Annotated in this window: 52 protein-coding genes and 1 pseudogene (2 of these 53 running past the window's edge); 27 read left to right on the top strand and 26 right to left on the bottom strand. The window is 68.6% G+C overall.

Annotated elements, in window-relative coordinates:
* Positions 1-1,002, top strand: the 3' portion of a protein-coding gene (locus Q8Q77_RS20705; protein WP_371130430.1) for an alpha/beta fold hydrolase. Its footprint begins 426 nt before the window's first position; 1,002 of the gene's 1,428 nt are visible here — the last part of the coding sequence; its start codon lies off the left edge, out of view; it ends in the stop codon at positions 1,000-1,002.
* Here Q8Q77_RS20705 and hisN read toward each other — a convergent pair whose 3' ends face one another.
* Positions 1,003-1,824, bottom strand: a complete 822-nt coding sequence (hisN, locus tag Q8Q77_RS08540; protein ID WP_305583101.1) for a histidinol-phosphatase — start codon at positions 1,822-1,824, stop codon at positions 1,003-1,005.
* Between the two features lie 74 nt (positions 1,825-1,898).
* Entirely contained in the window at positions 1,899-2,291 is a 393-nt protein-coding gene (locus Q8Q77_RS08535; protein ID WP_305583099.1) for a helix-turn-helix domain-containing protein, read from the bottom strand.
* A 122-nt stretch (positions 2,292-2,413) separates the two neighbouring features.
* Between Q8Q77_RS08535 and Q8Q77_RS08530 the strand changes: the two genes are divergently transcribed.
* Both Q8Q77_RS08530 and lepB read left to right on the top strand, forming a co-directional pair.
* Positions 2,414-3,328 (top strand): lysophospholipid acyltransferase family protein, encoded by a 915-nt coding sequence (locus Q8Q77_RS08530; RefSeq protein WP_305583097.1) that lies wholly within the window; start codon positions 2,414-2,416, stop codon positions 3,326-3,328.
* 114 nt (positions 3,329-3,442) lie between these two features.
* Positions 3,443-4,210: pseudogene (lepB, locus tag Q8Q77_RS08525) on the top strand (signal peptidase I).
* A gap of 10 nt (positions 4,211-4,220) precedes the next feature.
* On the opposite strand, the gene Q8Q77_RS08520 reads toward lepB, so the two are convergent.
* From Q8Q77_RS08520 to Q8Q77_RS08500, 5 genes are all read right to left on the bottom strand, one after another.
* On the bottom strand, positions 4,221-4,583 hold the full coding sequence (locus Q8Q77_RS08520; protein WP_305583095.1) for a hypothetical protein: 363 nt from the start codon (positions 4,581-4,583) through the stop codon (positions 4,221-4,223).
* 105 nt (positions 4,584-4,688) lie between these two features.
* Positions 4,689-5,447 (bottom strand): M23 family metallopeptidase, encoded by a 759-nt coding sequence (locus tag Q8Q77_RS08515; RefSeq protein ID WP_371130432.1) that lies wholly within the window; start codon positions 5,445-5,447, stop codon positions 4,689-4,691.
* Positions 5,448-5,518: 71 nt separating this feature from the next.
* Positions 5,519-5,743: a DUF2093 domain-containing protein gene (locus tag Q8Q77_RS08510; RefSeq protein WP_305583093.1), complete on the bottom strand. Its 225-nt coding sequence runs from the start codon at positions 5,741-5,743 to the stop codon at positions 5,519-5,521.
* A 28-nt stretch (positions 5,744-5,771) separates the two neighbouring features.
* Positions 5,772-7,208 carry an exodeoxyribonuclease VII large subunit gene (gene xseA, locus Q8Q77_RS08505; RefSeq protein WP_305583091.1) on the bottom strand — a complete coding sequence of 479 codons (1,437 nt, stop codon included), beginning with the start codon at positions 7,206-7,208 and terminating at the stop codon, positions 5,772-5,774.
* Between the two features lie 205 nt (positions 7,209-7,413).
* Positions 7,414-7,920, bottom strand: a complete 507-nt coding sequence (locus Q8Q77_RS08500) for a GcrA family cell cycle regulator (protein ID WP_305583089.1) — start codon at positions 7,918-7,920, stop codon at positions 7,414-7,416.
* Positions 7,921-8,146: 226 nt separating this feature from the next.
* Here Q8Q77_RS08500 and Q8Q77_RS08495 point away from each other — a divergent pair, with 226 nt between their 5' ends.
* Complete coding sequence (locus Q8Q77_RS08495; protein WP_305583087.1) at positions 8,147-8,968, top strand: ABC transporter permease; 822 nt, start codon at positions 8,147-8,149, stop codon at positions 8,966-8,968.
* A 4-nt stretch (positions 8,969-8,972) separates the two neighbouring features.
* Here the strand turns inward: Q8Q77_RS08495 and Q8Q77_RS08490 are convergent, their stop codons facing one another.
* Positions 8,973-9,344, bottom strand: coding sequence for an STAS/SEC14 domain-containing protein (locus Q8Q77_RS08490; RefSeq protein ID WP_305583085.1), 372 nt, complete (start codon positions 9,342-9,344; stop codon positions 8,973-8,975).
* A 201-nt stretch (positions 9,345-9,545) separates the two neighbouring features.
* On the opposite strand from Q8Q77_RS08490, the gene Q8Q77_RS08485 reads away from it, so the two are divergent.
* From Q8Q77_RS08485 to Q8Q77_RS08475, 3 genes are all read left to right on the top strand, one after another.
* Positions 9,546-10,724 (top strand): aspartate aminotransferase family protein, encoded by a 1,179-nt coding sequence (locus Q8Q77_RS08485; RefSeq protein ID WP_305583119.1) that lies wholly within the window; start codon positions 9,546-9,548, stop codon positions 10,722-10,724.
* Between the two features lie 87 nt (positions 10,725-10,811).
* A complete protein-coding gene (argF, locus tag Q8Q77_RS08480) occupies positions 10,812-11,750 on the top strand; it encodes an ornithine carbamoyltransferase (protein ID WP_305583083.1) in 939 nt (312 codons plus the stop codon).
* A gap of 59 nt (positions 11,751-11,809) precedes the next feature.
* Positions 11,810-12,724, top strand: a complete 915-nt coding sequence (locus tag Q8Q77_RS08475; protein ID WP_305583081.1) for an Hsp33 family molecular chaperone — start codon at positions 11,810-11,812, stop codon at positions 12,722-12,724.
* A 29-nt stretch (positions 12,725-12,753) separates the two neighbouring features.
* Here Q8Q77_RS08475 and Q8Q77_RS08470 read toward each other — a convergent pair whose 3' ends face one another.
* Together Q8Q77_RS08470 and Q8Q77_RS08465 are read right to left on the bottom strand one after the other, a co-directional pair.
* Positions 12,754-13,254, bottom strand: a complete 501-nt coding sequence (locus Q8Q77_RS08470; protein ID WP_305583080.1) for an isoprenylcysteine carboxylmethyltransferase family protein — start codon at positions 13,252-13,254, stop codon at positions 12,754-12,756.
* A 55-nt stretch (positions 13,255-13,309) separates the two neighbouring features.
* On the bottom strand, positions 13,310-13,741 hold the full coding sequence (locus tag Q8Q77_RS08465) for a MarR family winged helix-turn-helix transcriptional regulator (protein ID WP_305583078.1): 432 nt from the start codon (positions 13,739-13,741) through the stop codon (positions 13,310-13,312).
* A gap of 81 nt (positions 13,742-13,822) precedes the next feature.
* Here Q8Q77_RS08465 and Q8Q77_RS08460 point away from each other — a divergent pair, with 81 nt between their 5' ends.
* The 3 genes from Q8Q77_RS08460 (at position 13,823) to Q8Q77_RS08450 (ending at position 16,155) form a co-directional block, all read left to right on the top strand.
* Positions 13,823-14,641: an amidohydrolase family protein gene (locus tag Q8Q77_RS08460; protein ID WP_305583076.1), complete on the top strand. Its 819-nt coding sequence runs from the start codon at positions 13,823-13,825 to the stop codon at positions 14,639-14,641.
* Between the two features lie 48 nt (positions 14,642-14,689).
* Complete coding sequence (locus tag Q8Q77_RS08455; protein WP_305583074.1) at positions 14,690-15,796, top strand: YeiH family protein; 1,107 nt, start codon at positions 14,690-14,692, stop codon at positions 15,794-15,796.
* Positions 15,797-15,939: 143 nt separating this feature from the next.
* The gene (locus tag Q8Q77_RS08450) at positions 15,940-16,155 is read left to right on the top strand and encodes a hypothetical protein (protein WP_305583072.1); all 216 of its coding nucleotides are present in this window, start codon (positions 15,940-15,942) and stop codon (positions 16,153-16,155) included.
* Between the two features lies 1 nt (position 16,156).
* Here Q8Q77_RS08450 and Q8Q77_RS08445 read toward each other — a convergent pair whose 3' ends face one another.
* From Q8Q77_RS08445 to Q8Q77_RS08425, 5 genes are all read right to left on the bottom strand, one after another.
* Positions 16,157-17,812: a M10 family metallopeptidase C-terminal domain-containing protein gene (locus Q8Q77_RS08445; protein ID WP_305583070.1), complete on the bottom strand. Its 1,656-nt coding sequence runs from the start codon at positions 17,810-17,812 to the stop codon at positions 16,157-16,159.
* A gap of 126 nt (positions 17,813-17,938) precedes the next feature.
* Positions 17,939-18,559, bottom strand: a complete 621-nt coding sequence (locus Q8Q77_RS08440) for a class I SAM-dependent methyltransferase (protein WP_305583068.1) — start codon at positions 18,557-18,559, stop codon at positions 17,939-17,941.
* Positions 18,560-18,618: 59 nt separating this feature from the next.
* Complete coding sequence (locus tag Q8Q77_RS08435; RefSeq protein ID WP_305583066.1) at positions 18,619-19,692, bottom strand: response regulator; 1,074 nt, start codon at positions 19,690-19,692, stop codon at positions 18,619-18,621.
* Between the two features lie 197 nt (positions 19,693-19,889).
* The gene (locus tag Q8Q77_RS08430) at positions 19,890-22,388 is read right to left on the bottom strand and encodes a TonB-dependent receptor (RefSeq protein WP_305583064.1); all 2,499 of its coding nucleotides are present in this window, start codon (positions 22,386-22,388) and stop codon (positions 19,890-19,892) included.
* A 414-nt stretch (positions 22,389-22,802) separates the two neighbouring features.
* Positions 22,803-25,613: a TonB-dependent receptor gene (locus tag Q8Q77_RS08425; protein WP_305583062.1), complete on the bottom strand. Its 2,811-nt coding sequence runs from the start codon at positions 25,611-25,613 to the stop codon at positions 22,803-22,805.
* Positions 25,614-26,012: 399 nt separating this feature from the next.
* Between Q8Q77_RS08425 and queC the strand changes: the two genes are divergently transcribed.
* From queC to Q8Q77_RS08410, 3 genes are read left to right on the top strand one after another with little or no spacing between them, the layout of a single operon-like run.
* Positions 26,013-26,756, top strand: a complete 744-nt coding sequence (gene queC, locus Q8Q77_RS08420; protein ID WP_305583060.1) for a 7-cyano-7-deazaguanine synthase QueC — start codon at positions 26,013-26,015, stop codon at positions 26,754-26,756.
* Positions 26,753-27,385 (top strand): 7-carboxy-7-deazaguanine synthase, encoded by a 633-nt coding sequence (gene queE / locus Q8Q77_RS08415; protein ID WP_305583058.1) that lies wholly within the window; start codon positions 26,753-26,755, stop codon positions 27,383-27,385. Before queC ends, queE begins: the two co-directional genes overlap by 4 nt.
* A 25-nt stretch (positions 27,386-27,410) precedes the next feature.
* The gene (locus tag Q8Q77_RS08410) at positions 27,411-27,785 is read left to right on the top strand and encodes a 6-carboxytetrahydropterin synthase (protein WP_305583056.1); all 375 of its coding nucleotides are present in this window, start codon (positions 27,411-27,413) and stop codon (positions 27,783-27,785) included.
* Here Q8Q77_RS08410 and Q8Q77_RS08405 read toward each other — a convergent pair.
* The 5 genes from Q8Q77_RS08405 to Q8Q77_RS08385 form a co-directional block, all read right to left on the bottom strand.
* Positions 27,782-28,033: an NF038104 family lipoprotein gene (locus tag Q8Q77_RS08405; protein ID WP_305583054.1), complete on the bottom strand. Its 252-nt coding sequence runs from the start codon at positions 28,031-28,033 to the stop codon at positions 27,782-27,784. The genes Q8Q77_RS08410 and Q8Q77_RS08405 overlap by 4 nt on opposite strands.
* 43 nt (positions 28,034-28,076) lie before the next feature.
* Positions 28,077-28,586, bottom strand: coding sequence for a response regulator (locus tag Q8Q77_RS08400; protein WP_305583052.1), 510 nt, complete (start codon positions 28,584-28,586; stop codon positions 28,077-28,079).
* A gap of 209 nt (positions 28,587-28,795) precedes the next feature.
* Positions 28,796-29,929: a chorismate synthase gene (gene aroC / locus Q8Q77_RS08395; RefSeq protein WP_305583050.1), complete on the bottom strand. Its 1,134-nt coding sequence runs from the start codon at positions 29,927-29,929 to the stop codon at positions 28,796-28,798.
* A 10-nt stretch (positions 29,930-29,939) separates the two neighbouring features.
* Positions 29,940-30,194, bottom strand: a complete 255-nt coding sequence (locus Q8Q77_RS08390) for an N-acetyltransferase (protein ID WP_305583117.1) — start codon at positions 30,192-30,194, stop codon at positions 29,940-29,942.
* Positions 30,195-30,226: 32 nt separating this feature from the next.
* Positions 30,227-30,940: a DnaJ domain-containing protein gene (locus Q8Q77_RS08385; RefSeq protein ID WP_305583048.1), complete on the bottom strand. Its 714-nt coding sequence runs from the start codon at positions 30,938-30,940 to the stop codon at positions 30,227-30,229.
* A 78-nt stretch (positions 30,941-31,018) separates the two neighbouring features.
* On the opposite strand from Q8Q77_RS08385, the gene pdxH reads away from it, so the two are divergent.
* Genes pdxH through Q8Q77_RS08370 form a run of 3 tightly spaced genes read left to right on the top strand, consistent with a single transcriptional unit; the run spans position 31,019 to position 34,340 of the window.
* Positions 31,019-31,681 (top strand): pyridoxamine 5'-phosphate oxidase, encoded by a 663-nt coding sequence (gene pdxH, locus Q8Q77_RS08380; protein ID WP_305583046.1) that lies wholly within the window; start codon positions 31,019-31,021, stop codon positions 31,679-31,681.
* Positions 31,678-33,171 (top strand): bifunctional aminoglycoside phosphotransferase/ATP-binding protein, encoded by a 1,494-nt coding sequence (locus tag Q8Q77_RS08375; protein ID WP_305583044.1) that lies wholly within the window; start codon positions 31,678-31,680, stop codon positions 33,169-33,171. Before pdxH ends, Q8Q77_RS08375 begins: the two co-directional genes overlap by 4 nt.
* Positions 33,168-34,340 carry a TIGR03862 family flavoprotein gene (locus Q8Q77_RS08370; protein WP_305583042.1) on the top strand — a complete coding sequence of 391 codons (1,173 nt, stop codon included), beginning with the start codon at positions 33,168-33,170 and terminating at the stop codon, positions 34,338-34,340. Before Q8Q77_RS08375 ends, Q8Q77_RS08370 begins: the two co-directional genes overlap by 4 nt.
* A 140-nt stretch (positions 34,341-34,480) precedes the next feature.
* On the opposite strand, the gene Q8Q77_RS08365 is transcribed toward Q8Q77_RS08370, so the two are convergent.
* Positions 34,481-35,662 (bottom strand): NAD(P)/FAD-dependent oxidoreductase, encoded by a 1,182-nt coding sequence (locus Q8Q77_RS08365; protein ID WP_305583040.1) that lies wholly within the window; start codon positions 35,660-35,662, stop codon positions 34,481-34,483.
* Positions 35,663-35,764: 102 nt separating this feature from the next.
* On the opposite strand from Q8Q77_RS08365, the gene Q8Q77_RS08360 reads away from it, so the two are divergent.
* Entirely contained in the window at positions 35,765-36,448 is a 684-nt protein-coding gene (locus Q8Q77_RS08360; protein ID WP_305583038.1) for a DsbA family protein, read from the top strand.
* Here the strand turns inward: Q8Q77_RS08360 and Q8Q77_RS08355 are convergent.
* On the bottom strand, positions 36,445-36,810 hold the full coding sequence (locus tag Q8Q77_RS08355) for a VOC family protein (protein ID WP_305583036.1): 366 nt from the start codon (positions 36,808-36,810) through the stop codon (positions 36,445-36,447). The genes Q8Q77_RS08360 and Q8Q77_RS08355 overlap by 4 nt on opposite strands.
* Before the next feature lie 148 nt (positions 36,811-36,958).
* On the opposite strand from Q8Q77_RS08355, the gene Q8Q77_RS08350 reads away from it, so the two are divergent.
* Positions 36,959-39,250, top strand: a complete 2,292-nt coding sequence (locus Q8Q77_RS08350; RefSeq protein ID WP_305583034.1) for a long-chain-fatty-acid--CoA ligase — start codon at positions 36,959-36,961, stop codon at positions 39,248-39,250.
* Here the strand turns inward: Q8Q77_RS08350 and Q8Q77_RS08345 are convergent.
* Positions 39,232-40,131, bottom strand: coding sequence for an MBL fold metallo-hydrolase (locus Q8Q77_RS08345; RefSeq protein WP_305583032.1), 900 nt, complete (start codon positions 40,129-40,131; stop codon positions 39,232-39,234). The genes Q8Q77_RS08350 and Q8Q77_RS08345 overlap by 19 nt on opposite strands.
* A gap of 60 nt (positions 40,132-40,191) precedes the next feature.
* Between Q8Q77_RS08345 and Q8Q77_RS08340 the strand changes: the two genes are divergently transcribed.
* On the top strand, positions 40,192-40,347 hold the full coding sequence (locus Q8Q77_RS08340) for a hypothetical protein (RefSeq protein ID WP_305583030.1): 156 nt from the start codon (positions 40,192-40,194) through the stop codon (positions 40,345-40,347).
* Here the strand turns inward: Q8Q77_RS08340 and Q8Q77_RS08335 are convergent.
* Entirely contained in the window at positions 40,344-40,754 is a 411-nt protein-coding gene (locus Q8Q77_RS08335; protein WP_305583028.1) for a TIGR01244 family sulfur transferase, read from the bottom strand. The genes Q8Q77_RS08340 and Q8Q77_RS08335 overlap by 4 nt on opposite strands.
* 108 nt (positions 40,755-40,862) lie before the next feature.
* On the opposite strand from Q8Q77_RS08335, the gene oppB reads away from it, so the two are divergent.
* From oppB to Q8Q77_RS08320, 3 genes are all read left to right on the top strand, one after another.
* Positions 40,863-41,786 (top strand): oligopeptide ABC transporter permease OppB, encoded by a 924-nt coding sequence (gene oppB / locus Q8Q77_RS08330; RefSeq protein ID WP_305583026.1) that lies wholly within the window; start codon positions 40,863-40,865, stop codon positions 41,784-41,786.
* Positions 41,783-42,691, top strand: coding sequence for an ABC transporter permease (locus Q8Q77_RS08325; protein WP_305583024.1), 909 nt, complete (start codon positions 41,783-41,785; stop codon positions 42,689-42,691). The genes oppB and Q8Q77_RS08325 overlap by 4 nt, the downstream gene beginning before the upstream one ends.
* 101 nt (positions 42,692-42,792) lie before the next feature.
* Positions 42,793-44,028: an acyl-CoA dehydrogenase family protein gene (locus Q8Q77_RS08320; RefSeq protein ID WP_305583022.1), complete on the top strand. Its 1,236-nt coding sequence runs from the start codon at positions 42,793-42,795 to the stop codon at positions 44,026-44,028.
* A 151-nt stretch (positions 44,029-44,179) separates the two neighbouring features.
* Here Q8Q77_RS08320 and Q8Q77_RS08315 read toward each other — a convergent pair whose 3' ends face one another.
* Positions 44,180-44,722, bottom strand: a complete 543-nt coding sequence (locus Q8Q77_RS08315; protein WP_305583020.1) for a hypothetical protein — start codon at positions 44,720-44,722, stop codon at positions 44,180-44,182.
* Between the two features lie 9 nt (positions 44,723-44,731).
* On the opposite strand from Q8Q77_RS08315, the gene Q8Q77_RS08310 reads away from it, so the two are divergent.
* The 4 genes from Q8Q77_RS08310 to Q8Q77_RS08295 all read left to right on the top strand — a co-directional run bounded on the left by Q8Q77_RS08310 (position 44,732) and on the right by Q8Q77_RS08295 (position 52,099).
* The gene (locus Q8Q77_RS08310; protein ID WP_305583018.1) at positions 44,732-46,408 is read left to right on the top strand and encodes a peptide ABC transporter substrate-binding protein; all 1,677 of its coding nucleotides are present in this window, start codon (positions 44,732-44,734) and stop codon (positions 46,406-46,408) included.
* A gap of 215 nt (positions 46,409-46,623) precedes the next feature.
* Complete coding sequence (locus Q8Q77_RS08305) at positions 46,624-49,623, top strand: TonB-dependent receptor domain-containing protein (RefSeq protein WP_305583016.1); 3,000 nt, start codon at positions 46,624-46,626, stop codon at positions 49,621-49,623.
* 101 nt (positions 49,624-49,724) lie between these two features.
* Positions 49,725-50,990, top strand: a complete 1,266-nt coding sequence (locus tag Q8Q77_RS08300; RefSeq protein WP_305583014.1) for an aspartyl/asparaginyl beta-hydroxylase domain-containing protein — start codon at positions 49,725-49,727, stop codon at positions 50,988-50,990.
* A gap of 62 nt (positions 50,991-51,052) precedes the next feature.
* Positions 51,053-52,099, top strand: a complete 1,047-nt coding sequence (locus tag Q8Q77_RS08295) for a retroviral-like aspartic protease family protein (RefSeq protein WP_305583012.1) — start codon at positions 51,053-51,055, stop codon at positions 52,097-52,099.
* Here Q8Q77_RS08295 and sppA read toward each other — a convergent pair.
* Positions 52,096-53,868 (bottom strand): signal peptide peptidase SppA, encoded by a 1,773-nt coding sequence (gene sppA / locus Q8Q77_RS08290; RefSeq protein WP_305583010.1) that lies wholly within the window; start codon positions 53,866-53,868, stop codon positions 52,096-52,098. The genes Q8Q77_RS08295 and sppA overlap by 4 nt on opposite strands.
* 276 nt (positions 53,869-54,144) lie before the next feature.
* Here sppA and Q8Q77_RS08285 point away from each other — a divergent pair, with 276 nt between their 5' ends.
* Positions 54,145-54,480, top strand: the 5' portion of a protein-coding gene (locus Q8Q77_RS08285; RefSeq protein ID WP_305583008.1) for an amidohydrolase family protein. Its footprint extends 1,446 nt past the window's final position; 336 of the gene's 1,782 nt are visible here — the first part of the coding sequence; it begins with the start codon at positions 54,145-54,147; the stop codon falls past the right edge of the window.

Here is a 54,480-nt window from a genome sequence, read left to right as displayed (position 1 = left end):
CATTTCGAGGGCGCGGCGCTCTCGGCGCCGATGCTGGGCATCCGCACCGGTGGTGTTCCGCTCGCCATCGCGCGCGCCCTGGCCGGCTTCAACGTGCTGCTGGGCCGCGCCGGGCGCTACGCCCGGCCGCCGTCGAACGCGCCGGAGACCTTCGAGACCAACGTGCTCACCCACGACCGTGTCCGCTGGTCGCGCAGCCAGGCCCAGGTCGCGGCCCATCCGGACTTGGCGCTGGGCGGCCCAACCTGGGGCTGGCTCGACTTCGCGTTCCGGGCTACCGGGTTCCTGGCGCAAGCAGGGAACTTGAAAAGCGTGACGATTCCGGTCGTCATCTGCTCGGCGGAACAAGACAAGCTTGTCGACAACAATGCGCAAAGGGCCGTGGCCGCGAAACTGCCGAAGGGCGAGTTCCTCGACGTGCCGGGCGCCTACCACGAAATCCTGATGGAGACGGACACCATGCGGAACATCTTCTTGCGAGCATTCGACGCTCTGACGGGGAAGTCGGCGACGCCGGCTCCCGCCGCCGCCGCCGCGCCCGCGCCGGCCGCCGTGGCTCCGACCCCGGCTCCGACACCCGCACCCGTTCCGGCGGCGGCGGCCGCGCCGGCTCCGGCCCCCGCGGCCGCGCCGAAGGCGGCCGCCAAGGCTCCGGCCAAGAAGGCGCCCGCCAAGGCCGCCGCGCCGAAGCCAGCGGCGAAACCAGCCGCGGCCAAGGCCGCTCCGTCCAAGGCGCCCGTCAAGGCGGCAGCCCCCCCGAAGGCGGCTCCGGCCAAGGCCGCGGCGAAGCCTGCCGCCAAGGCCGTGGCCAAGAAGACGCCGGCGCCCAAGGCGGCTGCGAAACCCGCCGCCAAGGTCGCCGCGAAGCCCGCCGCCGCCAAGGCCGTGCCCAAAGCAGCCGCGGCCAAGAAGCCGGCTGCGAAACCCGCTACGGCCACTGCCGCGAAGCCTGCCGCGGCGAAGAAGCCCGCGGCGGCCAAGAAGCCAGCCGCCAAGAAGTAGCTATTTGGCCGAACGGCGCAGGGCGACCAGGGCCTCGTCGAGGCAGGCCCGGTCGCCGGCGATGACGATCTGGCCGCCGTGCTGGCCGACGGGCTGTCCGCGCCAGTCGGTGACCAGGCCCCCGGCCCCCTCGATCAGGGGGATGGCGCTCTCGATGTCCCAGGATTTCAGGCCGGCCTCGATGACCATGTCCATCGTGCCCGCCGCGACCATGGCGTAGGCATAGGCGTCGCAGCCCAGCCGCGCGAGCCGGGCGGCGGCGCGGACCTGGGTCCAGGCGCCGAGTTCAGGCCCGTCGAAGCAGCCTTCCGGATCGGTCGTGGCGATGATGGCGTCGGTGAGCTTGGGGCAGGGCCGCACCTTGAGCGGCCGGGTGGTCCCCCGCGACATCAGCCGCGAGCCGCCGGCGTGGCCGATGTAAAGCTCGCCGAGATAGGGCTGGCCGATGGAGCCGAGGACGGGCTTTCCGTGGTGACGCAGGCCGATCAGCGTGCACCACAGGGGCAGGCCGGCGATGAAGGCCCGCGTGCCGTCGACGGGGTCCAGCACCCAGACGAACTCCGCGTCGGGGCGATCCTCGCCATACTCCTCGCCGATCACCCCGTGTTCGGGATAGCGGGCGGAGATCAGTTGTCGAATGGCGACCTCGGCGCCCTTGTCGGCGGCGGTGACGGGGTCGAAGCCCTTGGGCCCGCCCTTGTCCTCCAGGCCGTGGTCGGCGCGATAGAGCGGCAGGATGGCCGCGGACGACGCGGCGTTGAGCTCGATCAGGAAGCTGTCCAGCTCGGAAAGACGGCCGGCGGCGAGGATGGAGTCGGGCATGGCTCCCGCTTTACCTCGCCGCCGGTCCCCGCGAAATCCCCCCAGATCCGCGGGTCGCCAATGTCGCGTTGGGCTCAGGCGACGGGATGATCGCCATTGAGCGACTTGGCGAGGTCAAGGAGACGGCGGCGCGGACGCTCGCCGAGTTGGTAATAGGCGCGGATCAGGTCGAGGGTTTCCTTGCGGGCGAACATCTCGCCGCCGCCTTCGCCCTCGCCCGAGGTCTCACGCTGCGCGGCCTCGGCGAACCCGTCGTAGAAGTAGCCGACCGGAACCTCGAGGGCCTCGGAGAGCTGCCACAGGCGGGCCGCGGAGATGCGGTTGGCGCCGCACTCGTACTTCTGGATCTGCTGGAACCGTACGCCGCAGGCGCCGGCCAGTTGCTGCTGGGTCAGGCCCAGCAGCCGGCGACGCCGGCGGAGACGCTTACCCAGGTGAACGTCGATGTTGTTGCCCATGGGCTCCATCGCCCCCTCGCATCTGCTGCGCCGTCCCAAAACGAAACGGCTTGGGCTGAAATGCGCAAATCGCGCGCCAAGCGAGCGGGGTTCGCGTTGCGCGGAAGCGAAGGAGGCGACTACTACTGGGCATGACGCACGCTGCGCCCTCGCGAACGCAGGATATTCTCTGGCGCCTGGAGGCCGTCGCCTTCGACGTGGTGATCGCGTTCGCCCGCATCCTGCCCGTCGACGCCGTCTCGGACTTCGGGGCCTGGCTTTTCAAGGCCTTAGGTCCGGTGACCAGCGCGCACCGGGTGGCCGAGACCAATCTGCGGATCGTCTTTCCGCAGGCCTCCGACGCTGAGATCGGCCGCCTGCTGCGCGACCAGTGGGACAATGCCGGGCGCACCTTCCTGGAACTGCTGATCATGGACCGGATCATCAGCGATCCTGACCGGGTCGAGGTGGTGGGCGGCGCCCGTCTGCAGGAGATCGCGGCCCGGAAGGAGCCCGTTGTGTTCGTTTCGGGCCACTTCTCAAATTTCGAGGTGATGCCGGCGGTGATCGTGAATTCGCCGGTTGTCAGCCAGATCACCTATCGGGCGATGAACAATCCGCATGTGGAGGAACGGGTTCGCGACTACCGGTTCCGCTACGGGGTGCGGTATTTCGCGCCCAAGGGCGGCGACGGCGCGCGCGAACTCTTGGCGGCGCTGGGCCGCGGCGAGTCCGTGGCGCTGATGAACGACCAGAAGTTCAACGGCGGGGTGGCCGCGCCGTTCTTCGGACAGACCGTCCACACCGCCCCTGGCCCCTCCCGCCTGGCGCTGCGGTTCGGCACGGTGTTCCAGCCCATGTCGGTGCAGCGCAAACACAAGGCCCGCTTCCGCGTGGTCGTCCATGCGCCCATCGTCCTGGAGAGGACCGGCGACATGACCGCCGACATCGAGGCCGGGGTGCGCAAGGTCAACGCCTTCATCGAGGCCCAGGTCCTGGCGCGGCCAGCCGAGTGGTTCTGGACCCACAAGCGCTGGCCCAACGAGACCTACAAGCGGGTCCGCTGAGAGTGTCCGGACAGACAAGCCGCCCGTCCGGACGCGACGTCGATTGAAGCGCCGGCCAGCGGCGTCGAAGACCGGGCGAGGCTTCCTTCCGCGAGGCCTCGCCGGAACCCATCCATGACCAGCGCCGCCCCAGACCTGAGCCCGACCCGTTCCGCGACTGCGGAGGTCGTCGACACCATCAAGACCGTCGCCTACGCGCTGCTGATCGCCCTGGTGCTGCGAGTGATCCTGTTCTAGCCCTTCACGATCCCCACGGCCTCGATGGAGCCGGCCCTGCTGGTCGGCGACTACATCGTCGTCTCGAAGTTCGACTACGGCTGGAGCCGGCACTCGATCCCGTTCAGCCCTCCGCTCCCCTCCGGCCGCCTGGTTGGCAGGACGCCGGATCGCGGCGACGTGGTGGTCTTCCAACTGCCGCGGGACGAGAGCGTCGCCTACATCAAGCGGGTCATCGGCCTGCCCGGCGACCGGGTGCAGGTGATCGGCGGCACGGTCTTCGTCAACGGCCAGCCCATCAGGCGTGCGCCCTTCGGCGCCATCCAGGACCCGGGCAGCCCGGAGGTCACGGTGATGCGGGAGCACGAGACCAAGCCGAACGGCCAGACCTACACGACCTTCGACCGCTCGCCTGACCACGAGGGCGACGACACCCAGGTCTATGTGGTCCCGGCCGACCACTATTTCGTCATGGGCGACAATCGCGACAACTCGCTGGACAGTCGCTGGCCGCGCGAGGTCGGGGTCGGCTTCGTCCCCGCCGACAACCTGGTGGGCAAGGCGCGGTGCATCCTGTTGTCCTGGCGCGCGGGGGTGTCGATCTTCAAGCCGTGGACCTGGGTGACCCATTTCCAGCCGGATCGGAATTTCGTTCCGCTTCCGTAGGGCGCGGCGCCTATCGGCCGATGAGGCCGCCCGCGTCGCGGCTGCGTTGGTATTCGTCGAGGCTGAGCGCGCCGTCGCCGTTGAGGTCCATCCGCGTGAACTCGGCCTGGGCGTTCGGCCGGGCCAAGGAGGGCAGGGCCACGGCGCCGACGGCGGTGGCGATCAGGGCGCCGGCGACCAGATGGCGGCGCTTCCGGGCGCGGCGGGCGGCGGCCTTGGTCTTGTCGTCGAGATGGCCGTCGATGAAGCCGCGCAGGATGTCGCTCGCCGAGCGCCCGTCGTCCCGACACCGGGCCATGAAGGCCTCCTTGGTCGGATAGGGAATGCGGATCTCGAGAGACTCGCTTTTCTTCAGCTTCCTGGGTTCGACCATCGTTCAGCGCCAAGGGATGCGCGGCGCGACGCCGCGGAGAGGGTAGCCAAACCCAAATGACGCCGCGACGACAGCAAAATAGTGTCCGGACGCCGCGGGGCCGCCTCAAGCCGGCGCCCGCGCCCCCACCATCAGCATCGGGTTCATGTGCCGGCCGCGCCAGGTCATGCGCCAGCAGAGGTGCGGGCCGGTCGCGCGGCCCGTGGCCCCGACCGCGCCGATCAGTTCGCCCTGGCGCACGACCTGGCCGCGCAGGACGTTGATGCGCGACAGGTGCAGATAGGCGCTGACGAGGCCCTGGCCGTGGTCGATGGTGATCAGGCCGCCTTCGTAGAGCAGGTCGTTCTCGGCCAGGGTCACGATTCCGCCGGCCGGGGCGTAGACCGCCGTCCCGCGCGGGGCGGCCATGTCGAGGCCGTAGTGCGGCGGGCGCGGGACGCCGCCGAATATCCGCTGGCCGCCGAAGCGTCCGGAGATGCGGGTGTAAGCGACGGGCATGACGAAGCCCGCGGTGAAGTCCTCGCGCTCGGCCAGGCTGGCGAAGGCCGCCTGCTTGCGCCGTCTTTCCCACGCGATGCGCGCTTCCAGCTCCGGGCTGGCCTTTGCGGTGCTGCGTCCGCCCAGGCCGTGGATGTGCTGGACATCGTAGTCGCCGGCGACGATCTGAAGGGTCTGGACGCTTTCGCCGCCGGGGGCGACCGCCCGGACCACGGCGTTCGGGCCCGCGTCGCGGTCGAAGCCGACGACGAAGGCGCCGGTGGCCGAGGCCCGCGTCACCTCCTGGCCGTCGAGGAAGATCAGGGCGCCGGGCGCGGTGCGGCCGAGCGCGAAACCGCCCTGCTCGTAGCGGCCCGAGAGCTCCAGCCCGGGCGGGGCGCTGTAGGCCGGCCCGACCAGGGCGAAGGCGCCAAGCCCCGTCAGCGCCGCTCGGCGGTTCAGGGGTTCAGTTCCTTCCAGCGGGCCGTGGCCTCCACCGGACTGGCATAGGCCTCCTGTAGCGCGGGGCTCCAGTAGCGTAGGGCCTCCACCGGGATCTTCACCCTTGTAACGGCGCACAGGACGAAGCGGCCGGGCTTGAGGACGACGAATTCGCCGTCGCCATAGTGCAGGACGGCGAGGTCGGCCGGCTGGCCGGCAAGGTCACGATCGTGGGCGTTCATGAGCGGCATTCTAGCGCCTGGAGGCGGCCTAGAACAGATCGCCCTGCGCCGAGGGCGTGGCGGAGGTCCTGGCGGGCTTGGCCGCCTTCGGCGCGGGGGCGGCCAAGGTGGGGGTCCCGTCGATCGTCGCATCGCGGGCCTGGTCGGCGAACACCAGGCGCACGCCCTCGCCGCTGACCAGCGATGCGCCCTCGCGGACCAACGATCCGTCGGGGCGCTCGACGCGGGCGAAGCCGCGCTTCAGCGGGGCGTCGGGGTTCACCGAGGCGTAGAGCTTGGCGAGGCTGGTCAGCCGCTCTCCGGCCCGCTCCAGGCCGCGGTCCATGGCCGGGCGAAGGCGCAGGCTCAAGCGGGCCAGCCGGTCGGCGCGCACCTCCTGGGGGCGCAGCAGCAGGCCGGGCGACAGACGCGCGGAGACCTGCACGAGCTGGGTGTGATGGGCCGCGACGTTGCGCGACAGGCCCGCGCCCAGCCGGCTGGCGGCCAGGTTGAACCGCTGGGCGGCCATCTCCACCAGGTCGGGCACGCGGGCGAGCGCGCGGCCGGCGTTGTCGACCCGGCCGCGGCGGTCCTCCACAGCCCGGCCGCCGCCTCGGTGCAGGCGGGCCGAGAGGTCGGCGATGCCGGCGCGCAGCTCGGCCAGCACCGGCGTGGCCATTTCCGCGGCCGCCGTGGGCGTGGGCGCGCGGCGGTCGGAGACGAAGTCGATCAGCGTGGTGTCGGTCTCGTGCCCGACGGCCGAGATCAGCGGGATGGTGCCGGCGGCGACCGTGCGGGCCAGGGTCTCGTCGTTGAAGGCCCAGAGGTCCTCCACCGAGCCGCCGCCCCGGGCGACGATGATGATGTCCGGGCGCGGCACCGGGCCGCCGGGTTCGAGGGCGTTGAACCGGGCGATGGCGTTTCCGACCTGGGCCGCGGCGGCCTCGCCCTGGACCACCACCGGCCAGACGATCACCCGGCAGGGCCAGCGGTCGCGGATGCGGTGCAGGATGTCGCGGATCACCGCCCCGGTCGGGCTGGTGATCACGCCGACCACAGCGGGGAGCGCGGGGAGGGGCTGCTTGCGCCCCGGCTCGAACAGGCCCTCGGCCGCGAGCTTGGCCTTCAGCCGCTCGAGCTGGGCCAGCAAGGCGCCGACCCCGGCGGCCTCCATGGTCTCGATGACGATCTGGTAGCGGGAGCCGGCGGGATAGGTGGTGATCTTGCCGGTGACGATCACCTCCAGGCCCTGTTCGGGTCGGACGGAGAGGTTGCGGACCGAACCCTTCCAGACCACGCCGTCGATGGCCGCGCGCTCGTCCTTGAGCGTCAGATAGACGTGGCCGTTGGAGTGGTGGGTGACCTTGCTGAGCTCGGCGCGCAGGCGCACGAAGCCGTAGGCGTCCTCCAGGGTGCGCTTGAGCGCGAAAGCCAGCTCCGAGACGGAATAGGCCTGGGCGTTGGAGTCGGTGGCGACGTCGGTCATCGGAGGGGAAGGTAGCGGGGTCGGGCGCAAACCCAACCCCCTAGCTTGGCGGAGGCCTCAAAATAGGCGGGGCGCGTTCGACGACGATACGCATCGCCCTTCAGTGTGAACGCGCCCGCGACCCACCCCCCCGGAACGGAACTCTCAAGCGTGACAGCCGAAAGTGGATGCCGGTTTCGGCGGCCGTCACGCGTACTTTAGATGCCTAGATGTAGCGGCGCAGCGAGCGGGCCAGTTCGTTGGCGCCCGAGCGCTTCTTGGTCTGGGCCGGCTGATAGGCCACCCGCGCATGCTCCATGCAGTAGGGGCCGTCATCCTGACGGCGGCCGCAGAAGGTGAAGCCGTCGCTGGACGGATCGCCGATCGGCCACTTGCACATGTGGGCGCCCAGGGTCAGCACCGTGGCGGTGCCGGGAGCTTCCTCGACATAGCGGACGGGCGAGGGGACCGGCATGTTGTTCTGCGCGGTCGCCGGCTCGGCGAGGCGGCGCGGCGCGGCGGGCTGGACCGCCGGACGGGCGGGACGCGGCGCCTTGAACACCGGACGGGCGGGCTTGGACGGCGTGGCGCGACCCGAGAGCCCCAGGCGGTGGACCTTGCCGATGACGGCGTTGCGGGTCACCCCGCCAAGCTGTTTCGCGATCTGACTGGCCGAAAGGCCGTCCTGCCAGAGCTTCTTAAGATTCTCGACGCGTTCGTCGGTCCAACCCATGTCTGGCCTCCACCGTTTGGCAACGTCCCGGCGCCGCCCCCGCGGTGGTCTCCGGGATCAACATCTTGTGGCAGCACGCTTTCGCGGGCTCCATCAACTACTAGATATCGTAACTAAATCCCTAGCGGCCACAATAGGCGCCATGCGCTTAGTCCACAGGAACAAGATGTAGCGTCGTCACGCCGCACCCTTGCGAACCGCGCCAAGGGAGCGCACATCCGCGGGCATGAAGGATATTGCCGACGCTCCCGCGATCATTCCGCCGCTGCCGCGCGACTATCACGGCTTCAACTGGGCAGGGTTCTCGACCCTCTACCTGCGCGAGATCCGCCGGTTCTGGAAGGTGGGGATGCAGACCCTGGCCGCCCCGGTGGTCACGGCGCTGCTCTATATGATGGTCTTCGTGGTGGCCGTGCGCGGCGCGGCCCCGCCGATCCACGGCACGCCCTTCGCGACCTTCGTGGCGCCCGGCCTGATCATGATGCAGATCCTCAACAACGCCTTCGCCAACTCGTCCTCGTCCCTGCTGCAGGCCAAGTTCAATGGCCTGATCGGCGACTTCATGACCCCGCCGCTGACGCCGCTGGAACAGGTCGGCGCCTTCGCCCTGGGCGCGGCGACCCGCGGCGTGGTGGTGGGCGCGGTCACCTGGCTGGCGGTGCTGCCGTTCGCGCACCTGCCGATCGTCCACCTGTGGGCGATCCTCTATTACGGGATCGGCGCGGCGCTGATCCTGGGCTTCCTGGGCATCATGGCGGGCCTGTGGGCCGAGAAGTTCGACCACATGGCGGTGGTGACCAACTTCGTGATCATGCCGCTCACCTTCCTGTCGGGGACCTTCTATCTGGTCGACAAGCTGCCCGAACCGTTCCGCACGGCCAGCCACTTCAACCCGTTCTTCTATCTGATCGACGGCTTCCGCTACGGCTTCATCGGCCACGCCGAGGGCTCGCTGATCGCGGGCATGGGCATGACCGCGGGCCTGGTCATGGCGTTCGCCTTCACCTGCCTGTGGATGTTCGAGACCGGCTACAAGCTGAAGACTTGAGGCCCTAGGCCGGCTGGGAGGCCCAGGCCAGGGCCGCCTCGGCCTCGGCGGCGTCGAACGCGCGCGCCTCGATCACCGGGAAGATCGTCGCCGCGATCTTGGTCATGCCGCGCATCCACGCATTGTCGGAGACCAGTGCGGCGCGATGATAGCGCTCAAGCTGGCCGAGCTTGGTGAGGGCATAGTGCAGGTCATGCGCCAGGGCCTCCAAGGTCAGGCCCGTGAAGGCGGTCATGTCGGCATAGACGCCGATCTTGGCGTGGCGCCGCAGCTTGTCCTCGAGAGCCGCGATCACCCGGTCGTAATCCTCGGCCGTGAGCGTGCCCGAATACCGGTAAGCCAGGACGTGATCCGGCGCGGCGACGATCTCGATCATCTCCAGAGCTCCTGCGATGCGTAGGATCCGCAGTCTGAGGCCGGCGCGCGACCGAACATTGACATTCCTCAGTTCGAAGCCGAAAACGCCAGGCCTTCCGGTCCCCGTCGCTCAAGCGGCGGGGATGCTTCCGTTTTGGAGGGTTATCCCGTGTCCGAAAAGACCGCGCCTCAAGCCGCGACCGTTCCCAACGACCACATCATGGGCGTCTACAACCGCGCCCCGCTGGCGTTCGAACGAGGCGTGGGCGCGCGCCTCTACACCACGGACGGGGAAGAATACCTCGACTGCATGGCCGGCATCGCGACCACGGGTCTGGGTCATGCCCATCCCAAGCTGGTTCAGGCCGTGAAGGATCAGGCCGAGAAGCTCTGGCACGTCTCCAACGTGTTCACGATCCCGGGCCAGGAGAAGCTCGCCAAGCTGCTGACCGAGGCCACCGGCCTGGACGTGGCCTTCTTCACCAACTCGGGCGCCGAGGCCATCGAGTGCGCGATCAAGACCGCGCGCAAGTATCACTGGTCCAAGGGCCACCCCGAGCGCATCGACATCATCGGCTTCGACGGCAGCTTCCACGGCCGCACCCTGGCGGCGGTGAACGCCTCGGGCAACGCCGGCTATCTCGAGGGCTTCGGGCCGCGGATGCCGGGCTTCGTCCAGCTGCCCTTCGACGACTTCGACGCCCTGAAGGAGGCCGTCGGCCCGACCACGGCGGCGATCATCATCGAGCCCGTCCAGGGCGAGGGCGGCGCGCGCTCGCTGTCGGAACAGAGCCTGCAGGCCCTGCGCCGGCTCTGCGACGAGACCGGGACTCTGCTGATCCTCGACGAGATCCAGTGCGGCCTGGGCCGCACCGGCAAGCTCTTCGCCCACGAGTGGGCCGAGAACGCCCGACCCGACATCATGGCGGTGGCCAAGGCGCTCGGCGGCGGCTTCCCGGTCGGCGCCTGCCTGGCCACGGCCGAGGCCGCCAGCGGCATGAGCGTCGGCTCGCACGGCTCGACCTACGGCGGCAACCCGCTGGCCATGGCCGTGGCCCTGGCCTCGATGGAAGAGCTGAACTCGCCGGAGCTGCTGGCCAACGTCAATGAGGTGGCCGGCTACTTCAACCAGCAGTTCACCGGCCTGAAGGACCGCTATCCGGACGTCATCGTCGACATCCGCGGCAAGGGCCTGCTGATCGGTCTGAAGCTGGCCACGCCCAACCGCGAGTTCATGCAGCACGCCCGCGACGAGCACCTGCTGATCGCCGGCGGCGGCGACAACTGCGTGCGCCTGCTGCCGCCGCTGAACCTGACCCTCGACGAGGCCCGCGAGGCGGTCGAGCGTCTGGAACGCGCCTGCGACGCCGCCCGCGCCAAGGCCAAGGCCGCGGCCTGAGACCCACGCATCCCGCCCCGGCGGGGCTCACCGAAACGCCGTCCGTTCCCCCGACCTCCGGGGCGCGGGCGGTTTGGGAGGGATCTGATGACCCAACCCGTTAGACACTTCGTCGACCTTTGGCGGCTTTCCGGCGCCGACCTGCGCCTCATCCTCGACGACGCCCTGGCCCGCAAGGCCGCCCGCCAAGGCTGGACCCAGGGCCGCGTCGACCCCGATGCACCAGCGTCCGAGCGGACCCTGGCGATGATCTTCCAGAAGAACTCGACCCGCACACGCTTCTCGTTCGACGCCGCGATGCGCCAACTGGGCGGCGACGTGATCATCTCGACGGCGAGCGACATGCAGCTCGGCCGCGGCGAGAGCATCGAGGACACCGCCAAGGTGCTTTCGCGGATGGTCGACGCCATCATGATCCGCGCCAACAGCCACGAGGACGTGGAGCGGCTTGCCTATGCCGCGACCATTCCGGTGATCAACGGCCTGTCGGACAAGGGCCATCCCTGCCAGATCATCGCCGACCTGATGACCTTCGAGGAGCATCGCGGGCCGGTGAAGGGCAAGACGTTCGCCTGGATCGGCGATGGCAACAATGTCTGCGCCAGCTTCATCCACGCCGCGCCCAAGCTGGGCTACCGCCTGAACATCGCCAGTCCGGCCATCTATCACCCGGACCTGATGGACCTGGCCCGCGCCGAGAGCGAGCAGGGCCAGGTCATGGCCACCGACGACCCGCGCGCCGCGGTCGAGGGCGCCGACTGCGTGATCACCGACACCTGGGTCTCCATGGGCGACACTGACCATGACGAACGCCTCGAGGCGCTGGAGCCCTACCAGGTCGACGAGGCGCTGATGTCGCTGGCCGCGCCCGAGGGGGTGTTCCTGCACTGCCTGCCGGCCCACCGCGGCGAGGAGGTGACGGACGCTGTCATCGACGGCCCGCGCAGCCTGATCTGGGACGAGGCGGAAAACCGCATCCACGCCCAGAAGGCGATCCTGGCCTGGTGCTTCGGGAAGATCGGGTAGGCCGGCGCGACAAGGGTCACGCTCGCAACTTGGCCCCTGTCGCCCTATATCCCCGCACCATGCCGAACATGCCGCTCCCCATCGCCCCAGACGACCTCGTCGCGCCGTTCCAGATCGAGGGCGAGACCGTGCGCGGCCGCTTGGTTCGGCTGGGCGCGGCGGTCGATACGATCCTCAAGGCTCACGCCTATCCGGAGGCGGTCGCCAATCTGCTGGGCGAGGCCTGCGCCCTGGCAGGCCTGGTGGGCTCCAGCCTGAAGTTCGAGGGCCGGTTGATCATCCAGGCCCAGGGCGACGGGCCCGTGCGCTACGTGGTGGCCGACTACGACACCACCGGCGCCCTGCGCGGCTATTGCCGGTTCGATCCCGATGCGATCGCCGAGGCGACCAAGGGCTTCGTGCGCCCGGGCGCCAAGACCCTGCTGGGCGGCGGGGTGTTCATCATGACCGTCGACCAGGGCGCGGACATGGACCGCTACCAGGGTGTCACCTCGATCGAAGGCGAGACCCTGGCGCTCTGCGCCGAGCAGTATTTCGCCCAGTCCGAGCAGACCCCGACGCGGGTGCGCCTGGCGGTGGGCCAGGCCGACACGGGCGAGGGCCCGACCTGGCGGGCCGGCGGCATGCTGATCCAGAACATCGCCGAGGACGAGGCGCGCGGCTCCCACGCCGAGGCCTGGCGGCGCACCCAGGCCTTCTTCGAGACCATCGGCGAGGACGAGCTGCTGGACCCCACCATCTCGGCCGAGACCCTGCTGTTCCGGCTGTTCCACGAGGACGGGGTGCGGGTGTTCGAAGCCCAGCCCCTGCAGGCCTTCTGCCGGTGCTCCCAGACCCGGATCGAGGGCGTGCTGCGCTCGTTCGGGGCCGATGAGCGCGCCGACATGGTGGAGGACGACGGCAAGATCCGGGTGACCTGCGAATATTGCTCCACCGTCTATGTGGTCGAGCCTGAGGCTATCGTCGCGGCCTAGGAGCGGAGCTTAGAGGGGTGGGTATTGGATCAGGCCCGCCACGGCCGCAGGCGCGGGATCCAGCGCGGCACGTTGCGGACATACGGTCCGTACTGTTCCGGGAAGCTGCGCCTTAAGGTCGGTTCCTCGTACGTCAGAATGAAGGCGTGGAAGGTGGCCCACATGACCGCGCCATAGGCCAGGGTCCAGGGGCTGGCGAAGACCAGGGCCTGGCCGAGGATCAGGGCCGTCACCGCCACATACATCGGGTTGCGCACGTGCCTGTAGAGGCCGGTGACCACCAGAACCTCCGGCGGCGCGATGGGAGCCGGGGTGCCGCGGCCCTGCCAGGCGAAGCGCACGAAACAGGCGATCAGTCCCGCCAGGCCAGCCAGGCAGACGAGGGCGCCCGCCAGCAATGGCAGGGGTCCTTCCAAAAGCGGCGAGGGGGGCGACCATCGCCGCACCAGCCAGGGCAGCAGCCCCGCGATCGTGCCAGGCGCGAGGATCAGGAAGGCTGCGGATCCGAAGAGTGACTCAGTGCGGGACATGGGCCGACCTCGCGCGATGCGTGGATCATGCCATGATAAGCTTCATGAGTGAAGCTTACAGATCGGCGTCCAATATGGCCTTCAACGACAGGGCGAACGCCTCGACCTGGGCCTCGCCGCCCAGGGCCTCGGTGAGGGCGGCGTTGAGTTCGTCCAGCGGCGCGCGGAAGCCGGCCAGGGCCGCCTCGCCTGCCGGGGTCAGGTTCAGCGCCCAGGCGCGGCGGTCGACGTCGCTGGGGGTGCGGACCAGCAGGCCGGCCTCGGCGAGGCGCGCGGCCATGGCGGTGATCGCCGACTCCTGCTGCTTGAGCTGCTCGGCCACCACCCGCTGGGTGGCGCCGGGCGAGCGAGAGAGTACGTGCAGGACGGCGGCCTGGGCGGCGGTGACCCCGGCCTTGGCCAGGGAGTTGCGGTCGGCGTGGGTCTTCACCCGGTGGGCCGTCAGTTGCAGCAGATGAAAGACGCGGTGGTCGCTGGCGGCGCTCATGGTCCGACCCTAGCTTGCGTTGACAAGGCGGCTCAATGCTCCGATATGCTTCACTAGTGAAGCAATGAAAGGAGCCGCGCCATGGGCGCTGTCGACGTCTGGGCCCAGAGGCCCACGCTACGGTGCGCCAACGAACCCTGGCTCGCGACCCAGCTGCGCTGGACCGGCAAGACCGGCGAACCGATGGCCACCACCACGGCCCAGACCCTGGCGGCCATGGACGCGGGCGGCGTCGAGATCGCCCTGCTGTCGGCCTGGCATGGGCCCAAGGGCGACCTGATCTCCAACGCCGAGGTCGCCGCCATGATCGACCAGGCGCCCGACCGCTTCCGCGGCCTGGTCAGCGTCGACCTCAACGATCCCATGGGCGCGGTCCGCGCCATCCGCGAGCACACGGCCGGCGGCAAGTTCGTGGGGGTGCGCGTGGTCCCCTGGCTTTGGGACCTGCCGCCCAACGACCGCCGCTACTATCCGGTCTATGTGGCCTGCGTGGAGGCGGGCGTGCCGTTCTGCACCCAGATCGGCCACACCGGCCCGCTCTGCCGCTCCGAGCCCGGCCGGCCGATCCCCTATCTGGACGAGGTGCTGCTGGACTTCCCCGAGCTCAAGGTGATCGGCGGCCATGTGGGCTATCCCTGGATCGAGGAGGTCTTGTCCCTGGCCCGCAAGTATCCGAACTTCCACGTCGACACCTCGGCCTACAGCGTCCACCGCCTGCCCGCCGCCCTGGTGGAGTTCATGCGCGGCCAGGGGCGCACCCGGGTGATGTTCGGCACCAACTGGCCGATGCTTTCGCCGAAGCGCTGCCTGGAACGCCTCGACGAACTCGGCCTCGACGACCAGGCGCGGGAACTGTTCCTCGGGGGCAATGCGCGCCGGGTGTTCAGCCTGCCAGCCTAGCAGAACGAGAAGGTTGCGGATGGGCCCGCGACCGATCATTCCTGGCGCATGAGCAAGCTCGACGAGAACAGCCGGTTGTCGGACCAGTTCGCGTTCTCCTCCTACGATTCTCTGGAGGGCGTGCCGGTCCTGGCGCCCGGCGAGGCCTCCGGCCCGGTCGGGACGCGGCTTCTGGTGGCCGTTCGACGGCTGTCGCCGGGCCTCTCCATCGCCGTGCTGGTGGCGCTGTCGGCCTCGTGGCTGGCCGACCACTACGGCGCGCCCGTCATGCTGTTCGCCCTGCTGCTGGGCATGGCGGTCAACTTCGTTGGCCAGGACGTCCGCTGCCGGCCGGGCATCGACTTCGCCTCGCGCCAGATCTTGCGCATCGGGGTCGCCCTGCTGGGTGCGCGGATCACCCTCGACCAGGTGCAGGCCTTGGGCGGTCAGACCCTGCTGATCGCCGCGGGCGGGGTGGTCGTGACCATCCTGGCTGGCTGGGGCTTGGCGAGGGTCCTGAGACTGAAGGCCGATTTCGGTGTGCTGACCGGGGGCTCGGTGGCGATCTGCGGCGCCTCGGCGGCGCTCGCCCTCTCCTCGGTGCTGCCGCCCTCGCCGACGCGGGAACGCGACACCCTGTTGACCGTGGTGGGGGTGACCACGCTCTCGACCGTCGCCATGGTGGTCTATCCGCTGATCGCCGGGGCCGTGGGCCTGAGCGACAGCCAGGCCGGCGTCTTCCTGGGCGCCACCATCCATGACGTGGCCCAGGTGGTGGGCGCCGGCTACGGCGTCTCCAAGGTCGCCGGCGACACGGCCACCATCGTCAAGCTGTTCCGGGTCGCCCTGCTGCTGCCGACCATCCTGATCGTCGCCTTCATCTTCCACAACCGCGGGGCCGCTACCCCGGGCGTCAAGCGGCCGCCCCTGGTCCCGATGTTCCTGGTGGGGTTTGCGGCCCTGGTGGCGGTGAACTCCACCGGCCTGACGCCGCCGGCCCTGATGGAGGCCGCGGGCTCGACCTCGCGCTGGTTCCTGATCACCGCCATCGCCGCGGTCGGCGCCAAGACCTCGCTCGGCGAACTGGCCCATGTGGGCTGGAAGCCGGTGCTGCTGATCGTGCTGGAGACCGTGGTGGTGCTGGCCTGGGTGCTGGCCCTGCTGGCGCTTGGCTGACGGGCGCCTCACCAGCGGGCGCCACACACCTCTGAAACCCTTTTCCGACAAAGTGTCATTGCGCTGCAGCAAAACTCGGCTACACGCGTTTTGCAGTTGCACAGTCGCGTAGCCCGGGCACGGGTCAGAATGAGGCAGTTCCGATGATCATGACGTCCATGCGAGTTTTCCCCAGCCTGTTCGTGGGGCGTCGTGAAGTGGTCATGGCGACCGAAACCCCGCATGTCTTCGGCGAGGGCGAGCCCGGAACCGCCTTCGTCTGCGGCGCCTGCGAGGAAGTGGTCCTGACCAGCCGCGAACGGTCCGACATCGCCGACGTGGTCGTGAAGTGCCGTTGCGGCGAGTACAACCAGCTCTAGATCAGGTCGCGACGATCCAGCCGGACGTCAGGGACGACATCTGTACGCCGACCAGGATCATCTGCGAGCCGCCGCCCATGTCGATCACCACGTCGGACTCCGACTGGCTGACCGTATAGGTCGAGCCCTCGCTCACCAGCACGCTGTCGCCCTGGGCGCGGTTGAAGTCCATGATCCGGTCGATGCCGGCGTCGCGCCAGGTGTGGAAGGTGTCGGCGCCCGCGCCGCCCCAGATGCTGTCGGAGCCGCGGTCGCCGGAGAGCCAGTCGTCGCCGATCCCGCCTTCCATGATGTCGTTATCCTGGCCGCCGCGGATCAGGTCGGCGCCGTCGCCGCCGTAGCAGGTGTCGTCGGCCATATTGCCGTAGATGACGTCCGAGCCGGCCTCGCCGTAGAGCAGGTCGACATCCTTGCCGCCGACCACCCAGTCGTCGCCGTCGCCGCCGTAACCGGTGTCGGTCCCCATGTTGCCGTGGATGTCGTCGAAGGCCGCGCCGCCGATCAGCAGGTCGGCGCCTTCCTCGCCACGCAGGAAGTCGAGACCGCCGCCGCCCTGCAGAGTGTCGTCGCCGGCCCCGGCCCAGACGTCGTCGTCGTTCGCGCCGCCGTCGATCAGGTTCGAGGCCGCATTGCCGGTGACGGTGTCGGCGCCGCCGCCGCCGATGGCGTTCTCGATGGTCACGCCGGCCGCCACGGCCACATTGCCGGTCAGCCCGCCGACATTGGAGAAGTTGCCGGCCCGCAGGTCGATGGTCTGGGCGCTGGAATAGCCGGAGAAGTCGAAGGTGTCGGTCCCGCCGGCGTCCCAGACCGCGAAGATCATTCGCGAGGCGCTGGAGAAGGCTTCGAACCAGGGCCGTCCGGCGTTGGACTGGAAGCCGTAGACGGTGTCGCCCGTTCGGGTCGACATGTTGGCCCCGTACTCCTGCTGGATGGCGGAGATGTCGTCCAGCAGCGGGGCGGCGGAGTAGCGGCCGCCATAGCTGGCGCCGGTGTTGGCCTCGCTGAAGTAGCTCATCACCGTGAACTGGCGGGAGTCTTCGTAATAGATCGCATCGTCGGCGTAGCTGGGCGAGTCCTCGGAATCGTAGTCCGCGGGATGGGCCAGGCCGATGGCGTGGCCGATCTCATGGGCCAGGACCATGCCGCCATAGTTGCCGACGGTGGGCGTGGCGTTGCTGCCCCGGGTAATGTTCACCCAGACGTCGCCGGCGCGCGAGCTGGCGCTGGTGGAGCCTGGGTAATAGGCGAAGGCGCTGGCCGAATCCTGGCCGGCGGAATAGTTGGCGAACAGGATTGTGGCGCTGTCCGAATAGGCGGCCTCCCCGTCGGTCCCGAAGCCCGAGCGGACGAAGGTGATGTTGCCGGCGTCCGACCAGCCGGCCAAGGCCAGCTCCGCCTGGCTGATCTGGGCGACGTTAAAGCGTTCGAACCCGGTGGTGTCGTCGGGCATCGTTATGGGGGCGTTCGATCGGAAGGCGTAGGTGACCGTGACGCTCGCGCCTAGCACTCCGCCCCAGCCCGCGTCGCCGCGGATCAGCTGGTTTCCCGCCTCGGCGATCGTATAGCTTTCCTTGGCGCCGATCGTGGAGCCGCGCTCGTCGGCGCTCGTGAAGCCCTGGGACTGGCCGCCGTCGGTGAGGGACTCAGACAACATTGACGCCTACCTTGGCCCCCCGGCCAACGGAATCCATACGGCGATCGCGTTCGCCGAACAATGCAAAATCTGGCCTTGCGGCGATTTCGCGCACAGTCATCTTGTTGGGATTACAAGACAATTTCATCAGGCGACCGCGACGCCCCACTCATTCCATCCGGCGATCCTGGGCGTCTTGGGTAGATAAAAGGTTTCCACCGATCGAATGGTGAAACCCGCGCCCGCGATGGCGGCCGTCACCGGCCGCGTCAGGTGGCATCCGCCGGCCAGGCGCTTCCAGATCGGCTCCACCCTGCGCTGCCACTTGGCGACATCGGGGTCGGGGGCCAGGCCATGCTCGCAGAACAGGAAGCGGCCCCCGGGCTTCAGCACCCGGCGCGCCTCGGCCAGGGCCTTCTGAGGCGTGTGGACCGAGCAGAGGGTGAAGGTGCAGACGACGCAGTCGAAGCTGGCGTCCGCGAAGGGCAGCGCTTCGGCGGTTCCATCGGTTACGGTGACGGCCAGGCGCGGATCGCGCGGGGCGGCCTGCGCAAGGGAGCGTAGTTCCGCCGCCGGGTCGACGCCTGCGACGCTCTCCACCTTGTCGGCGTCGTAGAGGGCGAGGTTGAGGCCCATGCCGATCCCCAGCTCCAGCACCCGGCCCGAGGCCAGCGGCACGATCTTGGCCCGCTGCCTCATGATCGGCGACGAGGCGCAGGCGCAGGCCAGCAGCTTGGGAAGGATGCGGCGTTCGTAGAAGGATGACATCGGCCGGCGGGTCCCCGAGAGGCGGCGACGATGACTCAAGCCGTAGTCCGCGCCTAGCGCTAAGCGGCGACGGCCGCGCCTCCGCCGAGGTTTTCCTGCAGGGCGCGTAGCAGGTTCTCGGGCTTCATGGGCTTTTCGACCACGCCGTTCATCCCGGCCTTGAGATAGCCTGCGGCGTCTTCCGGATCGGCGTTGGCGGTCAGGGCGATGATCGGCACCCGGCCCGCGGCGCCGGAGAAGCCGCGGATCTCGCGGGTGGCGGAGACCCCGTCCATGCGCGGCATCTTGATGTCCATCAGGATCAGGTCGAAGCGGCCGGTGCGCGCGGCCTCCACGGCCTCCATGCCGTCGACGGCGGATTCCGAGGTGCAGTCGAACATCTCGCAGAGGGTCTCGGCGACCATGCGGTTGGTGGCGTTGTCGTCGACCACCAGGATGTGGGCGGCGCGGTCCGGCTGGATCAGGGTCTCGGACGCCACGACCTCGTCGGGCGCGCGATCGGCGACGATGTGGAAAGTGAGGGTTTCCCCGGCCCCGACATTGGATTCGACGCGGACGTCGCCCTGCATGGCCTGGACGATCTGGCGTCCCAGAGCCACGCCCAGCGCGGTCTCCAGCCCGAACAGGGCCTCGATCTCCTGGATGTCCAGCGCGCGGCCGCCCATTGGACGGTCGGAGCCGCCGCGGACGCTGCCCTCCAGCCGGACCTGGTCGCCTTGCGCGACGGCGCGCAGGGTGGCTTCCACCGCCCCGCGGCGCACACCGGCCAGGGCCTGTGCGATGAAGGCGTCGAACACCTGGCCCACCCGTTCGGCGTCGATCAGCACGACCGTGTCGGGATCGCCGTCATATGAGAACAGCAGCGTCACGCCGCCGGCCTGGGCCCGATCCTGCCAGCGACCATGGATCTCGTCGGCCAGGTCGGCCAGGCGCTGCGGTTCCAGGGTGAAGGTCAGGCCGTCGGTGGCCGCGGTCTTGAGGTCGGTCGAGGAAGCGAGGATCTGGCGCACGGTCCGCGCGGCCTCGGCCACGCCGGCCACGCAGGCCTGGGCGTCGGCGCCCATCGGCTGGCGCGAAAGTCTCTCGGCAAGCGCCAGCACGCCCTCCATCTGTTGATGGATTTCGCTGGTCACGCGCTCGAAAAAGAACTCAGGCAAGGACATAGAAGTCGGGCGTCCTGGGGGTAACTTGTGCTCAGGATGGACGTAAGCGCTTGCGGAGACGTTAAATTCCACCTGCCGCTTCAGCGGCGCATCGACACACGGATAGCGACGAAAAGGGCGGCGGGATTGCTCCCGCCGCCCTTCGCGTCGTGCCGGAACAGGCTCGCTTAGAAGCGGTACTGCAACTCCAGGCCGTAGGTCCGGGGCTGGATCAGGCCGCGCGAGATCGCGGTGCGGGTCTGACGCAGGGTTCCGGCCGCGGCGCTGCCCGGGTTGGGCAGGTCGAAGATCGCGTTCGGATTGGTCGAGCTCGTGGAGTTGAAGCCCTCCTCGTCGAAGGCGTTCTTGACGAAGCCGATCAAGGTGTAGCGGTCTTCGGCGTCGTTCCAGAGCACGCGGAAATCCGAGACGCCGTAGGACGGCACCACCAGGTCGCGGCTCTTGAAGGGCTGGTAGATGGTCTCGTCGGTCCAGGTGTAGGTGGCCGAGAGGATCAGCGAGCCGGGGGCGAAGTCGAAGGTGTAGTTGCCGTTGAACGCGAACTTGTTCTCCGGCGACTGGTAGAGGTTCGAGCCTTCCAGGGTCTGGAACACCAGGCGGGTTCCGTTGCTGAGGGCCGATCCGCCGCTCGGCGTGGCCGCCGGGTCCAGGGCGCCCGGATCCGCCGGGTCGTAGAAGCAGCAGCCGCGGGTGATCTCGGTGTTGAGATAGCCGTAGCTAGCCGAGAGCTGCAGGGGCTGGATCGGTTGCCAAATGGCTTCCAGTTCCAGGCCGTAGGCGTCGGCGTCGACATTGACGAAGTTGTTGGCCGCCGCCGTGCCCGCCGCGTTGAGCTGCGACAGATTGAGTTGCAGGTCTTTGTAATCGTTGAAGAAGGCCGAGGCGTTCAGGATCAGGCGACCGCCGAAGGTCTTCTTCATGCCCAGCTCGTAGGCGTTGACCGACTCTTCCTTGGCCGCGGGCTGGGCCGAGAGCGTGCCCAGCAGGAAGCCGCCCGACTTATAGCCGCGGCTGTACTTGGCGTAGACCAGGGTGTCGTCGTCCGGGGTCCAGTCCAGGTTCACCACGCCGGTGACCGCGTCCCAGCTTCCCGAGAGGTTGCGGAAATTCTGCACGCCTGGGGTCAGCGGGTCGGTGTCGGTGGAGACGTCAAAGGACGCCGCGCCCGAGGCGATGCCCGGCGACAGGATGATCAGGCGCTGGCTCTCGAAGCCGTCCTTCTCGTCCTTGGTGTAGCGCAGGCCGCCGGTGATGGCCCACTGCTCGTTGAACTCATAGGTGGCTTGGCCGAACACGGCGAAGGCCTTGGAGCTCAGGCTCGCCTGGGTGTCGACGTAGTTGCGCAGCGGGTTGGGCGCCGCCAGCGTGCCTAGCAGGGTGAGCGGCTGGGAGAGCTGGGCCTGGTTCGGGTTCCGGAGCTGGATGCGTTGCTTGTACTCTTCCTCATAGAGGTAGACGCCCATGATCCAGTTCAGCGGGCCGTCCGAGTTCGAGGTGAGGTTCACCTCGTGGCTGTAGTAGCGCTTGTTTTCGTCGAAGTCGGTGGTCAGCGTCGGGAAGTAGGGGACCGCCATGCCCGGGATCGCGATCGCCGCGGTGCGGCTGGTGGCGTCGTTGTCGCCGCCGGTCTGGTAGTTGTACTGCTGGAAGCCGCCGATGTACTTCAGGTCCGCCCAGCCCAGGTCATAGGTGACGTTGGTGAGCAGGACGTGGTTGCCGCGCAGCTGGCCGTAGCCGTCGGTGTTGGTGTTCTGGGTGTATGGGTCGGTGACGCCCGGATTGGCCGTCGTGTAACCGTACTGGGCGTTCGGCATCAGCTGGCCGATGGGGCCGAACGGGTTGGTGGTGTCATACGGGGTGATCAGGTTGGCCAGGCGGTCGCCCACGCCGTTGGAGTCATCCCAGTTCGAGCGGTTGTAGCGCACATAGACGTCGAGGTTCTCGCCGAGCTCGGCTTCCACCTGGGCCTCGAAATACGTGCGCTTGATCATCGCGCCGTCGTTGCCGGAGCCGATGTTCTTGATGAAGCCCTCGCGCTGCCAGTCCTGGCTGCCGCCGATCTTGAAGCGCAGATTGTCGGCCACCGGGATGGAGACGACGCCCTCGATGCGGGTGCGCTCGTAGTTGCCCACCGCGGCGCGGATTTCGCCGCCGAACTCCTGCGACGGACGCTTGGAGATCTGGTTGATGGCGCCGCCGATGGCGTTACGGCCGTACAGCGTGCCCTGGGGTCCGCGCAGGATCTCGGTGCGCTCGATGAACAGCGGGGTCTTGAACAGCTCCGAGGACGAGGCCGAGTAGAAGCCGTCGGTGTAGGAGGCCACGCCCGGGTCGTTGCCGACATAGAAGGTGTTGCGCCCGGCGCCGCGCAGCGAGACGCGGTCGGTGCCGGAATAGTTCATGCCGGGGGTGAAGTTCACGAAGTCCTGGATGCCGGTGATGCCGGCGACGTCGCGCTGTTCGGAGGTGAAGGCCGAGACGGCGACAGGCACGTCCTGCAGGGCCTGTTCCCGCTTTTCGGCGGTGATCACCAGTTCCTCGATCTCGAAGCCGTCGTCGGCCGCGGCGGCGTCCTGGGCGAAGGCGGGGACCGCGACGGCCGACAGCGTCATGACCGACGCGCTCATGGCGAGCAGGGTCCGCAGGCGCGGAGCTTTATAAGACATCAGTATCCTCCCAGGGCGGCGAGGACGGGGGATCGTCCAGGTAGCCGCCCGCGTGATGCGCATGAATTGAGTGTCCGGCGCGGGGAGGCGCCGGGCGGCGGAACCTCTGTCCCGCGGCCCGCGGCGTCAATGTAAAGGCCGATCACCTAGGGCGTTTCGGCAGACCTTTCGGAAAGCTGTGGCCGAAATACCGCGTTTTCGAACTGGGTGTACAAAAACGACCTGCGTTCTTTGACGAATTCGTGAATCAAAAGGAAACAGAGGCCTTGAAAAGCCGGCCGCCGCGCACATTTTTCATACCGCTTTTAGGAATCGGCGTTCTGCGAGTCGGGTCACGCGGGGCCTGCGCGCAAAGAAAAGGCCGCCGCCCCGAGGGGGCGGCGGCCTGGCCGGACGGCTTCCGCCGTCCGGCGATCAGAAGCGCTTCTGCAGCGAGACGCCGTAGGTCCGCGGCTCGGTGTAGAAGGCGTTGCGGAACAGGCCCGAGGAGTCGTCGGTCAGATAGAAGTCGGTGATCGCCTCCTCGTCGGTGGCGTTCTTGACGAAGGCGCCGAGTTCCCAGCCGTTCCCGGGATTGGAGACGGTGAGCGTCAGGTTGACGTTCTGCCAGTCGTCGATCCGGTCCGGCGCGCTGTTGTAGATCCGGGCGAAGGTCTCGGTCTGCTTGTAGTAGTCGCCGCGCACGGTGACGTTCCAGCCGTTGCCGAACTCCCAGTCGTATTGGGCGCCCAGCGAGACGGTCCAGTGCGGGGCGTTGGGCAGTTCCTTGCCCTCGAGGTTGACCGCCACGCCGTCGGAGGCCGGCCCGTAACCGCCGCTGCAGAGCGAGCTCGGCAGTCCGGGGATTCCCAGGTCGAGCACCAGGCTGAGCGGGGTTCCGATCGCGTTCGAAAGCCCGAGCGCCGCCTGGGCGGACGCCAGCGACACGACGCAGTTGGAGGCGGCGCCCGACTTCACCACGATCAGCGCCGGGTTTCCCTGGGTCCGGTTGAAGGTGTCGACCGACGTGCCGGACTGGATCTCGGTGTCGAGCCAGCCGATCGCCGCGTTGAGGCGCAGGCCTTCCAGCGGTTGCCAGACCGACTCGAACTCCAGACCGCGGTTCTTGGCGTCGATGTTCTCGTTGGTCGAGGCGCGGTTGACGATCTTGGAGACCTGGTAGCCTTCGTAGTCATAGTTGAAGAACGTCAGGTTGAGGGTCATCGTGCCGTCGAGCAGGGTGTTCTTGGCCCCGAACTCGATCGACTTGATGAACTCGGGCTCGAAGGTCGGCGGACCGCAGATCACGCCGGCGCCGCCGCTGCAGGGGGAGTTGAGACCGCCCGCCTTATAGCCGCGCGCGAAGAAGCCGTAGATCAGGGTCTCGTCGGTGAAGCCGAGGTCCGGTTTCCAGTCGAAGCCGATGCGCCCGGTGGTTTCCTTGAACTCGACCTTCAGGATGGCCGGCGTGCCCGGAAGCGGCGCTCCGATGCCCGTGCCCGGCGTGCCCAGGGTGACCTGGTGGTTCTCGACCTCCTTGTCGTCCTTGGTGTAGCGCAGACCGGCGGTCAGTTTGAAATTGTCGGTCATCTGGTAGTAGACTTCGCCGAAGAAGGCGTGTGAACGCAGGTCATAGGGACCGTAGGCGTCGTAATAGTTGTGGCCGCTGCGGTTCGGTTCCTTGCCGGGATCCACGGACACGCAAGGCGACGGGCCGTTACAGTTCGCGTTACCTGTGTTGAGCAGGTTGTTGATCTGATAGAAGCCGGTCCCGGTGTTGAACATCACATAGTAGTCGCCGGTGGCCTGGTAGCGCACCATGATCCCGCCGACGTTGAAGTTGAACGGGCCGTCATAGTCCGATTGCAGTCGCACCTCGTGGCTCCACTGCTCGGTATAGGCCGAGGAGATGTCGCTGGTGGTGAAGCGGTTGAACGCGCCGTTCTGCGGGTCGTTGACCACGCCTCCAGGGAAGAGGGCGCCGTAGATGCCGCCATAGCCGCCGGGCACGGCCGCCAGGGCCGCGGCGAAGGCGTTCACCGGGTTGGGCGTGGTGTTGAAACTCGTGCTCGGGACATAGCGGTTGTAGTCCTGGCGCGTGTAGAGGTCGAACTTGGTGAAGGCCGCCAGCCAGGTGAGCTTCAGTTCCTCGGTCACGTCCCAGTCGACGTTGAACATGTAGATGTCGGTCTTCGACTGGTAGATCGGATCGAAGGTGGACTCGATGTCGCGCACGTCGCTGGTCTGCATCTTGCCGGCATAGGCGTCGCCGGTCTGGAAGCCGCCCAGCACGCCGAACAGACCGCCTAGGGTGGACTGCGAATTGACCGTGCCCAGCACGCCTGGCGAATAGAGCGACGTGGCCTGGCAGCCCTGGCTGAAGAAGCCGCGCTGGATCTGCGCCACGACCGGATTGGCCGAGTAGCCGACGCCGCCGACATTGGCCGGGCCCAGGTCCTTGGTGCAGAACTGCTTGCCGATCCGCGAGCGGTTATCCTCCTCGTCGAAGTGGTCAAGCATGAGATAGGCGCGGAAATTGTCGGTCGGCGTGAAGGCCAGCGTCGCGCGGCCGCCCCACAGGTCGCGATCGTCGGCGTCGTTGCCGGTGACCAGGTTCTTCCCGAAACCGTCGCGCTTCAGGTAGGACCCGGCCAGGCGCAGGGCGAAGGTGTCGCCCAGCGGCACGTTGATCATGCCGCGCACCTTGCGGGTGGCGTAGTTGCCGATCTCGCCGCGGATCAGCGCCTGGAAGTCGTCGGTCGGCTTGGCGGTGATCAGGTTGACCACGCCGCCGGTGGCGTTGCGTCCGTAGAGAGTGCCCTGCGGGCCGCGCAGCACCTCGACACGTTCCACGTCGTAGAACTCGGTCTCGAACAGGTTGTTGGAGATCAGCGGGGCGTTGTTCAGGTGGATGCCGGTGCCGGCGTCGCCCGAGCCGGCCACCAGCTTGGAGCCGATGCCGCGGATCTGGAAGTTGTAGCCGGTGAAGTTCCCCTTGGAGAAGTTCACGTTCGGCACGGCCAGCACCAGGTTGGGGCCGCCGTCGATCTTGGCCTTTTCAAGCGCGTCCTGATTGAAGGCCGACACGGCGATCGGAACGTCCTGGAGGGCTTCCTCGCGCTTCTGGGCGGTGACGACCAGTTCTTCGATGACGTTCTGCGACCAGGCCGGCGATGCGACCGCGCCGATCGCCATGGCCGAGACGCCGACGATCAGCAGTCTCCGCAAGTGCAGAGTGTTGGACATTGAAGATTCCTCCCATGACGCCCAGAGCTCTCTACAAGCCGGCCCGGTCCGTCAGCATCGCCGCTCGAGATATCGACTGGGGGCAGGCGGCCCATCCCCCAATGCCCAAAGCTCCGGGGTTGCCCCGGAGTCGTCAACATGACGCTGATAAGTGATCACTGATAAGGTAGAAACTTTCAGTCCGCTGTGGCGCAAATACCAAGCCCCTGAAGACTTTGACGCAACGTAAGCTTTGCGCAAACCTGGACCTCAAACACTGATTTCGCGCCTGCGAATAGCGATTTCGCGATCGCGAAAACTGCCAGGGCGAACGACGTTCGACGGGGTGGTATGGCGCGGGTCGGGCGCCGCGCCGCGCCGGGCTTCCGGTTTGGCGTCCGCGCGCGCATATGGAGATCGATGAGCCGACCTCCTTTACCGTCCCACGACCCGGGCCGCGCCCTCGTGCTGTTCTCCGGCGGACAGGATTCCAGCGTCTGCCTGGCCTGGGCGCTGGCGCGCCACGCCCAAGTGGAGACCGTGGGATTCGACTACGGCCAACGCCATGCCGTGGAAATGGAACAACGTCAGGTCGTTAGGCGCGAGATCGCGGCGCGGTTCCCGCAATGGGCGGACCGTCTGGGCGACGACCACATCCTCGACCTGACGGGTTTCGGCGCGGTCGGCGAATCCGCGATGACGGAGGACCGGGCCTTCGAGATCAACGAGAAGGGTCTGCCCAATACCTTCGTGCCCGGCCGCAACCTGGTGTTCCTGACCTATGCGGCGGCGCTGGCCGATCGGCGCAAATTGAAATTTCTAGTAGGCGGAATGTGCGAGACCGACTTCTCGGGCTATCCGGACTGCCGGCGCGACACCCTGGACGCCCTTGAGACGGCGCTGAATCTGGGCATGGCGCAGGACTTCGTCGTCGAGACCCCGCTGATGACCCTGACCAAGGCCGAAACCTGGAGTCTGGCCAAGGCCCTGGGCGGAGAGGCCCTGGTCGACCTGATTCTGGAGGACAGCCACACCTGCTACCGCGGGACCCGCGGCGAGCGCCATGCCTGGGGTCACGGCTGCGGCGATTGCCCGGCCTGCGAGCTGCGCGCCAGGGGGTGGAGCCAGTGGGTCGCCGCCGGCCGCCCGGAGCTGGCGATGTGAGCTACGCGGTCAAGGAGATCTTCCTGACCCTGCAGGGGGAGGGCGGCCAGGCGGGCCAGGCGGCGGTGTTCTGCCGCTTCGCCGGCTGCAACCTGTGGACCGGCCGCGAGCAGGATCGGGCCCAGGCCGTCTGCACCTTCTGCGACACCGACTTCGTGGGCATGGACGGCCCGGGCGGCGGGCGCTTCACCGACGCCTCGTCCCTGGCCGACGCCGTCGAGGCTGCCTGGACCGGCGGCCCGGACAACCGCCTGGTGGTCTGCACGGGCGGCGAGCCGCTGCTGCAGCTCGACGCCGCCGCGCTCGAGGCCTTGCACGGGCGCGGCTTCCGGATCGCAGTGGAGACCAACGGCACCCTGGCGGCGCCCCCGGGCATCGACTGGGTCTGCGTCAGCCCCAAGGCCCAGGCCAAGGTGATCCAGAGCCGGGGACAGGAACTGAAGCTGGTCTACCCCCAGCCAGGCGTCGATCCGGCGTCCTTCGAGCACCTGGAATTCGAGCGTTTCCTGCTGCAGCCGATGGACAACGATGACCGCGTCCAGAACACGCAGGCGGCGATCGCCTATTGCCTCGCCCACCCTCGCTGGCGTTTAAGCGTGCAAGCACACAAATACCTCGGCATCCCCTAGACGGGACGCCTCAGAAAACTCCCCGATGAGCCAACCAGTCTTCGAGATCACCAAGGCCGCGACCTTCGACGCGGCGCATTTCTTCGCCGAGGGGCCGCAACACCGGCCCTATGCGAACATGCACGGCCATTCCTTCAGGGTGGAGGCGACCGTGCGAGGTCCCGCCCAGGAGCCCGTGGGCTGGGTCGCCGACCTCGCCGACCTGGACGCGGAGCTGAAGGCGGTGGCCGGCGGGCTCGACCATGGCCTGCTGAACGAGAAGCCGGGGTTGGAGCGCCCGACCCTCGAGCACCTCTGCCTCTATTTCGCCGAGCGGCTGAAGCCGCGCTTTCCAGGTTTGTCGAAGATCGTGGTCTCGCGCCCGACCATCGGCGAGAGCTGCGCGATGGCGGTGGCTTAGTCGTCCCGGCCGCGCTCTCGCTTCCGCTCTCTCTTGCGTTCCTTGTCGTCGTCGTCCTCGTCGTCACCGCCGGGGATGATCGCGCCGGCGGCCATGCCGACGCCCTTGGCGGTGACGCCGACCGCGGCGCTGGTTACCCCGACCGCCGTGCCGACCACGGCCCCGGCGGCCATGGCTAGGCAACCCGAGAGCGGGACGCAGAGGGCGGCTAGGGCGGCGAGGCGCAGGATCAGACGGGCTGGGGACATGGCGCCTGCCTAACCGGCAATCATCGCCAAAACGTGACGCGCCTCAGCGCTTGACCAGCCGCACCTGCGGGCCGTCGGCGGCCCGCCGCATAGGCCCCTCGTAGCGCGGGTCGCTCCGCCGGCGCCGGTCGGGTCCGAAATAGTCGTCGGTGCGCACGAACGGCCGGGCGTGGTCGATGATCTGGTGGATGCGCTCGATCACGCCACGGGCGGTGATGGGCTTGGCCAGGAACTCGTTCACCCCGGCGTCGCGGGCCTCGCGGATGCGGGCGACGGTGAAGTGGCCGGTGATCATGATGATCGGCGCCAGCTGGTTGGGGCTGTCGGGGGCGTTGCGCAGCAACCGCGCGAAGTCGATCCCGTCGAGGGGCTCCATGGCCAGGTCAGTCAGGATGATGTCGATGGGATGGGTGCGCATCATCGCCAACCCCTCGGCCCCGTCGCTCGCCTCGTAGATGTGATTGATCCCGATGGCGCGCAGGATTTCCGACAGCAGCACCCGCATGTGCCGGTTGTCTTCAACGACTAGTATCTTCAGAAGATCGAAGCGCACTTTGACCAGGTTATCGTTGAAGGCTCGCCCAATATCTCGTCACGGTTGCAGCGAATCAGGAGCCGGCGCGCCGTGCGAGCGGGTCATTACCTGTCTGAAACAAATAACGTCAACCCGCAAAACGATGTTCGCCGAAATCAATTCGGAATCGGCTTGTCGGTGTTAAGAATAGTTAAGCCGGCGCCACCGGATTCCTTGGCCAGGATGACCTATCTGCGCTTGGGATCGCCCGGCGAGAACGCGCCGCCGCCGGTCTGCGCGCGATGGCGCAGGAAGGCGTCGGCCAGCACGCAGGCGGTCATGGCCTCCACCACCGGGACCGCGCGCAGACCCACGCAGGGATCGTGGCGGCCCTTCGTGCGCAGGTCGATCTCCTGGCCCGTCTCGTCGATCGAGCGACGCAGGCTGAGGATGGAGGAGGTGGGCTTGAACGCCACCCGCGCCACCACCGGCTGGCCGCTGGATATGCCGCCGAGGATGCCGCCGGCGCTGTTGGACAGGAACAGAGGGCCGTCGTTGCCCATGCGCATCTCGTCGGCGTTCTCCTCGCCGGAGAAGGCGGCCGAGGCGAAGCCCGCGCCGATCTCCACGCCCTTGGACGCATTGATCGACATCAGGGCTCCGGCCAGCTCGGCGTCCAGCTTGCCATAGACCGGCGCGCCCCAGCCGGCAGGCACGCCCAGCGCCTCGACCTCGACGATGGCGCCGGTGGAGGATCCGGCCTTGCGCACGGTCTCCAGGTGCTCTTCCCAGATGGGGACCATGGCCGCATCCGGACACCAGAAGGGGTTCTGCGTGCGTTGGTCCCAGTCGAAGCGCTCGCGGTCGACGGCGTGCGGGCCGATCTGGACCACCGCGCCGCGGATGACGACGCCGGCCAGGATCTTGCGCGCCACCGCCCCGGCCGCCACGCGCGCCGCCGTCTCGCGTGCCGAGGCCCGGCCGCCGCCGCGATAGTCACGCACGCCGTATTTGGCGAAATAGGTGTAGTCGGCGTGGCCCGGCCGGAACTGGGTGGCGATCTCGCCATAATCGCGGCTGCGCTGGTCGACATTCTCGATGACCATGGAGATCGGCGTGCCGGTGGTGACCTGGCCCCCAAATTCCTTGGTGGTCTTCTCGTCCTGAAAGACACCGGACAGGATCTTCACCGCGTCCGGCTCCTGGCGCTGGGTGACGAACTTGCCCTGGCCGGGCCGGCGCTGGTCCAGCCAGACCTGCACGTCCTCGGCGGTCAGGGGGATGCCGGGCGGGCAGCCGTCGACCACGCAGCCCAGGGCCGGCCCGTGGCTCTCGCCCCAGGTGGTGACTCTGAACAGGTGGCCGAAGCTGTTGTGCGACATGGCCGCGCTTTTAGCCGGTTTTTGACCACGCGGGAAAGCCGCTGCGCCGCATGATCCAGTGTGGGACGGCGTGCGCCGTTACGGCCCCCGCGTCGATCCGGAAGGCGAAACGCTCGTAGAAGGCGATGGCCCGCCAATTGCGCCGGATCACGTTCAGCCAGATTGGCCGGTCGCGCCCCAGCCAATCGAGACCCGCCTCCATCAGTACGCGCGCCAGTCCAGACCCATGGTGGGCGGGGTCCACCATAAGCCAGTCGAGTTCCAGACCGCCCGCCGCAAGGCCAAGCCTGAGCCTACCTAGGCGGCCCAGGCCGCGGCGAACCGTTGCCGCAGTGTCTGCGCTGCAGTGTCCGTCTTCCGGGTCTGCAGGGTCAGGCGCAGGAACAGGTGGCCCTGGCGGTGGCGTCCGCGGGCGGGCAGGCCCTGGCCGACCAGGCGCACCAGGCCGCGCTCGCCGGCCTTCCTGGTGATCCAGACCACCCGGCGGCCCAGCGGGGTCTCGAGCGCGATGCGGCCGCCCTCGGCCAGCAGGCGCGGATCCAGCGGCACGGTGATCCACAGGTCGTCGCCACGCACCAGCATCTGGCCGTCGCCGCGCAGGGCGACCTCGAACTCGGCCTCCCCGGCGCGGACCTTGTCGCCGGCGCGCAGTCCGGGCGGCAGGTTGAGCTTGATGCGCCGTCCGTCGGTCGAGAGGTGCTCCATCGGCCCGCCGGTCATGGCCAGCAGCGGCGGGACGGGCAGGATCTTGCCCTCCGAGGCGCGGGCGGGACGCGCCACCGTGGCCGGCGGCTGGACGATGCGGTCGGCGGGTCTGGCGTCGTGCAGCAGGTGATAGGCCTCGACCACCTCGCGGAAGCGGGCGGCGTCGCCGCCCTTGCGATCGGGGTGGGCCAGCTTGGCGGCCTCGCGGAAGGCGCGTCGCAGCTCGGCGGGCGTCGCCTGGGCGGTCGCGTCCAGCACCTCGCGGGCGCGTTTCAGGCTCATCATGGAGGTATTGGGGCCGGCCATCGCCCAGAGTCTCGCCCGCGTCGGGTCAATGCGGCGTTAAACGCTGACGCGATCCCTGCCGCGCGCTATATCGCGGCCATGAGCAAAGCCGACATTCCCGCCTCCCCCAGCGAGGACGACTACGTCCGTCAGGTGACGAACGCCGAACCGCCGCCGCTGCTCAGCGCCCAGGACCCCTTCGCCCTCTTCGCCGAGTGGATGAAGGAGGCCGTGGCCAAGGAGCCCAACGACGCCAACGGCATGGCCCTGGCCACCGTCGATGAGGCGGGCATGCCCGACCTACGCATGGTGCTGCTGAAGGACGCCGGCCCCGACGGCTTCGTCTTCTATTCCAATCTCGGCAGCGCCAAGGGCCGCCAGCTCGCGGCCAATCCCAAGGCGGCCCTACTGTTCCACTGGAAGTCCCTGCGCCGCCAGGTGCGCCTGCGCGGGACCGTGACGCCGGTGACGCCGGAAGAGGCTGACGCCTATTTCGCCACCCGCGCCCGTCCGGCCCAGATCGGCGCCTGGGCCTCGGACCAGTCGCAGGTCCTGCCCAACCGCCTGGCCCTGGAAAAGCGGATCGCCGAGATCGGCCTGAAGTTCGGCCTGGGCAAGGTCACCCGGCCGCCGCATTGGTCGGGCTGGCGGGTCCGCCCCGACGCCATCGAGTTCTGGCGCGACCGCCCGTTCCGTCTGCATGAGCGCCTGGTGTTCGTGCGGTCCGGCGAGGGCTGGACCACCCAACGGCTCTACCCATGAACGACCTGGAAGAAGCCGAGGTCGCCGCCTGGTTCGGCGAGGCCGCCGATAAGGGCATCGAGACCGCCTGCGCCCGGGTCTTCCTGGCCGGCGAGACCGCCTACAAGGTCAAGCGCCGGGTCGATCTCGGCTACCTGGACTATTCCAGCCTGGAGCTGCGGCTCTGGGCCCTGGAGCGCGAGCTCCGCTTCAACCGCGCCGCCTCGTCCGACATCTACCGCGCCGTGCGCAAGGTCACCCGCGCCGACAGCGGCGGGCTGGAGTTGGACGGCCCGGGCCCGGTGGTCGAGCATGTGCTGGAGATGCGCCGCTTCGACGAGGACGCCGTGCTGTCGGCCCAGCCCTGGGCGGTCACCGGCCAGCTCGCCGACGCGCTCGGCCGCGTGGTGGCCGGCGCCCATGCCGCCGCCACGATCCGGCCCCAGGGCGGAGGCGGCAAGGCGCTGAAATACACCATCGATTCCAACGCCAAGCTGCTGCGCGAGATGACCGGTCGCCTGGGCGAGGTGCGGGTCGAGGCGGTGGTCGCCGCCACCGACGCCGAGTATTTCCGCCGCGAGGCCCTGCTGGACGCGCGCCGCGCGGCTGGCCTGGCCCGCCACTGCCACGCTGACCTGCACCTGGGGAACATCCTGCTGGAGGGCGGCCATCCAGTCCTCTTCGACTGCATCGAGTTCAACGACGTGCTGTCGGACATCGACATCCAGTACGACCTCGCCTTCCTGCTGATGGACCTCGACTTCCGCCGCCGCCGCGACGCCGCGGTGCGGGTGCTGTCGGCCTATCTGGACGAGGCGGGCCGCCACTTCGGCCCCGAGATCCTGGACGGGCTGGCGACCCTGCCGCTGATGCTGGCGGTCCGCGCTGGGGTGCGCGCCCACGTCCAGGCCCACAGCGGCGACGACGCTGCGGCCATCGCCTATCTCGACGCGGCGCTCGCCCACCTCTCGCCGCCGCCGCCCAGGCTGACGGCGGTGGGCGGGCTGTCGGGCTCGGGCAAGTCGACCTTCGCCCGGCTGATCGCGCCGGGCCTGGGCGCCTCGCCAGGCGCGGTGGTGCTGCGCACCGACGAGATCCGCAAGCGGCTGCTGAAGGTGGCGCCGGACGCCCGCATGCCGGCCAGCGTCTATTCGCCCGCCTTCTACGCCGAGGTCTACGACACCCTGTTCGCTGAGGCGCGGCGCCTGCTGGCCGCCGGCCGCGCCGTGGTGGTGGACGCCACCTTCATCGCCCCCGAACTGCGCGCCCGGGCCGAGGAGATCGCCATCCTGGACGGCGTGCCCTTCCACGGGGTCTGGCTGGAAGCCTCGGCCGAGGAGCTGGCCGCGCGCATCGAGGGCCGCGAGAGCGACGCCTCGGACGCCACGGTCGCCACCCTGCAGATGCAGCTCGACCGTGATGTCGGCGAGATCGGCTGGGTGAGGGTCGACGCCTCCGGCCCCGCCCAGGACGCCGCGGAGGCATGGTCGGCGACCTATGCGAGCCCATGAGCGACGTCGCGATCGTTGGCGGCGGACCCGCGGGCCTGATGGCGGCGGAGGTGCTCAGCGCGGCCGGCCGGTCGGTCACGGTCTACGACCGCATGCCGAGCCTGGGGCGCAAGTTCCTGATGGCCGGACGCGGCGGCCTGAACCTCACCCACTCTGAAGACCTGGACGCCTTCATCGGGCGTTACGGATCGCGGTCGGAGACGCTGGCGCCCTGGATCGAAGCCTTTTCGCCCATCGACCTGATCGTCTGGGCCGAGGGCCTGGGCCAGGAGACCTTCATCGGCTCCAGCGGCCGGGTGTTTCCAAAGGCCCTCAAGGCCTCGCCGCTTTTGCGCGCCTGGCTGGCGCGGCTGGCGGGGCGGGGGGTCGAGTTCCGCCTGCGCCAGGAATGGACGGGCTGGAACGTGGACGGCGACCTGACCTTCAAGAGCGGCGAGACCGTCCGCGCGAAGGCGACGATCCTGGCGCTCGGCGGGGCGAGCTGGCCCAAGCTCGGCTCGGACGGCGCCTGGACGGCGCTGCTGCCGCAGGTCGCGCCGCTCGCGCCGGCCAATTGCGGTTTCCAGGTCGCCTGGAGCGAGGTGTTCCGCGACCGTTTCGCCGGGACGCCGCTCAAGGCCCTGGCGCTCGGCTTCGGCGGCCGCACGGTGCGCGGCGAGATCATGCTGACGGCGAGCGGGATCGAGGGCGGCGGGGTCTACGCCCTGTCGTCGGCCCTGCGCGAGGCGATCGCGGCGTCCGGCCCGGCCAAGCTGGAGATCGACCTGCGGCCGGATGTCTCCACGGGACGTCTCCAAGCCAAGCTCGCGGCCTCCGGTCTCGGCCAATCCCAGGCCAACGTCCTGCGCAAGGCGGGCCTGAACGCCGCCGAGATCGGCCTGCTGCGCGAAGCGGGCCATGTGCCGAAGGAGCCGGCGAGCCTCGCCCGCCGCATCAAGTCCGTCCCGGTCCAGTTGATCGCGCCCCAGCCCCTGGACCGCGCCATCTCCACGGCCGGCGGCGTGACGTTCGCCTCGCTCGACGCCGACCTGATGCTGCGCGAACGGCCGGGCGTCTTCGTGGCGGGCGAGATGCTGGACTGGGAGGCGCCGACCGGCGGCTACCTGCTCCAGGCCTGTTTCGCCACCGGGGTGGCCGCGGCCAAGGGCGTGCTGAAGCGGCTTTCCTAGATGCTCCCTCTCTGGGGGAACTGCCAGCGAAGCTGACTGAGGGGGACTTTGACTCTCGTTTGTGGGCTTGAGCCCCCTCCGTCACGTCGCCGAAGTGGGCGACGCGCCCCCTCCCCCAGAAGGGGAGGATTTGAAGAACCCTAAACAGCCTGACCAGCCACCCATCCCGACGACCAGGCCCACTGGAAATTGTAGCCGCCCAGCCAGCCGGTGACGTCCACCACCTCGCCGATGAAGTAGAGGCCGGGGACCTCGCGCGCCGCCAGGGTCTTGGAGTCCAGGTCGCGGGTGTCGACCCCGCCCAGGGTGACCTCGGCGGTCCGGTAGCCTTCCGAGCCCACCGGCTTCACCCGCCAGGCGTTCACCGCCGCGTCGAGCCGGCCGATGGCCTTGTCCGACAGGTCGCCGACATTGGCGGTGGCGCCGACCTCCTCGGCGATCAGCTGAGCCAGGCGCCGCGGCAGGTGTTCGGCCAGCACGGTGACCACGGCCTGCTTGCCGCGCCCTGAGCGCGCCGCCTTCAGGGTCTGGGCGATGTCGACGCCCGGCGCCATGTCGATCACCACCTCCTCGCCCTCGCGCCAGAAGGACGAGATCTGCAGGATGACGGGGCCGCTCAGGCCGCGATGGGTGAACAGCATGGCCTCGGCGAAGCGGGTCTTGCCGTGGGCGGCGACGGCGTCGACCGCCACCCCGGCCAGGGGCTTGAGGCGTTCGAGCAGGCCGATCTCGAAGGTGAGCGGGACCAGGGCCGGCCGCGTCTCGACGATCCCCAGCCCGAACTGCCGGGCGATGTCGTAGCCCCATCCGGTGGCGCCCATCTTGGGGATCGACTTGCCGCCGCTGGCGACCACCAGGGCCTCGCAGGCGATCTTGCGTCCGTCGGCGGTGACGAGCTGGAACCCCGCCTCGGTCCGCTCGACCTGCGCCACGGCGGTCCGCAGCCGCAGCGTCACACCCGCGTCCCGCATGGCGTCCAGCAGCATGGCGATGATCTCCTTGGCCGAGCCGTCGCAGAACAGCTGGCCGAGGGTCTTCTCGTGATGGGCGACGCCCGAGCGCTCCACCCAGGAGACGAAGTCCTTGGCCGTGTAGCGGCGCAGGGCCGAGATGGCGAAGTGCGGATTGGCCGACAGGAAGTTGGCCGGGCCGGCGTTGATGTTGGTGAAGTTGCAGCGCCCGCCGCCGGAGATGCGGATCTTCTCGCCGGCCGCCGCGGCGTGGTCGATGACCAGCACCTTGCGCCCGCGCCGGCCCGCCTCGATGGCGCACATCATGCCCGCCGCGCCGGCCCCGACCACCACGACGTCGAAGAATTCCAAGGTCTCGTCTCTCCACGGCGCTCCGAGGGCCGTTTCGATAGCGAGCGGCGAGGGAAGTCAATCACGCCTTGCGCCCGCGCGCCGTCCGGGCGAACGGAAGCCATGGCTCTTGAGACCCCGCCAGGCCCCCGTCCTTCGCTCGTCGCCCGGCGACCGCGCCTGACCCTGGCGATCGCCCTGCTGCTGGGCGCGGCGATGTCGTTCTATCTGCAGAACCGCCCGCCGCCCTGGCGCGCGCTGACCCTGACGCCGGTGGTCGCCGCCGTGCTGAAGGACGACGGCGGACCCAGGATCGGTCCCGACGACGCCGACGTCGTCGTGGTGGTCTTCACCGACTACCAGTGCCCGGTCTGCAAACGGACCGACGCGGCGCTGGAGCGGGTCGCGGCCAATGATGGTCGGGTCCGGGTGGTCTACAAGGACTGGCCGATCCTGGGCGAGGCCTCGGTCCTGGCGGCGCGGGCCGCCCTGGCCGCCGACGCCCAGGGCAAGTACGCCGACGTCCACCGCGCCCTGATGGCCAGTCGATCCAAGCTGGACGCCGAGCGGATCCGAGACATCGCCATCGAGGCCGGCGCCGACTGGCCGAGGCTCCAGGCCGACCAGGCCGCGCGCGCCGGCGAGATCGAGGCGCGGCTGAACCGCCAGGCCGGCCAGGCCTGGTCGCTGGGCGTGGAAGGAACGCCCGCCTATCTCGTCGGGCCCTATCTGGTGAAGGGCGGTCTCGACGACCGCGATCTCGCCCGCGCCGTCGCCGCCGCGCGCAAGGCCGGCCCGCCGCGCTAGGCCGGCTGGAACAGCTCCACCACATTCCCGGACGGATCTTCGCAGAGGATCTGGCGGCCGCCAGGCCCGACAACGATCTCGTTGCGAAAGGTCGCGCCGTGGGCCTTGAGCGCCGCGACGGTGGCCTCGATGTCGTCCACCGGCAGGACGAAGCGGTTCCAGCCGCCGGGTTCGGGCCGCCGTCCGTCGGGCATGGGACGAGCGGCCGAGGCCTGGGGTCCCGCAACCCACAATGTCAGGTCGTCGCGTTTCACGATGGCCATGGCCGGGCCGAACTGCTGGACCACCTCGAAACCGAGACCGTCGACATAGAAGGCCACTGAGGCCGCCACGTCGTTCACCAGGTAGCGGACAGTCGCCATCGGCGCCTCCTCTGAGCGACCCAGCATGCCAGGGCCCGGCGCGGCCCGCCAGACCGTCCTCGCGTCAAACGGGCGCCGCGTTGCGAAATCTAACGGCGATCTTTAGCTTAACGCCGCGCCCGAGGGGCCGGTGTCGGGAGGAGACCATATGCAAGGTTTGATGCAGGACTGGCCGCTGACGGTCGACAAGATCATCGACCACGCCAAGACCTGGCACGGCGCCCGCGAAGTGGTCAGCCGCTCGGTCGAAGGGCCGATCGTGCGCACGACCTATGCGCAGATCCACGCCCGCGCCCAGCGGGTGTCCAACGCCCTGCTGGCGCTCGGCGTCCAACCCGGCGACCGGGTCGCGACGCTCGCCTGGAACACCGCCCGCCACATCGAGGCCTGGTACGGGATCATGGGGATCGGTGCGGTCTGCCACACCCTCAACCCGCGCCTGTTCGCCGAGCAGCTCTGCTACATCGTCAACCACGCCGAAGATAAGCTCATCTTCACCGACCTGACCTTCCTGCCGGTGCTGCTCGAGAACCGGGCGAAGATGCCGACGGTGCAGCACATCGTGGTCCTGACCGATCCCGACCGCCTGCCCAAGGACTTCCCGGGCGCGCTCTGTTTCGAGACCCTGGTCGAGCAGGCCTCGCCCGACTGCGCCTGGGGCGGGTTCGACGAGAACACCGCCGCGGGCCTCTGCTACACCTCCGGGACCACCGGCAATCCGAAGGGCGTGCTCTATTCGCACCGCTCGAACTTCCTCCACACCCTGGTCACCATGGGCTCGGACGTGCTGGGCATCAAAGCCGCCGACACCGTGCTGCCGGTCGTGCCGATGTTCCACGCCAACGCCTGGGGCCTGGCCTTCTCGGCGCCGGCGGTGGGGGCCAAGCTGGTCATGCCGGGCGCCAAGCTGGACGGGGCCTCGGTCCATGAGCTGCTGGAGACCGAGGGCGTCACCTATTCGGCCGCGGTGCCGACGGTCTGGCAGATGCTGCTGACCCACCTGCGCGCCACCAATGGCAAGATCACCACCCTGAAACGCGTGGTCATCGGCGGCTCGGCGGTGCCCGAGGCCATCGTCCGCGGCTTCCGCGACGAGTACGGCGTCGATGTCACCCACGCCTGGGGCATGACGGAGACCTCGCCGCTGGGCACCCAGGCCACGCCGAACCACCTGATCGCGGCCATGGACCCCGAGCAGCAGCTGCAGTTCAAGCTGAAGCAGGGGCGCGCGCCGCTGGGCATCCAGCTCAAGCTGGTGGACGACGACGACAAGGAGCTGCCGCACGACGGGACCACCTTCGGGCGACTGAAGGTCTCTGGGCCCTTCGTGGTCGGCGAGTACTTCAAGGGCGAGGGCGGCAAGATCCTCGACGCCGAGGGCTATTTCGACACTGGCGACGTGGCCACCGTCGACGAGCACGGGTTCATGCAGATCACCGACCGCGCCAAGGACGTCATCAAGTCCGGCGGCGAGTGGATCTCCTCCATCGAGATCGAGAACATCGCCGCGGGCCATCCCAAGGCCGAACTGGCCGCCGTGATCGGCGTGGCCCACCCCAAGTGGGACGAACGCCCGCTGCTGCTGGTCAAGCTCAATGCCGGCGAGAGCTCGACGCCCAAGGAGTTTCTCGACTTCCTGGAGGGCAAGATCGCCAAGTGGTGGACCCCCGATGACGTGGTGTTCGTCGATGACATCCCGCTGGGCGCCACGGGCAAGATCGACAAGAAGCTGATCCGCGACCGGATGAAGGACTACGTCCTGCCGGCCGCGGCCGCGGCCGCCGCGCCGGCGGTGGCGCTCGCCGCCACGCCCGAGCCGAAGATCTACGCGCCACAGCCGGAGCCTCCGAACCTGGAGGCCGCGAGCCTGGAGTGGACGCCGAACGCCGCCCAGCGGATCGAGCCCAAGCCCGAGCCGGTGGTGGCGGCCTTCCCGGCCGCTTCGGAAGCCAAGGCCGGGGAGGCCCCGGCGGACGCCGACGTCCCTTTTCCCGCTGAGCCGGCGACCCACGCCGGCCCGGGGCTGCCGCCCGCCGAGAGCGTCATAGCCCAGCCGATGTTCGCGCCGGCGGCGCCCGCCAAACGGGTTTCGCCGGGCCGCGCGCGGTTCGCCGACCTCTATCTGAAGCTGGCCGCCATCGTGGCGATCACCCCGGCCGCCATGGTGGCGGTCGCCTTCTTGGGCGTGCAGCTCAACCTGATGGACCGCGCGGCCTTCGTGCGGCTGGCGCTCGACCTGGCGCCGCAGGTGGCGCTGATCAGCGTGGCCACCGGCGTGGTCGGGCTGGGCGTCGCCCTGCTGGCGGGGTTCAACCGCTTTTGGCTGCGCGGGCTGATGGTGCTGGCGATCAGCGCCGCGACCCTGGGAGCCTACGTGGTGGCCCGCAACGCCGGGGCCCAGGCGCCGCCGGCCGCGGCGGCTCAGCCCGCCAGTCGGTAGTCGCTGTCGAGCCCGGCCTCACCGTCGGTGGTCACCAGGCCGCGGCGGACCAGGTCGATCATGTGGCCCAGCACCGAGCGCGAGGCCGCCGGCCACAGGCGCTTGTCCACCGCGGCGTAGAGCACCGGCACCATGTCCTTGATCCGCCCATGGCCCTGGGCGACGGCGTCCAGCACCTGGGCCTCTCGCGCCCGGCGGTGGGCGATATAGGCCTCGATGAACGGCGTCACCTCGGTGACCGGCGGGCCGTGGGTGGGCCATAGCGTCGAGAACCCCCGCGCCTTCACCAGCTCCAGGCTGTCCATGTAGTCGGTCATGTCGCCGTCCGGCGGCGTGATCACCGTGGTCGACCAGCCCATGATGTGGTCGCCGGAGAACAGGGCGTTCTCCTCGATCAGGGCGAAGCAGATGTGGTTCGACGTGTGGCCTGGAGTGGCGATCGCCTCCAGGGTCCAGCCGGGCCCCTTCAGCACCGTCCCGCCGCCGCAGAGGCTGATGTCGGGCGCGAAGCCGAAGTCCGAGCCGGCCTCGGTCTTGATGGTCGACTCCTCGGCCTGGGCGCCCACCGCGCAGCCGTAGATCGGCGCGCCGGTCTTTTCCTGCAGCGGCCTGGCCAGGGGGGAGTGGTCGGAGTGGTGGTGGGTCACCAGGATGTGGCTGACCCGCTCGCCGGGTTCCAGCGCCGCCAGGATCGCCTCAAGGTGCTCGGGCAGGTCGGGGCCGGGATCGATCACCGCCACCTCGCCGCGGCCGACGATATAGGTGCCGGTGCCGAGAAAGGTGAAGGGGCCGGGATTGTTGGCCACCACCCGTCGGATCAGCGGCGAGACCTGGTCGCAGGCGCCGTAGTCGAATTTGATGTCGCGAACATAGGGGATCATCGGTCAGCTCCGGCGCCGGTCTTGCCTCGACATCCCTGTAACCCGTCCAGTGGGGATGTCATGGCGGCTGACGCGGCGATCTTTGTTTCAAAACGGCTTCAGCGCGCGGCCTTCGCCCTGTTGTGTATCCTTGCGGCGCATATGGTCCTGGCCATGGCGCGCGGCGAGCCCGAGCCCGGCGAAAAGCGCACGGCCGGCGTCCAGCTCCGCCTCTAGCGCGGGAAAGCGCCCGACAGGTCGTAGCCGGCCTGGCTTCCCAGCTCGACCAGTTCGTCGCGGGTCCGGGCGTCGGCGTGGAACTCGCCCAGCGACCAGGTGACGATCGACCGCGTGCCTGAGCGGCAGAAGGCCAGCACCGGGCCGCCGGCCGATTCCACCGCGGCGTGATTGGCCTCCACCTGGTCGGGGGTCGGCCCCCCTCGCACCGGGATGTGCACATAGTCCAGGCCTGCGGCCCGGGCGGCGGCCTCGACCTGGGCGCTCGTCGGCTGGGCGGGATCCTCCCCGTCGGGGCGGTTGTTGATCACCAGCTTGAACCCCTGCGCCGCGGCGGTCGCGAGGTCCTCCAGCCCGATCTGGGGGCTGACGGACAGGGTGTCGGTCACACGTCGGAATTCGGTCATTTGCGGCGCCAGGCATGAGGAGGAGGGCGGTTCGTTGACATCATCGGGGGCCGGTGGAAGTTTCGCAACGCCCGGCCGTCAAAAGGCCCCACCTCGAGCCCTCCGAAGATGTTGCGTTTCATAGGCCGTCGGCTGCTCGTGGCCATCCCGACGCTGTTCCTCGTCGTCACCGTCGCCTTCTTCATGATGCGCGCGGCGCCGGGCAGCCCCTTCGACATGGATCGCAAGCTCTCCCCCGAGATCGAGCGTAACGTCATGGCCAAGTACGGCATGGATAAGCCGATCTCCGAGCAATATTTCAACTATATCAAGGATGTGGCGCGCGGCGACTTCGGCCCGTCCCTGAAATACAAGGACAAGAGCGTCCTGCAGATCCTCAAGGAGAACTACAAGGTCAGCCTGATCCTGGGCCTGTCGGCCATCACCATCGCCGGCGTGGTGGGCGTGACCCTGGGCGTGCTGGCGGCGCTTCGGCAGAACGGGACCATCGACTACGGCGTCATGGCGGTGGCCATCGTCGGCGTCTGCATCCCGACCTTCGTCACCGCGCCGCTGCTGGTGCTGCTGTTCGGGTCCAAGCTGCAGATCCTTCCCTCAGGCGGATGGAACGGCGGGGCCCTGGCCAATCTGATCCTGCCGATCACGGTCCTGGCCCTGCCGCAGATCGCCATCATCTCGCGGCTGACCCGGGCCGGGATGATCGAGGTGCTGCATTCCAACTACGTGCGCACGGCCCGCGCCAAGGGCCTGCCCGAGCACCGCATCGTCATGAAGCACGCCCTGCGCGCGGCGATCCTGCCCCTGGTCAGCTATCTGGGCCCGGCCTGCGCGGGCCTGCTGACCGGATCGCTGGTGGTGGAGAAGATCTTCAACCTGCCGGGCCTGGGGAAGTTCTTCGTCATCTCGGCCCTGCAGAGGGACTACACCGTGGTCATGGGCATGGTGATCTTCTACGCCGCCCTGATCCTGGTGCTGAACCTGATCGCCGACCTGCTCTACGCCCTGCTCGATCCGCGGGTGCGCCTGTCATGACCGGACCGATCCTGGCGCCCGGCTCGCGGGCCGGCGCGGACCTGATGGAGAAGGCGGTCAAGGGTCGCAGCCTCTGGGACGACGCCCGCCGCCGCCTGCTGCGCAACGGCGCGGCGGTCACCGGCGTCGTGGTCCTGCTGGCCCTGGTGGCGATCGCCCTGGCCGGCCCGGCCTTGGTCCCGTTCAGCTACGACCAGATCAACAAGAACGACGTCTGGGCGCCGCCGCTCACCGCCGGCCACCTGCTGGGCGCCGACTCGCTCGGCCGCGACCTGCTGGCCCGGCTGCTGATGGGCCTGAGGGTCTCCCTGGCCATCGGCCTGGTGGCCACCGCGGTCTCGCTGGTGATCGGCATCGCCTGGGGCGCGGTGGCGGGCTTCGTCGGCGGGCCGCTGGACGAGCTGATGATGCGCGTCGTCGATATCCTCTATTCGCTGCCCTTCATCTTCTTCGTGATCCTGCTGATGGTCACCTTCGGCTCGAACATCATCTTGATCTTCGTGGCCATCGGGGCGGTGGAGTGGCTGACCATGAGCCGCATCGTGCGCGGCCAGACGCTGGGCTTGAAGCACAAGGAATTCGTCGAGGCCGCCCGCGCGGCGGGCCTGACGCAAGGCGCGATCATCGCCAAGCACATCGTGCCCAACCTGCTGGGGCCGGTGGTGGTCTATGTGACGCTCACCATCCCGGCGGTGATCCTGGCCGAGAGCTTCCTGTCGTTCCTGGGCCTGGGCGTGCAGCCGCCCATGGCCTCGCTGGGCACCCTGATCGCCGGGGGCGCCCAGGACATGGAGCTGGCGCCCTGGCTGCTGATCTTCCCGTCCCTGACCATGGTCCTGACCCTGATGAGCTTCAATTTCATCGGCGACGGCCTGCGCGACGCCATCGACCCCAAGGACCGCTGAGTAGACCGGAAATTCGAACAATTGTTCGAATCGACTTGCCTCTCGTCACGGAATGGACCGACCCTGCGCGCCAACAAAAAGCACACAGTGGAGGACACCGAATGGCTATCGATTTCGACATTCCCGAAGACGCCAAGGCGATCCGCCTCAAGGTCCGTCAATGGGTCGAGGACGAGTGCATTCCCGCCGAGAAGAAGCTGGTCGATAAGGAAAGCTTCAAGACCGTGCTGGACGAACTGCGGGTCAAGGCTCGGGCCGCGGGCCTGTGGCTTCCCTTCATCCCCAAGGAATACGGCGGCATGGGCCTGGGCCCCCTGGCCAACGCCCTGGTCCAGATGGAGTTGGGACGCAGCCACCTGGGCGCGCTGTCGATGAACAGCCAGGGCCCGGACGACGCCACCATGCTGACCCTGCTGGCGCACGGCACCGAGTACCAGAAGGAGAAGTTCCTCAAGCCGCTCTTGGCCGGCGACAAGCGCGTCTGCTACTCCATGACAGAGAAGGCCGCCGGCGCCGACGCCACCGGCATGCGGACGACCGCGGTCAAGGACGGCAACGAGAACTACGTCCTCAACGGCGAGAAGTGGTTCTCATCGGCCGCCAGCGCCGCCGACATGGCCCTGGTCATGGCCCGCACCGACCCGGACGCTCCACGCCACCAGCAGTTCTCCACCTTCATCGTCGAGCTGCCGAACCCCGGCTACAACATCAAGCGCGACATCAAGACCATGGCCGTGGAAGGCGAGCTCAGCCACATCATGGGCGGCGGCCACTCCGAGATCGAGATCAAGGACTTGGTGGTCCCGGCCGAGAACCTGCTGGGCGGTGAGGGGCAGGGCTTCAACATGGGCCAGCACCGCCTGGCTTACGGCCGCCTGCGCCACGGCATGCACAATGTGGCCATGGCTCAGCGGGCGCTGGACATGGCCGCGGCCCACGTCACCAAGCGCGAGACCTTCGGCAAGCCGCTGCACGAGCGCCAGGGCGTCCAGTTCATGTTGGCCGAGTGCGCCAGCGAACTCTACATGGCCCGCCTGATGCTGCTGCACATCGCCTACAAGGCCGAGAAGGGCCTGGACATGCGCCAGGAGAACTCCATCGCCAAGGTGTTCCTGGCCCACATGGTGCACAAGGTGGTCGACACCGCCATCCAGCTGCACGGGGCCCTGGGCTACAGCCAGGACACCCCGCTGGCCTCCTGGTACACCCACATCCGGTCGCAACGCCTGGTCGACGGCCCCGACGAGGTCCACCGCTGGACGGTCGGCCGCAACGTGATCAAGGCCTACCAGCAGCACGGCACGACGGCCTCGGCGGCCGGCGGGGATCTGCTGTAGGGACTTTTCCTCCCCCATGACCAACGGGAATGGGGGAGGGGGACCGCGCCGCAGGCGTGGTGGAGGGGGCGAGACTGGGCTCTGAGGTTGAGGCCGCCCCCTCCACCGCTTCGCGGTCCCCCTCCCCCGTAAACGGGGGAGGAAGAAGGCCCTACTTCACCCGCCGGGCGCGGACCGCGCGCTGGCCGTCGGAGTTGAGGAAGTAGGAGCCCATGGCGGCCTTGCGGACCTCCACCTTCGACCCCTTGCCGGGCCGGCGGCCGAGCGTTTCGGAGTCGGTCTGGGCCCAGACTGCGCCGCCTTCCAGCTCGAACACCCACTTGCCGTCGCCGCCGCGATAGGCCTCGGCGACCTGACCGGTCATGCGGTCGATCTCCTCCGGCTTCTCGGTGCGCTCGAACATGGCCAGGCTGGGAAGGTTGAAGCCGAAGGCCTGGCGGCGGACCGCCTTGGCCTGCTCGCGGTCGACCACCACGATGTCGCCCTTCTGCTCGGCGCCGGCCAGGGCGCCGACGGCCGCGTCGTAGCAGGCCAGGCGCTCGGCGGAATCGGTCTTGACCTTGCAGTCCAGCAGGCCCTGGAACTGGGCGGCGCGGCCCTCGATCTTGGGCTCGGCGGCGGTCGCCGGCCCCGCCAGGGCCAGGCCCGCCAGGGCCAGGGCGGCCAGCTTTGTGCGTGTGGAAAAGTATGTCATCCGTGACCCATGAGTTCGACGTCCCGCATTGATAGGGCGCTCCCCGCGCTGGGCAAGATGCTGATGGCGGCGGTGGCGGTCTTTTCGCTCGCCGCCTGCTCCCCCAAGGGCCCTTCCAGGCCGCCCTGTCCGCAGGGCGCGGTGTGCATCGAGGCCGGAAACGTATCCGAGCCGGCGACCCTGGACCCGCACAAGTCCACCGGCACCTGGGAAGAGCGGATCATCTCCAGCCTGATCGTCGGGCTCACTGACGCCGACCCCAACGGGAAGGCCGTCCCCGGCATGGCCGAGCGCTGGGAGACCAGCGCCGACGGCCTGACCTGGACCTTCTATCTGCGCGATGCGACTTGGTCTGACGGCGTGCCGGTCACCGCCCATGACTTCGTCTTCTCCCTGCGCCGCATACTCGATCCGAAGACGGCGTCGGAATACGCCTCGCTGCTCTACCTCATCAAGAACGCCCAGCCGGTGAACGAGGGTAAGGCGGAGCCGAGCGCCCTGGGCGTGCGCGCGGTCTCGCCCAAGGTGCTGGAGATCGTGCTGGAGCACCCGGCGCCCTACCTGCCGCAGCTCGCCAAGCACTACACCATGTTCCCGGTGCCGCGGCATGTGGTGGAGAAGCTGGGGGACGCCTGGATCAAGCCGGGGAACTATGTGTCCAACGGACCCTATGTGGTCACCGACTGGAAGCTGGGCGACTATGTCCAGCTTAGGAAGAACCCGCGGTTCTACGAGGCCGACAAGGTCTGCGTGGACCAGATCCGCTTCTATCCGACCCCCGACGCCACCATGGCCGAGCGCCGCGTGCTGCGTGGGGAACTCGACATGAACGCCGACATGCAGTCGAACCGCATCTCCTTCCTGCGGGAGAAGGCGCCGGACTATGTGCGCACCCACACCTATCTCGGCGTGACCTACCTGGCCTTCAACGCCGCCGAGCCGGCGTTCAAGGACCGGCGCGTGCGCCTGGCCCTGACCATGGCCATCGACCGCGAGTTCATCGTCAGCAAGCTGTTCCGCGGCGGACAGACGGCCGCCTACACCTTCGTGCCGCCCGGCGTGGCCGGCTACGAACAGGCAAAGGCGCCGGCCTGGGCCGCCTGGCCGCTGGAGAAGCGCCAGGCCGAGGCTCGGCGCCTGCTGGCGGCGGCGGGCTATGGCCCCAAGCGTCCGCTGAAGGTGGAGATCAAGCACCGCAACACGCCCGACCCCTCGCTCTACCTACCCGCGGTCCAGGCCGACTGGAAGGCGATCGGCGTCGACGCCCGCCTGGTGCAGAATGAGGTCCAGATCGCCTACGCGGCCTATCGCGCCCGCGACTTCCAGGTGGCCGACGCCGCCTGGATCGCCGACTACAACGACGCCATGAGCTTCCTCTACCTGCAACAGTCGTCCACCGGGCCGCAGAACTATGGCGACTACGCCAACCCGGCCTATGACGCCCTGCTGGCCAAGGCCGACGCCGAACCCGACGCCAAGGTCCGGGCCGGCTACCTGGCGCAGGCCGAGGCGATCATGCTGGCCGACGCGCCCGTCGCGCCGATCTACTTCTACGTGAACAAGAACCTGGTGGCCCCGAAGGTCACCGGCTTCGTCGACAACATCGTCGATCAGCACCGCGCCCGTTACTGGTGCGTCACGGCCACAAGGCCCGCTCCGCCCGCGAAGGGTGTCCCACAAGGGTAAATTCGTGCGCGCATCTCAGCGCCCCGCACATTCTGTGACCAGAATGCGACAGGTTGTCGTCCTTAACATTGCTGACACGTAATGGGCGTTGACCCCCTGCGTGTATGACTCGTAACTCCTACGTAACCGGGCTCTTCGAGTCTGGGACCGTACCTTTTGTGGGGAGCAGGTGCTGCGGGTCGTAACGACCGGCGGACCGCTGGAGGATCTAGACCTTGAAAATCAAAACCATGCGGGAACGCCTGTTGGCGTCTTCCATGATCTGCGGCGTGGCCATGGCGGCCTTTTCCGCGACGGCCGCCTACGCGCAGACCGAAGAAGAAGTCGCTGAAGTCGTCGTCACCGGTTCGCGCATCCAGGTGCCCGGCCTGCAATCGGCCAGCCCGATCACGACCGTCGGCGCTGACGAAATTCGCCTCCAGCAGGCTTCGGAAATCGAGCAGGTCATCCGCTTCCTGCCGGCCTCGGTCCCGGGCGACAACCCGGCCCGTAACAACGGCACCGCCGGCGTCTCCACGGTCAACCTGCGCGGCATGGGTCCGCAGCGGAACCTGATCATGGTCGACGGCAAGCGCGTCACCCCCTACGACGTCAACGGTCGCGTCGACGTGTCGGTCATCCCGACCGCCATGCTCGACCGCGTCGACGTGATCACCGGCGGCGCCTCGGCCGTGTACGGTTCGGACGCCATCTCCGGGATGATCAACTTCATCCTCAAGAAGGACTTCGAAGGCGTCGAGTTCGACACCGGCTACACCCAGACCGGCGAAGGCGACGGCAAGACCTATCGCGCCGCCCTGACCGTGGGCGCCAACGTGGCCGACGGCCGCGGCAACGTCGCCCTGAACATGGGCTACTCCAAGCGTGAACCCGTCCTGCTGGGCGATCGCCCGTTCGGTCAGGTCGGCGTCGTCACCGCCACCGGCGGCGGCCTCGGCGTCACGGCTCCCCCGGCGCCCACCAACTGCGGCGGCCCCGGCTCGGTGCCCACCACGTTCGGCGGCTCCACCACCACCGTCCCGACCCGTCTCGCCATCGCCGGCGGCCCGGGCCTCGGCCAGATCCGCGACGACGGCACCCTGGGCGCCAACTGCTCGGTGTTCAACTTCAACCCGTTCAACTATTACCAGACCCCGTCGGAGCGCTACAGCGCCACCGCCGTCGGTCACTATGAGATCACCGACAACGTCGAGGCCTATGCCCGGGCGATGTTCACGCACACCAACGTCGTCCAACAGGTCGCGCCTTCCGGCGTGTTCGGCAGCTCGTTCTTCGTGCCTCTGTCCAATCCGTTCCTTTACAACGGCAACCCGCTCAACAACGCTCGGGACAGCATCATCGCCGCAGCTGAAACTGGCCGCCTCGCGGGCACCGTCAGGAAAGCTGGCCCCGGCACCGTCAACTGGCGCGACCTCAACGGCAACAACGTGGTCGACGCCGCCGATGATCTGAACCTGACCATCCGTCGCCGCACCGGCGAGCTGGGTCCGCGTTCGACCGCCTACGAGAACACCAACTACCAGATGCTGTTCGGCCTGCGCGGCGACAACGCCTTCGGCATCGAAGACTGGTCCTGGGACGCCTCGTTCCAGCGCGGCGAGTCGACCCGCACCAGCACCTCGGCCGGCTACACCAACCTGGCGAACTTCCAGAACGCGGTGAACACCGTTGACGGTGTGACCTGCCGGACCGGCGGCGACGCCTGCGTGCCGATCGACATCTTCGGCGCCTATGGCCGCGCCTCGGCGGCGGCTATCGCCTACGCCAGCGCCACGGCCCTGCAGCACGACACCTATGTGCAGCAGATCTTCTCGGCCACGGTCGGTGGCCCCGTCGAGATGATCAAGAGCCCCTGGGCGACCATCCCGCTGGCGGTCAACTTCGGTACGGAATACCGCGAAGAAACCGGTGAGTCCGAGCCCGACGAATGCCTGAAGCTGGCCCCGGCCAGCTGCCTCGGCGGCGCCGGCGGCAACACCCTGCCGATCAAGGGCGGCTACAGCGTCAAGGAAGTGTTCGGCGAAGCCATCGTGCCGATCTTCGCCGACCAGCCCTTCGCCAAGTCCTTCGACCTGGAACTCGGCTACCGCTACTCCGACTACGATCCGTCGGGCGTCAACAAGACTTGGAAGTACGGCTTCAACTGGGAAGTGGTCGACGGCTTCCGCGTCCGCGTGATGCAACAACGCGCGGCTCGCGCCCCGAACGTCGGCGAACTGGCGGCTCCGCTGGTCACCGGCCTGCGGAACGCGAACTTCGACCCCTGCTCGGTCGGCAATCCCGCCCCGATCTCGGCCGCTCTCGCCGCGCTCTGCATCTCGACGGGCATGACGTCGGGTGAGGTCGGCACGGTCCAGGACATCGTCTCGGGTCAGGTCGGCACGTTCGAAGGCACCAACCTGTCGCGCCTGCCGGAACCGGAAACCGCCGACACGACCACCGTCGGCTTCGTCTGGCAACCGTCGTTCCTGCCGGCCCTGCGTAGCCCCTCGATCTCGATGGACTACTACAAGATCGACATCCAGGACGTGATCGGCATCTTCGCGCCCCAGGAAATCCTGGACGCCTGCTACGTGCGTGCGGAAGCCCTGGCTTGCGCCGACATCGTCCGTGTCAACGGCGACATCGCCTCGCCGGCCTCCGGCATCCGGCTCTTCACGACCAACCTGAAGGACCAGACCGCTGAAGGCGTCGAGATGAACGTCGCGTTCGGTCTGGACATGACGACCCTCGGCTTCGACGAGAGCCTGGGCAGCCTGACCTTCCAGTTCAACGCCAACTACTACCTGAAGAACGAGAGCCAGAGCAGCGAGGCCACCCCGGTTCTCGATTGCCTGGGCGTCTACGGCACGAGCTGCGGCTCCCCGACCCACGAGTTCCGCTTCATTCAGCGGACCAGCTGGACCGTCGGCGACCTGCAGCTGTCCTACCTGTGGCGTTATGTCGATGAAGTGGCGATCGAAGAGGTCCAACTCCCGACCACCTTCGCGCCCTTCCAGAAGATCGAGGCCTATCACTGGCTCGACCTGACCGCGAGCTACACCCTGAACGACGCGGTGCGTATCACCGCCGGCGTCCAGAACGTGTTCGAGAAGGAAGCTCCGATCGTCGGCAACGAAGCGGGCACCACCTCGGCCAACTCCGGCAACACCTTCCCGGGCGACTACGACACCCTGGGCCGCGTGTTCACGCTGGGTCTGAACCTGCGGTTCTAAACACCGACGGAAACGAACGGGGAAACGGCGGGCGAAAGCCCGCCGTTTTCTTTTTGTGCGCAGGGCTTGGCGCCGGGCCCGATGAGAGGGATTGAGACCTCATGAACGACCAGGTGAACGCCCTCGTCCAGGCCGCCGGCCAGGCCGCCAATTCCGGCCGCTGGCAGGACGCCGAGCGCCTGTGGGGACAGGTCCGCGCGCTCGCCCCCGACCATCCGCAGGCGCTCTACAGCCTGGGCGTCCACGCCTTCCAGCGCCGCGACCTGATGGGCGCGCTGGAGCTGCTGCAGGCCGCCCACGCCGCCGCGCCCCGCGATCCGCTGATCCTGATGACCACCGGCGTGGTGCTGCGCGAGCGCGGCGACGTGCAGGGCGAGTGGGAGGCGATCAACGCGGCCCTGACCGCCGACCCCTATTTCCTGCCCGGCCTGATCTCCAAGGCGGGTTTCCTGGAGCGCCAGGGCCGGGCCAAGGCCGCCGCCGGCGTCTATCGCGACGTGCTGAAGGTGGCCCCGCCGCAGCCGCACTGGCCCGACTCGCTAAGGCCCCAACTGCTCCACGCCGCCAAGATGGTCGAGGACCACACCGAGGCCTTCGCCGCCTATCTTGAAGCGGCCCTGGCCGGCCCCCGCACCGCGATCGAAACCGCTGCCGCCGGGCGATGGGCGGAGGCGGCCTCGATCATGAGCGGTCGATCCAAGCCATATCTATCTGATTCTAATCAACTTTATGTTCCACGCCTGCCCGCGATCCCGTTCCACGACCGCGCGCAGTTCACCTGGGTCGAGGCCCTGGAAGCCCAGACCGACCTGATCCGCGAGGAGCTGCAAGCCGCCCTCGCCGACCAGCAGGGCGAGTTCTCACCCTACATCGCCTACAACCCCGGTGAGCCGGTCAACCAATGGGCCGAGCTCAATCATTCCAACCGCTGGAGCACCTATCCGCTCTGGCGCGGCGGGACCCCGGTGCAGGAGCATCTGGACCGCTGTCCAAAGACCGCCCAGGCCCTGCGCGACGTCGAGATGGCCGAGATCGGCGGCCTCTGCCCCAACGCCATGTTCTCGGCGCTCGCGCCCCACACCCAGATCCCACCGCACCATGGCGAGACCAATGCGCGCCTGGTGGTTCATCTGCCCTTGGTGGTGCCGCCCAACTGCACCTACCGCGTCGGGTTCGAGCGCACCGGCTGGACCGTGGGCGAGGTGCTGATCTTCGACGACACCATCGAGCACGAGGCCCGCAACGACAGCGACGAGCTGCGCGTGGTGCTGATCTTCGACGTCTGGAACCCGCTGCTCTCCAAGGCCGAACGCGAGATGGTCCAGGCGATGACCGAGGCGGCGCGGGCGTTCAACGCCGAGGGCTGAGGCCGCCCTTTCGGCTTACCTTCCAATCCGGCGTAGCATGACGGAATCAGGGAGGTTCGCGCATGGATGAGCTGTGGAGCCGGCGGCGCGCCGCGACCGTGATCTGCTCGGGCCTGGCCCTGGCCGGCTGCGCGACCCTGGCGGCGCCGACCCAGCCCAAGGTGCTGGTCAACCTGGCCGACCTCGGGGCCGACCCGCAGGATCCCGAGGCCGATCTCACACAACTGGCCGCGGCGCGCGACACCGCCCACCGGGTGACCGCGCCGGTGATGATCAACAGCCAGGGCCCCTATGAGTTTGTCATCGACACGGGCGCCAACCGCACGGTGATCGCCACCGAGCTCGCCCAGACCCTGGCCCTGCCCACCTCGGGTCGCGCCGAAGTCCACGGGATCGCCGGGATCGAGGCCTCGACCACCGCCCTGATCGACCGGCTGGACGTCGGGCGGGTCAATTCCCGGCGCCTGCATGCACCGCTGCTGACCCGCGCGCGGCTGGGGGCCGACGGGCTGATGGGCGTCGACGTGTTGAAGAACCGTCGGCTTAATATCGATTTCCGCCGCAACGTCATCACCATCCATCGCGCCAACGACAACAGCATCCAGTTCCGTCAGGGGGTCATGGACACCCGGGTCGGCGCCTCGGGCCGCGCGCCTGACGGGTCGGACTATACGGTGGTGCCGGCGCGGATGCGGTTCGGGCAGCTGATCGTCATCGACGCCGATCTGGGCGGAATACCGGTGGTGGCTTTCCTGGACTCCGGCTCTCAGAACACCGTCGGCAATCTGAAGCTCTACGCCAAGCTCAAGCTGAGGCCCGAACTGCTGTCGCCGCGTCCCCTGGTGGTGCAACTGATCAGCGCCACCGGCCAGACCGCGCGGGGCGAGTTTTCCAGCGTGCCGCCGCTGCGGCTGGGGGGGCTGGGGATCGCCAACCTCTCGGCGGTGTTCGCCGACCTGCACATCTTCCGGCTCTGGGAGCTGATCGACCGGCCCGCGATCCTGGTGGGGATCGACGTGATGCGCCATTTCGAGGGCATCGACCTGGACTTCGGCGCCCGCCGTGTCACCTTCCGAACGCCGCCCGGCGCCATGCGACCCATGCGCTAATTCACTGGCGTCGGCGCCAGGACCATCGCGCCGGAGCCGCGCAGGCGTTCGGCCGCCATCTCGTCCAGCAGGCCCTTGGCCCGCGGATCGCCGAGGATCCAGGCCGCGGCGGCCAGGGTGCGGATCGAGGTCGCCGAAACACCCAGCGCGCTCTCCAGGGCCTCGAAGGGCGAGACCGTGGCGGTCATGCGCTTCAGGCGCACGTGGCCCTTCAGCCCGGCGAGGCCCTTGGCCTTTTCCACCGCCTGGTAGAATCCGCCGACCTCGTCGACCAGACCGATCTCGCTCGCCTGGGCGCCGGTCCAGACGCGGCCCTTGGCGATCTCGCCCACCCGTTCGGGGCTGAGCTTACGGCCGTCGGCCACCCGGGCGATGAAGTTGGCATAGATGCGGTCCATCCAGCCGGCGAAGGCCGCGCGCTGAGCCGGAGTGAATTCAGAGCCCAGGCCGAAAGCCCCGGCATAGTCGCCGCCGACCCCGATCTGGCGCACGTCGACGCCGAACCGTCCCAGGGCCTCGCCCACGGCGAACTTGCCGCCGAACACGCCGATGGAGCCGGTGAGGGTGGTGGGTTGCGCCACGATGGCCGAGGCCTGGCTGGAGACCCAGTAGCCGCCCGAGGCCGCATAGGTGCCCATCGAGACCACCACCGGCTTCTTGGCCGCCTTGGCCGCGCGCACTGCGGCGAGGATCTGTTCGGAGGCGGTGTCAGAGCCGCCGGGGGAGGAGACCCGGAAGACGATCGCCTTGACGTCCTTGTCCTCGATGGCGTCGTACAGCGCCTCGGAGATATCGTCGGAATGCATGGACGAGCCGCCCTGGAACGGGTTGGCGGTTCCGTCGTGGCCGGTGACGATGGGACCCTCGCCCTCGATGACGGCGATCGCCGGGCCTGTCCCGTCTTCGTCGTCATTGCCGCGCATGTACTTCTCGAAGTCGACCAGCTTGCCGTTCTTGCCGGCCTTGGCCAGGGCGGCGGTCTGGGCCTCCTTCACCTGGCCGACCTTGTCGATCAGCCGCAGCTTGACGGCTTCCTCGGCGAGATAGGGGCCGGCCTCGAGGGTCTTGCGCAGGCTGGCGGCGTCGATCTTGCGGTCGAGGGCGGCCGTCGACACCGCGCTGGAATAGACAGAGCCCATCCAGGAGAGCGTGCTCGCCCGATGGGGGCCGGTGTAGTCGGTGAAGAGGTAGGGATTGACGGCGTTCTTGTACTCGTAGCGCTGCTCGTACTGGGCCTTCACGCCGTACTTGTCGAAGGCGCGCTTGAAGAAGATGTCCTCTCCGGCCAGGCCCGTGACCTGGAAGGAGGCGCCCGGCTGCATCCACAGTTCGCCGGCCGCCGCGCCCAGCATATAGGTCGAGGAGATGACGCCGGAGGGATAGAGCCCCTGGCTGTGGGCGATCACCGACTTGCCGGTGGCATGGAACTTCCGGATCGCCAGGCGGATCTCGTCGGCGGCGGCCGGCTCCATGCCGCCCTCGGGCAGCCGGACCAGCAGGCCCTTGACCTTGCCGTCCTTGCCCGCCCGGTCGAGGGTCTCGATCACTGACATCACCGACATTGAGCGGCGCCCGAAGCTGGCGAAGGGGTTGACCGGATCCTGGTCGGTCAGGGGATCGCGCAGGTCCAGCTGCAGGACCGCCTGGTCGGGGGTCGGGGAGGGTTTGGCGGCCCCGGCCGCCATGACGATCAGCAGGAACGGAACGCCCACCAGGAATAGCACCAGGCCCGCGAAGACGCCGGCCGTGGTGATGAGGAATTGCTTCATTTGATTCCGCGCTATGGACGTTCGTGCCGCTGGTTATATCGGAGCGGCCGGCGTCCGAAAGAAGACCTTGTGGCGCAACGACCGTTTCGGGGCTCAGCGACGCGCCCACGATCGGCGAACGGCGTGCGCCCGAAAACGGGCGAAAGCGGCCCGAACTGAGGCTTTCAGAGCCCATATCCACACTGAACATGTTCAATTCACCCGTCCCCGGGTTCCTGAACGTCGATTAGTGTGAATTCATCCGCCCGACGGTTGTGGCGGGGGTTGGATGTGAGAGTGGGCGAACGAGGGCGGCCGGCGGCCGCCGGGTGGGTCGCGATCGGCCTTCTGAGCGTCGCGAGCGCGGCCGTCGCGGCCGAGCCTGTCACCGCCATCGTGGGCGCCACGGTGTTCGACGCGACGGGCGCGCCGCCGCGGGTCGCCACGGTGATCATCCGCGAGGGCCGTGTCGCCCAGGTCGGGGCCAAGGTCCGCGTCCCGAGGGGCGCCAAGGTGATCGACGCCAAGGGCAAGGCCCTGCTGCCCGGCTTCTTCGACGTGCACACCCATTGGACCCCCGGTGGCGATCCCCGGGTGACCCCGGCCATCGCCAACGCCTACATCGCCGCGGGC

This window comes from Phenylobacterium sp., from assembly GCF_030698145.1.
In the GTDB taxonomy this organism is placed as follows: domain Bacteria; phylum Pseudomonadota; class Alphaproteobacteria; order Caulobacterales; family Caulobacteraceae; genus Phenylobacterium.
This window is presented reverse-complemented; position numbering and strand designations above follow the sequence as displayed.

Excerpts from the sequence above, each read along its gene's own strand:
- hisN (WP_305583101.1), bottom strand. The coding sequence starts at position 1,824 with ATGCCCGACTCCATCCTCGCCGCCGGCCGTCTTTCCGAGCTGGACAGC.
- Q8Q77_RS08535 (WP_305583099.1), bottom strand. The coding sequence starts at position 2,291 with ATGGAGCCCATGGGCAACAACATCGACGTTCACCTGGGTAAGCGTCTC.
- Q8Q77_RS08530 (WP_305583097.1), top strand. The coding sequence starts at position 2,414 with ATGACGCACGCTGCGCCCTCGCGAACGCAGGATATTCTCTGGCGCCTG.
- Q8Q77_RS08520 (WP_305583095.1), bottom strand. The coding sequence starts at position 4,583 with ATGGTCGAACCCAGGAAGCTGAAGAAAAGCGAGTCTCTCGAGATCCGC.
- Q8Q77_RS08510 (WP_305583093.1), bottom strand. The coding sequence starts at position 5,743 with ATGAACGCCCACGATCGTGACCTTGCCGGCCAGCCGGCCGACCTCGCC.
- xseA (WP_305583091.1), bottom strand. The coding sequence starts at position 7,208 with ATGACCGACGTCGCCACCGACTCCAACGCCCAGGCCTATTCCGTCTCG.
- Q8Q77_RS08500 (WP_305583089.1), bottom strand. The coding sequence starts at position 7,920 with ATGGGTTGGACCGACGAACGCGTCGAGAATCTTAAGAAGCTCTGGCAG.
- Q8Q77_RS08495 (WP_305583087.1), top strand. The coding sequence starts at position 8,147 with ATGAAGGATATTGCCGACGCTCCCGCGATCATTCCGCCGCTGCCGCGC.
- Q8Q77_RS08490 (WP_305583085.1), bottom strand. The coding sequence starts at position 9,344 with ATGATCGAGATCGTCGCCGCGCCGGATCACGTCCTGGCTTACCGGTAT.
- Q8Q77_RS08485 (WP_305583119.1), top strand. The coding sequence starts at position 9,546 with ATGGGCGTCTACAACCGCGCCCCGCTGGCGTTCGAACGAGGCGTGGGC.
- argF (WP_305583083.1), top strand. The coding sequence starts at position 10,812 with ATGACCCAACCCGTTAGACACTTCGTCGACCTTTGGCGGCTTTCCGGC.
- Q8Q77_RS08475 (WP_305583081.1), top strand. The coding sequence starts at position 11,810 with ATGCCGAACATGCCGCTCCCCATCGCCCCAGACGACCTCGTCGCGCCG.
- Q8Q77_RS08470 (WP_305583080.1), bottom strand. The coding sequence starts at position 13,254 with ATGTCCCGCACTGAGTCACTCTTCGGATCCGCAGCCTTCCTGATCCTC.
- Q8Q77_RS08465 (WP_305583078.1), bottom strand. The coding sequence starts at position 13,741 with ATGAGCGCCGCCAGCGACCACCGCGTCTTTCATCTGCTGCAACTGACG.
- Q8Q77_RS08460 (WP_305583076.1), top strand. The coding sequence starts at position 13,823 with ATGGGCGCTGTCGACGTCTGGGCCCAGAGGCCCACGCTACGGTGCGCC.
- Q8Q77_RS08455 (WP_305583074.1), top strand. The coding sequence starts at position 14,690 with ATGAGCAAGCTCGACGAGAACAGCCGGTTGTCGGACCAGTTCGCGTTC.
- Q8Q77_RS08450 (WP_305583072.1), top strand. The coding sequence starts at position 15,940 with ATGATCATGACGTCCATGCGAGTTTTCCCCAGCCTGTTCGTGGGGCGT.
- Q8Q77_RS08445 (WP_305583070.1), bottom strand. The coding sequence starts at position 17,812 with ATGTTGTCTGAGTCCCTCACCGACGGCGGCCAGTCCCAGGGCTTCACG.
- Q8Q77_RS08440 (WP_305583068.1), bottom strand. The coding sequence starts at position 18,559 with ATGTCATCCTTCTACGAACGCCGCATCCTTCCCAAGCTGCTGGCCTGC.
- Q8Q77_RS08430 (WP_305583064.1), bottom strand. The coding sequence starts at position 22,388 with ATGTCTTATAAAGCTCCGCGCCTGCGGACCCTGCTCGCCATGAGCGCG.
- Q8Q77_RS08425 (WP_305583062.1), bottom strand. The coding sequence starts at position 25,613 with ATGTCCAACACTCTGCACTTGCGGAGACTGCTGATCGTCGGCGTCTCG.
- queC (WP_305583060.1), top strand. The coding sequence starts at position 26,013 with ATGAGCCGACCTCCTTTACCGTCCCACGACCCGGGCCGCGCCCTCGTG.
- Q8Q77_RS08410 (WP_305583056.1), top strand. The coding sequence starts at position 27,411 with ATGAGCCAACCAGTCTTCGAGATCACCAAGGCCGCGACCTTCGACGCG.
- Q8Q77_RS08405 (WP_305583054.1), bottom strand. The coding sequence starts at position 28,033 with ATGTCCCCAGCCCGTCTGATCCTGCGCCTCGCCGCCCTAGCCGCCCTC.
- aroC (WP_305583050.1), bottom strand. The coding sequence starts at position 29,929 with ATGTCGCACAACAGCTTCGGCCACCTGTTCAGAGTCACCACCTGGGGC.
- Q8Q77_RS08385 (WP_305583048.1), bottom strand. The coding sequence starts at position 30,940 with ATGGCCGGCCCCAATACCTCCATGATGAGCCTGAAACGCGCCCGCGAG.
- pdxH (WP_305583046.1), top strand. The coding sequence starts at position 31,019 with ATGAGCAAAGCCGACATTCCCGCCTCCCCCAGCGAGGACGACTACGTC.
- Q8Q77_RS08375 (WP_305583044.1), top strand. The coding sequence starts at position 31,678 with ATGAACGACCTGGAAGAAGCCGAGGTCGCCGCCTGGTTCGGCGAGGCC.
- Q8Q77_RS08370 (WP_305583042.1), top strand. The coding sequence starts at position 33,168 with ATGAGCGACGTCGCGATCGTTGGCGGCGGACCCGCGGGCCTGATGGCG.
- Q8Q77_RS08360 (WP_305583038.1), top strand. The coding sequence starts at position 35,765 with ATGGCTCTTGAGACCCCGCCAGGCCCCCGTCCTTCGCTCGTCGCCCGG.
- Q8Q77_RS08355 (WP_305583036.1), bottom strand. The coding sequence starts at position 36,810 with ATGGCGACTGTCCGCTACCTGGTGAACGACGTGGCGGCCTCAGTGGCC.
- Q8Q77_RS08350 (WP_305583034.1), top strand. The coding sequence starts at position 36,959 with ATGCAAGGTTTGATGCAGGACTGGCCGCTGACGGTCGACAAGATCATC.
- Q8Q77_RS08345 (WP_305583032.1), bottom strand. The coding sequence starts at position 40,131 with ATGATCCCCTATGTTCGCGACATCAAATTCGACTACGGCGCCTGCGAC.
- Q8Q77_RS08340 (WP_305583030.1), top strand. The coding sequence starts at position 40,192 with ATGGCGGCTGACGCGGCGATCTTTGTTTCAAAACGGCTTCAGCGCGCG.
- Q8Q77_RS08335 (WP_305583028.1), bottom strand. The coding sequence starts at position 40,754 with ATGACCGAATTCCGACGTGTGACCGACACCCTGTCCGTCAGCCCCCAG.
- oppB (WP_305583026.1), top strand. The coding sequence starts at position 40,863 with ATGTTGCGTTTCATAGGCCGTCGGCTGCTCGTGGCCATCCCGACGCTG.
- Q8Q77_RS08325 (WP_305583024.1), top strand. The coding sequence starts at position 41,783 with ATGACCGGACCGATCCTGGCGCCCGGCTCGCGGGCCGGCGCGGACCTG.
- Q8Q77_RS08320 (WP_305583022.1), top strand. The coding sequence starts at position 42,793 with ATGGCTATCGATTTCGACATTCCCGAAGACGCCAAGGCGATCCGCCTC.
- Q8Q77_RS08315 (WP_305583020.1), bottom strand. The coding sequence starts at position 44,722 with ATGACATACTTTTCCACACGCACAAAGCTGGCCGCCCTGGCCCTGGCG.
- Q8Q77_RS08310 (WP_305583018.1), top strand. The coding sequence starts at position 44,732 with ATGAGTTCGACGTCCCGCATTGATAGGGCGCTCCCCGCGCTGGGCAAG.
- Q8Q77_RS08300 (WP_305583014.1), top strand. The coding sequence starts at position 49,725 with ATGAACGACCAGGTGAACGCCCTCGTCCAGGCCGCCGGCCAGGCCGCC.
- Q8Q77_RS08295 (WP_305583012.1), top strand. The coding sequence starts at position 51,053 with ATGGATGAGCTGTGGAGCCGGCGGCGCGCCGCGACCGTGATCTGCTCG.
- sppA (WP_305583010.1), bottom strand. The coding sequence starts at position 53,868 with ATGAAGCAATTCCTCATCACCACGGCCGGCGTCTTCGCGGGCCTGGTG.